Origin of the sequence: Kribbella sp. NPDC049174 (assembly GCF_043197365.1) — a bacterium.
Taxonomy (GTDB): Bacteria; Actinomycetota; Actinomycetes; order Propionibacteriales; family Kribbellaceae; genus Kribbella.
Genome location: NZ_JBICSZ010000001.1, coordinates 1 through 56,341, shown reverse-complemented (window position 1 = coordinate 56,341; position 56,341 = coordinate 1). Strand labels below are relative to the sequence as shown.

The 56,341-nt window shown below is 67.8% G+C and carries 54 protein-coding genes and 1 pseudogene; 33 read left to right on the top strand and 22 right to left on the bottom strand.

Annotated elements, in window-relative coordinates; translation table 11 throughout:
* Window positions 1–130: 130 nt before the first annotated feature.
* Window positions 131–1,126 carry an endonuclease/exonuclease/phosphatase family protein gene (locus ACGFIF_RS00275; RefSeq protein ID WP_393149733.1) on the bottom strand — a complete coding sequence of 332 codons (996 nt, stop codon included), beginning with the start codon at window positions 1,124–1,126 and terminating at the stop codon, window positions 131–133.
* A 152-nt stretch (window positions 1,127–1,278) separates the two neighbouring features.
* Here ACGFIF_RS00275 and ACGFIF_RS00270 point away from each other — a divergent pair, with 152 nt between their 5' ends.
* Window positions 1,279–1,893: a hypothetical protein gene (locus ACGFIF_RS00270; RefSeq protein WP_393149731.1), complete on the top strand. Its 615-nt coding sequence runs from the start codon at window positions 1,279–1,281 to the stop codon at window positions 1,891–1,893.
* A gap of 83 nt (window positions 1,894–1,976) precedes the next feature.
* Here the strand turns inward: ACGFIF_RS00270 and ACGFIF_RS00265 are convergent, their stop codons facing one another.
* The 6 genes from ACGFIF_RS00265 to ACGFIF_RS00240 all read right to left on the bottom strand — a co-directional run bounded on the left by ACGFIF_RS00265 (window position 1,977) and on the right by ACGFIF_RS00240 (window position 9,731).
* Entirely contained in the window at window positions 1,977–2,984 is a 1,008-nt protein-coding gene (locus ACGFIF_RS00265; RefSeq protein WP_393153597.1) for an ABC transporter substrate-binding protein, read from the bottom strand.
* A 31-nt stretch (window positions 2,985–3,015) separates the two neighbouring features.
* Window positions 3,016–5,298 (bottom strand): glycoside hydrolase N-terminal domain-containing protein, encoded by a 2,283-nt coding sequence (locus tag ACGFIF_RS00260; RefSeq protein WP_393149729.1) that lies wholly within the window; start codon window positions 5,296–5,298, stop codon window positions 3,016–3,018.
* Window positions 5,299–5,302: 4 nt separating this feature from the next.
* Entirely contained in the window at window positions 5,303–6,964 is a 1,662-nt protein-coding gene (locus ACGFIF_RS00255; RefSeq protein ID WP_393149727.1) for an ABC transporter substrate-binding protein, read from the bottom strand.
* A gap of 23 nt (window positions 6,965–6,987) precedes the next feature.
* The gene (locus ACGFIF_RS00250; RefSeq protein WP_393149725.1) at window positions 6,988–7,929 is read right to left on the bottom strand and encodes a carbohydrate ABC transporter permease; all 942 of its coding nucleotides are present in this window, start codon (window positions 7,927–7,929) and stop codon (window positions 6,988–6,990) included.
* The gene (locus ACGFIF_RS00245; RefSeq protein WP_393149723.1) at window positions 7,926–8,921 is read right to left on the bottom strand and encodes an ABC transporter permease; all 996 of its coding nucleotides are present in this window, start codon (window positions 8,919–8,921) and stop codon (window positions 7,926–7,928) included. Before ACGFIF_RS00245 ends, ACGFIF_RS00250 begins: the two co-directional genes overlap by 4 nt.
* Before the next feature lie 459 nt (window positions 8,922–9,380).
* Window positions 9,381–9,731: an SDR family oxidoreductase gene (locus tag ACGFIF_RS00240; protein WP_393149721.1), complete on the bottom strand. Its 351-nt coding sequence runs from the start codon at window positions 9,729–9,731 to the stop codon at window positions 9,381–9,383.
* 336 nt (window positions 9,732–10,067) lie between these two features.
* Here ACGFIF_RS00240 and ACGFIF_RS00235 point away from each other — a divergent pair, with 336 nt between their 5' ends.
* A complete protein-coding gene (locus ACGFIF_RS00235) occupies window positions 10,068–11,309 on the top strand; it encodes an MFS transporter (protein WP_393149719.1) in 1,242 nt (413 codons plus the stop codon).
* Here ACGFIF_RS00235 and ACGFIF_RS00230 read toward each other — a convergent pair.
* Both ACGFIF_RS00230 and ACGFIF_RS00225 read right to left on the bottom strand, forming a co-directional pair.
* On the bottom strand, window positions 11,293–12,285 hold the full coding sequence (locus tag ACGFIF_RS00230; RefSeq protein ID WP_393149717.1) for a TerC/Alx family metal homeostasis membrane protein: 993 nt from the start codon (window positions 12,283–12,285) through the stop codon (window positions 11,293–11,295). The two genes, ACGFIF_RS00235 and ACGFIF_RS00230, sit on opposite strands and share 17 nt — an antisense overlap.
* Window positions 12,286–12,851: 566 nt before the next feature.
* Window positions 12,852–13,547, bottom strand: a complete 696-nt coding sequence (locus tag ACGFIF_RS00225) for a hypothetical protein (protein WP_393149715.1) — start codon at window positions 13,545–13,547, stop codon at window positions 12,852–12,854.
* Window positions 13,548–13,899: 352 nt separating this feature from the next.
* On the opposite strand from ACGFIF_RS00225, the gene ACGFIF_RS00220 reads away from it, so the two are divergent.
* From ACGFIF_RS00220 to ACGFIF_RS00155, 14 genes and pseudogenes are all read left to right on the top strand, one after another.
* The gene (locus ACGFIF_RS00220) at window positions 13,900–14,904 is read left to right on the top strand and encodes a hypothetical protein (protein WP_393149713.1); all 1,005 of its coding nucleotides are present in this window, start codon (window positions 13,900–13,902) and stop codon (window positions 14,902–14,904) included.
* 214 nt (window positions 14,905–15,118) lie between these two features.
* Window positions 15,119–17,125: a prolyl oligopeptidase family serine peptidase gene (locus tag ACGFIF_RS00215; protein ID WP_393149711.1), complete on the top strand. Its 2,007-nt coding sequence runs from the start codon at window positions 15,119–15,121 to the stop codon at window positions 17,123–17,125.
* Between the two features lie 125 nt (window positions 17,126–17,250).
* On the top strand, window positions 17,251–18,237 hold the full coding sequence (locus ACGFIF_RS00210) for an NAD-dependent epimerase/dehydratase family protein (protein ID WP_393149709.1): 987 nt from the start codon (window positions 17,251–17,253) through the stop codon (window positions 18,235–18,237).
* Window positions 18,238–18,374: 137 nt separating this feature from the next.
* Window positions 18,375–18,980, top strand: coding sequence for an ArsR/SmtB family transcription factor (locus tag ACGFIF_RS00205; protein ID WP_393149707.1), 606 nt, complete (start codon window positions 18,375–18,377; stop codon window positions 18,978–18,980).
* Window positions 18,977–19,711 (top strand): SRPBCC domain-containing protein, encoded by a 735-nt coding sequence (locus ACGFIF_RS00200; RefSeq protein ID WP_393149705.1) that lies wholly within the window; start codon window positions 18,977–18,979, stop codon window positions 19,709–19,711. The genes ACGFIF_RS00205 and ACGFIF_RS00200 overlap by 4 nt, the downstream gene beginning before the upstream one ends.
* 132 nt (window positions 19,712–19,843) lie before the next feature.
* The gene (locus tag ACGFIF_RS00195; protein WP_393149703.1) at window positions 19,844–20,110 is read left to right on the top strand and encodes a hypothetical protein; all 267 of its coding nucleotides are present in this window, start codon (window positions 19,844–19,846) and stop codon (window positions 20,108–20,110) included.
* A 51-nt stretch (window positions 20,111–20,161) separates the two neighbouring features.
* The gene (locus ACGFIF_RS00190) at window positions 20,162–20,929 is read left to right on the top strand and encodes an SDR family NAD(P)-dependent oxidoreductase (protein WP_393149701.1); all 768 of its coding nucleotides are present in this window, start codon (window positions 20,162–20,164) and stop codon (window positions 20,927–20,929) included.
* 40 nt (window positions 20,930–20,969) lie between these two features.
* Window positions 20,970–22,004, top strand: a complete 1,035-nt coding sequence (locus ACGFIF_RS00185) for a Gfo/Idh/MocA family protein (RefSeq protein ID WP_393149699.1) — start codon at window positions 20,970–20,972, stop codon at window positions 22,002–22,004.
* 516 nt (window positions 22,005–22,520) lie between these two features.
* Window positions 22,521–22,754: a septal ring lytic transglycosylase RlpA family protein gene (locus ACGFIF_RS00180; RefSeq protein WP_242001521.1), complete on the top strand. Its 234-nt coding sequence runs from the start codon at window positions 22,521–22,523 to the stop codon at window positions 22,752–22,754.
* Window positions 22,755–22,768: 14 nt separating this feature from the next.
* Entirely contained in the window at window positions 22,769–23,371 is a 603-nt protein-coding gene (locus ACGFIF_RS00175; RefSeq protein ID WP_393149696.1) for a cell wall protein, read from the top strand.
* A 13-nt stretch (window positions 23,372–23,384) separates the two neighbouring features.
* Window positions 23,385–24,218 (top strand): MauE/DoxX family redox-associated membrane protein, encoded by an 834-nt coding sequence (locus tag ACGFIF_RS00170; protein WP_393149694.1) that lies wholly within the window; start codon window positions 23,385–23,387, stop codon window positions 24,216–24,218.
* Between the two features lie 176 nt (window positions 24,219–24,394).
* Window positions 24,395–24,790, top strand: a pseudogene (locus ACGFIF_RS00165) (glucose dehydrogenase); the annotation flags it as partial.
* Window positions 24,791–24,947: 157 nt separating this feature from the next.
* The gene (locus tag ACGFIF_RS00160; RefSeq protein WP_393149692.1) at window positions 24,948–25,913 is read left to right on the top strand and encodes a PQQ-dependent sugar dehydrogenase; all 966 of its coding nucleotides are present in this window, start codon (window positions 24,948–24,950) and stop codon (window positions 25,911–25,913) included.
* 180 nt (window positions 25,914–26,093) lie between these two features.
* Window positions 26,094–29,270, top strand: coding sequence for a M14 family zinc carboxypeptidase (locus ACGFIF_RS00155; protein ID WP_393149690.1), 3,177 nt, complete (start codon window positions 26,094–26,096; stop codon window positions 29,268–29,270).
* 52 nt (window positions 29,271–29,322) lie between these two features.
* Here ACGFIF_RS00155 and ACGFIF_RS00150 read toward each other — a convergent pair whose 3' ends face one another.
* Entirely contained in the window at window positions 29,323–29,856 is a 534-nt protein-coding gene (locus tag ACGFIF_RS00150; RefSeq protein ID WP_393149688.1) for an NUDIX domain-containing protein, read from the bottom strand.
* Between the two features lie 78 nt (window positions 29,857–29,934).
* On the opposite strand from ACGFIF_RS00150, the gene ACGFIF_RS00145 reads away from it, so the two are divergent.
* The 4 genes from ACGFIF_RS00145 to ACGFIF_RS00130 are packed head-to-tail and all read left to right on the top strand — an operon-like array spanning window position 29,935 to window position 33,119.
* Window positions 29,935–30,843, top strand: coding sequence for a metal ABC transporter substrate-binding protein (locus tag ACGFIF_RS00145; RefSeq protein ID WP_393149686.1), 909 nt, complete (start codon window positions 29,935–29,937; stop codon window positions 30,841–30,843).
* Window positions 30,840–31,577 (top strand): metal ABC transporter ATP-binding protein, encoded by a 738-nt coding sequence (locus ACGFIF_RS00140; RefSeq protein WP_393149684.1) that lies wholly within the window; start codon window positions 30,840–30,842, stop codon window positions 31,575–31,577. Before ACGFIF_RS00145 ends, ACGFIF_RS00140 begins: the two co-directional genes overlap by 4 nt.
* Window positions 31,574–32,443, top strand: coding sequence for a metal ABC transporter permease (locus ACGFIF_RS00135; protein ID WP_393149682.1), 870 nt, complete (start codon window positions 31,574–31,576; stop codon window positions 32,441–32,443). Before ACGFIF_RS00140 ends, ACGFIF_RS00135 begins: the two co-directional genes overlap by 4 nt.
* Before the next feature lie 13 nt (window positions 32,444–32,456).
* The gene (locus tag ACGFIF_RS00130; RefSeq protein WP_393149680.1) at window positions 32,457–33,119 is read left to right on the top strand and encodes a metal-dependent transcriptional regulator; all 663 of its coding nucleotides are present in this window, start codon (window positions 32,457–32,459) and stop codon (window positions 33,117–33,119) included.
* Between the two features lie 40 nt (window positions 33,120–33,159).
* Here the strand turns inward: ACGFIF_RS00130 and ACGFIF_RS00125 are convergent, their stop codons facing one another.
* Together ACGFIF_RS00125 and ACGFIF_RS00120 are read right to left on the bottom strand one after the other, a co-directional pair.
* Window positions 33,160–33,732 (bottom strand): GNAT family N-acetyltransferase, encoded by a 573-nt coding sequence (locus ACGFIF_RS00125; protein WP_393149678.1) that lies wholly within the window; start codon window positions 33,730–33,732, stop codon window positions 33,160–33,162.
* Window positions 33,733–33,741: 9 nt separating this feature from the next.
* Entirely contained in the window at window positions 33,742–34,635 is an 894-nt protein-coding gene (locus tag ACGFIF_RS00120; RefSeq protein WP_393149676.1) for a LysR family transcriptional regulator, read from the bottom strand.
* Between the two features lie 72 nt (window positions 34,636–34,707).
* Between ACGFIF_RS00120 and dapA the strand changes: the two genes are divergently transcribed.
* Both dapA and ACGFIF_RS00110 read left to right on the top strand, forming a co-directional pair.
* Window positions 34,708–35,622, top strand: a complete 915-nt coding sequence (gene dapA / locus ACGFIF_RS00115) for a 4-hydroxy-tetrahydrodipicolinate synthase (protein WP_393149674.1) — start codon at window positions 34,708–34,710, stop codon at window positions 35,620–35,622.
* A gap of 36 nt (window positions 35,623–35,658) precedes the next feature.
* Complete coding sequence (locus ACGFIF_RS00110) at window positions 35,659–36,117, top strand: iron chaperone (protein ID WP_393149672.1); 459 nt, start codon at window positions 35,659–35,661, stop codon at window positions 36,115–36,117.
* Window positions 36,118–36,154: 37 nt separating this feature from the next.
* Here the strand turns inward: ACGFIF_RS00110 and ACGFIF_RS00105 are convergent, their stop codons facing one another.
* Complete coding sequence (locus tag ACGFIF_RS00105; RefSeq protein WP_393149670.1) at window positions 36,155–36,511, bottom strand: DUF1269 domain-containing protein; 357 nt, start codon at window positions 36,509–36,511, stop codon at window positions 36,155–36,157.
* Between the two features lie 296 nt (window positions 36,512–36,807).
* On the opposite strand from ACGFIF_RS00105, the gene ACGFIF_RS00100 reads away from it, so the two are divergent.
* A complete protein-coding gene (locus ACGFIF_RS00100) occupies window positions 36,808–39,942 on the top strand; it encodes a BTAD domain-containing putative transcriptional regulator (protein ID WP_393149668.1) in 3,135 nt (1,044 codons plus the stop codon).
* A gap of 30 nt (window positions 39,943–39,972) precedes the next feature.
* On the opposite strand, the gene ACGFIF_RS00095 is transcribed toward ACGFIF_RS00100, so the two are convergent.
* From ACGFIF_RS00095 to ACGFIF_RS00085, 3 genes are read right to left on the bottom strand one after another with little or no spacing between them, the layout of a single operon-like run.
* Window positions 39,973–40,809, bottom strand: coding sequence for a DUF4097 family beta strand repeat-containing protein (locus ACGFIF_RS00095; RefSeq protein ID WP_393149666.1), 837 nt, complete (start codon window positions 40,807–40,809; stop codon window positions 39,973–39,975).
* Window positions 40,810–40,820: 11 nt separating this feature from the next.
* A complete protein-coding gene (locus ACGFIF_RS00090; RefSeq protein WP_393149664.1) occupies window positions 40,821–41,570 on the bottom strand; it encodes an ABC transporter permease in 750 nt (249 codons plus the stop codon).
* Complete coding sequence (locus ACGFIF_RS00085) at window positions 41,567–42,508, bottom strand: ATP-binding cassette domain-containing protein (protein ID WP_393149662.1); 942 nt, start codon at window positions 42,506–42,508, stop codon at window positions 41,567–41,569. The genes ACGFIF_RS00090 and ACGFIF_RS00085 overlap by 4 nt, the downstream gene beginning before the upstream one ends.
* A gap of 149 nt (window positions 42,509–42,657) precedes the next feature.
* Between ACGFIF_RS00085 and ACGFIF_RS00080 the strand changes: the two genes are divergently transcribed.
* Both ACGFIF_RS00080 and ACGFIF_RS00075 read left to right on the top strand, forming a co-directional pair.
* Window positions 42,658–43,323, top strand: coding sequence for a DUF4097 family beta strand repeat-containing protein (locus ACGFIF_RS00080; protein ID WP_393149660.1), 666 nt, complete (start codon window positions 42,658–42,660; stop codon window positions 43,321–43,323).
* Window positions 43,320–43,919, top strand: coding sequence for a DPP IV N-terminal domain-containing protein (locus ACGFIF_RS00075; protein ID WP_393153595.1), 600 nt, complete (start codon window positions 43,320–43,322; stop codon window positions 43,917–43,919). Before ACGFIF_RS00080 ends, ACGFIF_RS00075 begins: the two co-directional genes overlap by 4 nt.
* A 59-nt stretch (window positions 43,920–43,978) precedes the next feature.
* Here ACGFIF_RS00075 and ACGFIF_RS00070 read toward each other — a convergent pair whose 3' ends face one another.
* Complete coding sequence (locus ACGFIF_RS00070; RefSeq protein ID WP_393149658.1) at window positions 43,979–44,323, bottom strand: YciI family protein; 345 nt, start codon at window positions 44,321–44,323, stop codon at window positions 43,979–43,981.
* Window positions 44,324–44,582: 259 nt separating this feature from the next.
* Window positions 44,583–46,223 carry a LuxR C-terminal-related transcriptional regulator gene (locus ACGFIF_RS00065; protein ID WP_393149656.1) on the bottom strand — a complete coding sequence of 547 codons (1,641 nt, stop codon included), beginning with the start codon at window positions 46,221–46,223 and terminating at the stop codon, window positions 44,583–44,585.
* Between the two features lie 170 nt (window positions 46,224–46,393).
* Here ACGFIF_RS00065 and ACGFIF_RS00060 point away from each other — a divergent pair, with 170 nt between their 5' ends.
* From ACGFIF_RS00060 to ACGFIF_RS00030, 7 genes are all read left to right on the top strand, one after another.
* The gene (locus ACGFIF_RS00060) at window positions 46,394–47,227 is read left to right on the top strand and encodes an alpha/beta fold hydrolase (RefSeq protein WP_393149654.1); all 834 of its coding nucleotides are present in this window, start codon (window positions 46,394–46,396) and stop codon (window positions 47,225–47,227) included.
* 116 nt (window positions 47,228–47,343) lie between these two features.
* Window positions 47,344–48,375 (top strand): alpha/beta fold hydrolase, encoded by a 1,032-nt coding sequence (locus ACGFIF_RS00055; protein WP_393149652.1) that lies wholly within the window; start codon window positions 47,344–47,346, stop codon window positions 48,373–48,375.
* Between the two features lie 48 nt (window positions 48,376–48,423).
* Entirely contained in the window at window positions 48,424–49,188 is a 765-nt protein-coding gene (locus ACGFIF_RS00050) for a methyltransferase family protein (protein ID WP_393149650.1), read from the top strand.
* Window positions 49,189–49,248: 60 nt separating this feature from the next.
* Window positions 49,249–49,590, top strand: a complete 342-nt coding sequence (locus tag ACGFIF_RS00045; RefSeq protein WP_393149648.1) for an ArsR/SmtB family transcription factor — start codon at window positions 49,249–49,251, stop codon at window positions 49,588–49,590.
* 3 nt (window positions 49,591–49,593) lie between these two features.
* Window positions 49,594–50,100 (top strand): SRPBCC family protein, encoded by a 507-nt coding sequence (locus ACGFIF_RS00040; RefSeq protein ID WP_393149646.1) that lies wholly within the window; start codon window positions 49,594–49,596, stop codon window positions 50,098–50,100.
* Window positions 50,100–50,765 (top strand): dihydrofolate reductase family protein, encoded by a 666-nt coding sequence (locus ACGFIF_RS00035; RefSeq protein ID WP_393149644.1) that lies wholly within the window; start codon window positions 50,100–50,102, stop codon window positions 50,763–50,765. The genes ACGFIF_RS00040 and ACGFIF_RS00035 overlap by 1 nt, the downstream gene beginning before the upstream one ends.
* Window positions 50,766–50,863: 98 nt before the next feature.
* Window positions 50,864–51,097, top strand: a complete 234-nt coding sequence (locus ACGFIF_RS00030) for a hypothetical protein (RefSeq protein WP_393149642.1) — start codon at window positions 50,864–50,866, stop codon at window positions 51,095–51,097.
* On the opposite strand, the gene ACGFIF_RS00025 is transcribed toward ACGFIF_RS00030, so the two are convergent.
* From ACGFIF_RS00025 to ACGFIF_RS00010, 4 genes are all read right to left on the bottom strand, one after another.
* The gene (locus tag ACGFIF_RS00025) at window positions 51,084–52,457 is read right to left on the bottom strand and encodes an alpha/beta fold hydrolase (RefSeq protein WP_393149640.1); all 1,374 of its coding nucleotides are present in this window, start codon (window positions 52,455–52,457) and stop codon (window positions 51,084–51,086) included. The two genes, ACGFIF_RS00030 and ACGFIF_RS00025, sit on opposite strands and share 14 nt — an antisense overlap.
* Before the next feature lie 182 nt (window positions 52,458–52,639).
* On the bottom strand, window positions 52,640–53,185 hold the full coding sequence (locus ACGFIF_RS00020) for a DUF2231 domain-containing protein (protein WP_393149638.1): 546 nt from the start codon (window positions 53,183–53,185) through the stop codon (window positions 52,640–52,642).
* Window positions 53,186–53,291: 106 nt separating this feature from the next.
* A complete protein-coding gene (locus tag ACGFIF_RS00015; RefSeq protein ID WP_393149636.1) occupies window positions 53,292–54,032 on the bottom strand; it encodes a GNAT family N-acetyltransferase in 741 nt (246 codons plus the stop codon).
* Window positions 54,033–54,245: 213 nt separating this feature from the next.
* Window positions 54,246–55,034 (bottom strand): hypothetical protein, encoded by a 789-nt coding sequence (locus tag ACGFIF_RS00010; protein WP_393149634.1) that lies wholly within the window; start codon window positions 55,032–55,034, stop codon window positions 54,246–54,248.
* Window positions 55,035–55,548: 514 nt separating this feature from the next.
* Here ACGFIF_RS00010 and ACGFIF_RS00005 point away from each other — a divergent pair.
* Entirely contained in the window at window positions 55,549–56,112 is a 564-nt protein-coding gene (locus tag ACGFIF_RS00005) for an AAA family ATPase (protein ID WP_393149632.1), read from the top strand.
* The last annotated feature ends 229 nt before the right edge of the window (window positions 56,113–56,341 follow it).

Genomic DNA, 56,341 nt, shown 5'->3' with positions numbered 1-56,341 from the left:
CAGAGCGGGAACCGGCCGATCGTTGCTGCCGGCATCGGTGTGGCGGCGGGAGACCGAGGGCATCGCCGACTAACCCTTACGTCCGAAGATGTGTGGCCTAGAGGCCACACATCTTCGGACGTTACGGCGGTCAGATGCGGACCTCGGCCACCACCGGGCGGTGGTCGCTGCCGGTGGAGCTCATCACCCAGGCCTTCGTCGGCGTCACGCCGCGCACCATGATGTGGTCGATCCGGGCCATCGGGAACTCGGACGGCCAGGTGAACCCGAACCCTTGGCCGGCCGCACCCTGCGCCGAGCGCAGTCCGGCGGTCAGCGGGGCCAGGCTGCGGTCGTTCGCCGTCCCGTTGAAGTCGCCCATCACGATCACGCCGGCCAGTTTCTCGTCGGCGATCTGCCGGCCGAGTGCCTTGATCGTGTCGTTGCGCTGGTCCGAGGTGAAGCCGCTGGTGCCGATCCGGACGGACGCGAGGTGGGCGACGTACACCGCCACCTTGCCCTCCGGCGTACTCACTTCGGCACGCAGTGCCCGCGTCCACTTGAAGCCGACGTCGACCGACTTGCTCTGCGCCACCGGGTACTTCGACCACAGCGCCACCGTGTCCCGGGAGACCTCGTACGGGTACTCGTCGGCGAACGCGGCCTTGTAGATCTTCATGTCCGCCGCGGTGATCTCCTCGAGCGCCATCACGTCGGCGTCGGCCGCGAGCAGATCCTGCGCGGTCTTCTTCGGATCCGGGTTCGCCGCGTCGACGTTGTGCGACAGGACCCGCAGGTCGTACGCGCCGCCGCCCTTGCCCGGGATCAGCAGGTTCCCGAACATCAGGCCCCACACCACCGCGGGCACCAGCAGGGCGACCCCGGCGATCGCCGAACGCCGGACCAGCGCCGCCACTGCCAGCACCGGGACGGCGAGGCCGACCCAGGGCAGGAAGGTGTCGAGCAGGCTGCCCAGGTTGCCGAACGAGTTCGGCACCCAACGGTGGAACAGCAGCGGCAGCGCGGACAGCACCGCGAGGACGGCGATCACCCAGCCGCGGCGCCACTTACTGCCCTTGCGGCGCCGCCGGCGTGCGGTGGTCGTCGGCGGCTTCCGGGAAGCGACGGCGGTCTGGCGGTCCGGCATGGTGCGATTGTTGCGGACTCCCGGCCCGGACCAAAGTCCGCACCTGGTCGGAGAGAGCTATTTCATCCCTAGGAAGGACCGTTCCGGGCCGAAATGAGTAGGGTTCTGTGAGGATGCTGGTGCGAACAGCTGATGCCGCCGACAATGCCGGTATGCCGCCTGCGCAGACCAGCGAGCCCTTCGTCGTGAAGCGACGCGGCCTCGGCACGACCAGGACGATGCTGTACCTGGGCTCGCTCGTCTTCGGCCTGATGATCCTGCTCACCCTGTTCTGCGTCGTCTTCGCGGTGGTGCAGGACAAGCCCATCCGCGAGCCGCTCGAGGCCGTCTGGTTGTCCTGGGGCGGGATGCCGCTGATCCTGGCTGTCGGGCTGCCGGTGCTGCTCCTGGTCGGCCTGGTCACGACCGCCGAGGAACGGCACGAAGGCGACCAGGACGACGTCCTGCTGTCGATCGACGAGACCGGCGTCTACCTGGGTGGCGACCAGCCGCGCACGATCCCCTGGCGCGACGTCCGCGGCATCTGCCGGATCGAGCGACGCGACCTCAACGGCGAGGACGCGGAGGCGTGGTACCCGTATCTCGTCGTGCTCCGGTACGACGACGACGCCCTGCCCCGGAGCTCGAAGGCCTGGGGACCGTCGAAGCAGTGGCCCGGCACCTACGAGATCCTCGGCCGCCCCCTCCCGTACGACGACCTGGTCGCAGCCGTCGCCCGCTACGCACCCCACGTCCAGGTCACCGACCGAGGAAGAGTCCCGGACTGACCCTTGGCCCCGAGCAGTTTCTCCACGTCTTCTTTCCACCCCCACCCCGGAGCGAAGCGCAGGGGCGGGCGCACGTCCCGTCGTCAGCCCTTCGCGGCGAGGAGCTTCTCCAGGTCGGACAGGACGTCCATCGCGCCTAGAGGGCCGAGGCCGAGGAACCACACTTCGTCGTCGACCCGGGCGACCTGGGCGTTCTTGACCGCCGGGAGGGCCTTCCAGAGGTTGCCGTTGACAACTACGTTCTCGGCGGTGGTCTCCGGCTTGCCGTAGCTGGAGTAGAAGATCCAGTCACCGTCGGCCTGCGAGATGTTCTCCTGCGACACCTCGACGGCGAGGTCCTGGACGTCCTGGATCTTCGGCCGGGGCAGCCCGATGTCCTTCAGGATCACGCCGATGAAGGACAGGTTGCCGTACAGCCGGATCTCGGCCGGCCGGAACCGGACCAGTGAGATCGTCGGCGACCCCTGCACCTTCGCCTTCACCTCGTCGGCGCGCTTCTGGTAGTCGTTCAGGATCCCGTCGGCCTTGTCCTCCTCGCCGACCGAGTCCGCGACCAGCAGGAAGTTCTCCTTCCACGGGAACCCGGGCCGGATGCTCATCACCGTCGGCGCGATCGCGCTGAGCTTGTCGTACAGGTCGTTCGCCCGCAGCTTGCTGCCCAGGATCAGGTCCGGCGTCAGCGCGGCGATCGCCTCCAGGTTCAGCTCGCTGATCCCGCCGACGGTCTTGATCCCTTGCGCCTTGTCCGCCAGGTACGACGGCACGCCCGCCTGACCCGCCGTCGTCGCCATCCCGACCGGCGTGATGCCGAGCGCCAGGACGTCGTCGAGCTCACCGCTGTCCAGGACGACGATCCGCTCGGGCTTCTTCTCCAGCGTGGTCTCGCCCAGCGCGTGCTTCACCGTCCGCGGGAAGGCCCCCGGCTGCGCGGCCGACCCCAGCTTGGCGGTCTCCTCGTCAGCGGTCTTGAACAGCCGCCCGCCGGTCGCCACTTCCGTGTCACCGACGCCGGTGTCAGCACTCCCGGTTTCCTTGCCGCCACATCCGGCCAGCACCAGCAGGGCAGCCGTAACGGCTATTACGATGCGCATTTTCACGGACGTGAGAATACAACAGCTTTGGTTAGGCAGCCCTAACCAGGTCCACCTGCTGACCCGCCTCCAGCGAGACAGTCCGCTCTCCGGACGGCAAGGCGATCCGGTACGTACCGGACTGTGAAGCACGCACCGAGGCGGCGGTGAGAACCCCACTACGCCAACTCACGTCGAACACCAGCCCACCGCGAGCCCGAAGGCCCCGGAACGAGCCGTCCGGCCAGTCCGCGGGCAGCGCCGGGAGCAGGCGGATGGTGTCGGTGTGGCTCTGGATCAGGAGTTCCGGGATGCACCCGGTCATGCCGAAGTTGGCGTCGATCTGGAAGATGTCGCCGTCACGGTGCAGCAGGTTGTCCGAGACCAGCCGGCTCAGGTAGTCACGGATCACCGCGGACGCCTTCTCCGGCTCGAACAGCCGAGCCCAGAGCGCCACCAACCAGGCGGCCGTCCAACCGCCGTTCGTCGCGTCCTTGGTCCGTAGCTCCAGCGAGGCACGGGCTGCCGCTGCCCACTCCGGCGTACGCGTCGGGTCGATCTCAGCCCCCGGGTAGAGGCCGTACAGATGCGACTGGTGGCGGTGGTCAGGCTCGGACGGCTGCCAGTCCGTCGGCCATTCGAGCAGCCGGCCGTCGGTCGTCGTACCGATCTCTGGAAGGCGCTCGCGGGCAGCGCGAGCACGGGCGGCCAGGTCGGTGGTGAGGCCGAGCGCGGCCTCGGCTTCGGCGAGGTTGGCGAACAGTTCGCGGATCAGCCAGATGTCGTACGTCGAGGTGAGGTCGACCGAGGCCTTGTCGCCGGAGGGCAGGACGAAGTGGTGTTCCGGTGCGGTAGACGGGATGAACTGCAACCGGCTGTCGCGGTCCTCGACCAGCATCGACAGCACGAAATCGGCCGCGCCGGCGATCAGCGGATAGGCCCGGTCGCGGAGGAAGTCCAGGTCCTGCTGGAACCGGTAGTGCTCCATCAGATGCGCGGTCAGCCAGACGCCACACGTCGCGCACATCGACCACACCGGATCGTCGCCACCCTCGCCCACTGGCCAGGTCGCGCGCCAGATGTCCGCGTTGTGGTGTGACACCCAGCCGGGCGCGTCGTACAGGATCCGGGCGGTCTCGGCACCCGAGTCGGCCAGGCCCTCGAGCAGGTCGGTGAGTGGATCGAAGCACTCCCCCAGGCCAGTGAGGTCGGCGGGCCAGTAGTTCATCTGGGTGTTGATGTTGTTGGTCCAGTCACTGGCCCACATCGGCCGGCGGTCCTGGTTCCAGATGCCTTGCAGGTTTGCTGCCTGCGTCCCGGGGCGGGAGGACGCCATCAACAGGTAACGGCCGAAGTTGAACATCAGCGCGACCAGGTCCGGATCGTCGCCACCGGTCGCAACCGCCTTGATCCGCTCGTCGGTCGGGAGCTCAGCGGACTCGCCGAGCCGCAGCTCGGCGCGGTCGTACAGCTCCACATGATCGTCGACGTGCCGCTGCCGAAGCTTGTCCAGGGCAACTTGGTTGATCAGCTCTGTTGCCTCGCGCAATGCCACCAGCGGGTCCCGGCCGGGCGGCACCGACCATCCGGCGAAAGTACTTGCCGCCGACAACACCACGGTCAGACTGTCGGCTCCGCGGACCGCGATGCCCGCGGCGCTGACGTCGGCGGTGCCGCCGGTGTTGTGTGCCCGCAGCGCGGCACCGAACCCGATGCCGCGACCTTCCTCGTAACGGATCGGGTCCGGACTCTGCCGGTACTCGATCGTGAGATCCGAGGGAGCGTGGCCGACGACCCCATAGATGTCGTCGGCAACTTCCACCCGGACCGGATGCTGACTGGTCAGCTCGAGGTCGAGATCGATCGACCCCGGCTGGTCCGCCGTGATCGTCCACACCATCACCTGGTCCGGCGTGGACACGTACGTCTCCCGGCGGAACCGCACGCCGTCGACCGTGTAGTCGACGGCGGCGGTCCCCGTGCGGAGGTCCAGGCTCCGCCGGTAGTCCTGTGGCTCCCCGGACGCGACGATCAGCAGGTCGGCGAGCGGTTGGTACGACTCGACCAACGGACCCTGCAGTGCCCGGGTCCGCTCGGTCGCCGCCAGCTGATCACCCTCGTCCAGCAACAACCGCCGTACGTCGGCCAGCGTCTTCGGACCGTCCGTCACGGTCAACGTGCGCGGACCGTCACCCGACCAGACGTCGTCGAGGTTGAGCGCGATCCGCTCCTCGTCGACCCGGCCGAACACCTTGGCACCAAGGTGACCGTTGCCCAGCGGCAACGCCTCGAACCAGTCAGGGGCGGGGGTGCGGAACCACAGTTCGTGCGACATCTACCTACTTGCTCCCGGACTTGTACTTGTCGTACGCCTGCTGCTGGATCTCGAGGTACCGCTTCATGCCGGTGCTGTCCAGACCCTTCACGTAGGCGTCCCACTCGGTGTCGATGTTCTTCGAGCCGGTGATGAAGGCCAACTGGTTCTGGTTCACGTAGCTGTTCAGGTTCGTCTGCAGCGTGGCGAGCTCACCACTCAGGCTCGGGTCCGGCCAGACCGAGGTCTGCGGGAACCACTGCGCCTTGTCCTCGTGACCTTCGTACAGCTTGGTCGCCTGGAACAGCCGCCGCTCGAGGCCCGCGCCGGTGTAGATGTCGGCCGGCACGACCTGCGCGTTCCGGTACGCGAGGGTGTTGTTGTACTGCCCGAGCGCACCCCAGTTGATGTTCTTCGGCGCGTTCTGCTTCGGCTTGTACAACGGCGTGACCTTGTCGTCGAGCGCGATGTCACCCGGACCCGGCTTGGTCCAGCCGACCCCCTCCGGGCCCATGTTGGTGATCATCTGACCCTCGTCGGTGTAGATGTAGTCGAGCATCTTGATCGCCGCGACCTGGGCCTCCTTGCTGGCCTTGTTGGTCAGCATGAAGGTGTAGCCGGTGGAGGTCGGGTAGTTCAGGCCGGTGTAGCTCTTGCCCTCCGGACCGGTCAGCGGCGGCACCGCGTCGTACTGCTTGTCCCGGCCGTCCTTCGAGTCGAGCTGGACGAAGATGCCCGGCCACAGCACCGGCACCGAGCCGAGGACGACGGCCTTCGGGTTGTTGCCCTGGGCCTGCAGCGCGGCGGCGTTCTGGGTGAACGCGGCCTGGTCGATCAGGCCTTCCTTGTAGAGGGAGTTGATGTACTTCAGGCCCTCCTTCCACTGCGCCGACGTCACCGGGGTGACGACCTTGTCACCGTCGAGCGTGATCAGCGACCGGACGCCGTTGTTCGCGCCGACCGGGTCGTAGGCGAACGCGTTCATCAGGTACGCGATCAGGCTGCTGTCCTGCACATCGGTGGTCATCGGGATCTCGTCGGCCTTGCCGTTGCCGTTCGGATCCTGGGTCTTGAACGCCTGGAGCACCTTGCGCAGATCCTCGGTCGTCTTCGGCGTCTGCAGGCCGAGCTTCTTCAGCCAGGCGCTGTTGATCCACAGCTTGTCCGGGTACGTGCAGTGGTAGCAGTCGGCCCACTGCGGCAGCGCGTAGATGTGGCCGTCCGGCGCGGTCGACATCTCCTTGTACGTCTTGTTGGAGTCGAGCGCCTTCTGGATGTTCGGCGCGTTCTCCTTGATCAGGTCCTCCAGCGGCACCGCGATGCCCTGCTGACCCAGCTTGAGCACCTCGGCCTGGGTGAACGCGTCGATCCACGGGATCATGAAGAACAGGTCCGGGTAGTCGCCGCTGGCCAGCGCGATCTGCCGCTTCTCCTTGGCCGGACCGGCGTCGTACGTCGTGGTCTGCCAGCGGAACTGGATCTTGAACTTGTCGCTCATGATCTTGGTGACCTGGTTCGTGTCCAGGTTGGTGTTCGGGTCGGCCGGGGTGAAGGTGTCGATGACGACCTTGCCGTCGGCCGTCGTCTCGTTCGCCGCCCCCTGCGCCGACTTGTCCGAGCTGCACGCCGCGAGGGCGAGCGTGCCGGCCACCACGAGGGTGACGACCTTGCTCACTGTTGAGCGCATTTCTGTTAGTTCCCTTCTCGGAGTTAACCCTTGACCGCGCCGACCATCACGCCCTTGGTGAAGTGGCGGGCGACGAACGGGTAGATGATCAGTACGGGCAGGCTCGAGATGACGATGAGCGCGTACTTGAGGACATTGGCCAGCTGTTGCTGGTCGAGCTGCTGGGCCAGGTTCTGGGTGGTCGAGCCACCGGTGGCGGTGTTCAGGATCAGGACGTTCCGCAGCACGATCTGCAGCGGGTACAGACTCGGGTCCTTGAGGTAGACCAGCGCGTCGAAGTAGCTGTTCCACTGGGTGATGGCGTACATCAGCGCGATCACGGCGATGACCGGCTTGGACAGTGGCAGCACGATCGACCAGAGGAAGCGCAGATCACTCGCGCCGTCGATGGTGGCCGCCTCGTAGAGCTCGTCCGGGATGGTCGAGCGGAAGAACGTCCGCGCGATGATCACCTGCCAGACCCCGATCGCGCTCGGGATCACCATCGCCCATCGGGTGTTCAGCATGCCCAGGTCCTGCACCACCAGGTACGTCGGGATCAGGCCACCGGAGAACAGCATGGTGAAGATCAGGACGCTCATGATCAGGTTCCGGCCGAAGAAGGTCCGGCGCGACAACGGATAGGCGATCGCGATCGTCAGGGTGACACTGATCAGCGTGCCGCCGATCGCGTAGATGAACGAGTTCAGGTAGCCCTGCATGATCTGCGGATCGCCGAACGCCACCTTGTAGGCCTGCAGACTCGGCTCGACCGGCCACAGCAGCACCCGGCCTGCACTCACCGCGGACGCACTGCTGAACGAGTTCGCGACGATGTAGACGATCGGCACCGCGACCAGGATCAGCGCGACCCAGAGCATGATCTTCACGCCGAACAGGAAGATCTTGTCGGTCCGCGTCTCCGCGATCACGGTGGAGTCGGGGCGTTCCGTCGTACGCCGGAAGGCCTGTAGTGAAAGGCTCATGACCAGAGTCCGTTTCCGGTGATGCGCTTGGCGGCGAAGTTCACGCCGAGCAGCAGGACCAGGTTGATCACCGAGTTGAACAGCCCGATCGCCGTGGCCATGCTGAAGTCGGCGTTCAGCAGGCCGGTCTTGTAGACGTAGGTTGCGATGATCTCGGACTGCGCCAGGTTCAGCGGGTTCTGCAGCAGGAACGCCTTCTCGAACCCGATCGACATGATGTTGCCGACGCCGAGGATCAGGATGATGACGGCGGTCGGCATGATCCCGGGCAGGTCGACGTGCCAGATCCGCTTGAGCCGGGTGGCGCCGTCGATCTTGGCCGACTCGTGCAGCGCCGGGTCGATACCGGCCAGCGCGGCCAGGTAGATGACGGCCGAGTACCCGGTGGTCTGCCAGACGTCGGACCAGACGTAGATGTGGCGGAAGTAGTCCGGGTTGCCGAGGAAGTCGACCGCCGGTACGCCGAACAGCCCGATCGCGTCGTTGACGAACCCGAGCCGCGGCGACAGCACCAGGATCGTCATCGAGACGACCACCACGGTGGAGATGAAGTACGGCGCGTAGGTGACCAGCTGGACGGTCTTCTTGAACCGGCCGTTGCGGATCTCGTTCAGCGCGATGGCCAGGATGATCGGGATCGGGAAACTGGCCAGCACGGTGTAGGCGGCCAGGATGAAGGTGTTCTTCACCAGCGTCCAGAACACCGGGTTGGCGAAGAACAACTCGAAGTTGCGGAACCCGACCCACTCGCTGCCCCACGGCCCCTGGACCGGGCTGTAGTTCTTGAACGCGATCACCGCGTTTGCGATCGGGATGTACTTGAAGATGACGAAGTAGGCGAGCGGTACGACCACCAGCAGGTACAGCTGCCAATGCCTTCGCAGACTGCGGCGGGCCGCGGTCCGGCGGCTCGGGCGAGGTATCCGGGCGGGTGTCACCTTCTCCCCGCGGACCGGCGCGGGCGGCGCCGCCGGCTTCAACGTTGTGCTCACTCCCCATCCTTTCCAACCCAATATCCGATAGGATCCTGGGTTCTACTTCCGGGAGGATGACACAGAACCTCCGGCAGCGGAAGAGCCTCACCCCGGCCGAGACCAGACCTTGACCGAGCGACTCAGATCCCTTGTTTACAAGGACTTTCCTATGTTGCTTCGAGCAACCAAAGGGCACGAAGCACCGAATGATCCGATGGCCTCGCCACCGGATCCGGGCAGGAAGCAGTCCCGGACGGAGTCGCTCTGAGCCGCCGACCCCGGTCCGCACCGCCGCCGCCTCCCCCGCCCGTGATCGAGGCGCGGAGGCTTTTATTTCCTTTGTGAACTATGTCGCAGTCAACCCGTCCGGCCCTGCCCGTGTCAACCCCCGGGCGCGGGTGAGCTGACGCTCGTGGCGCTGTACGAAAGCCTCGGCTACCGCGTTACCGAGCGGCAGCCGAGGTATCGCATACCGTTCTAGTCCGCGATCGCTCCGCACGAGAGGTTGAGTACGGCGGCTGTCATCGGGCCGGCGTGGTCGGATGCGGCGAAGGCGGCCGTGTGGGCGACCTCGGCGACCTTGGGCAACCGGCGTAGCGCGGTGCCGTTGATCAGGTGGTCCAGACCACCTTCCTCGATGTCCCACTCCGGGTGCGTGTCGGGCGTGAAGTTGGGGCGGAGGGCGACCACGCGGACGCCGTACTGACCGACCTCGCCGGCGAGCGCCCGGGTCAGCGTCTCGATGGAGGCACACGCCAGGCTGAAGCCGCCCATCGCGAAGTCGGACCCGGATTCGTACACAATCGCGGTCTGGTTCTCGAGCAGCATGGTGGAGATCCTCTCGTCGGTCCTGCCTGTCACAGGGGCGACGGAGCTGCTCGCCGATTCACTACATCGGGGCGCGAAAAACCTGACCCGACCATCACGGGGGAACGGCCGGGCCAGGCACTATCGATGGTACCTCTGATCACCGCTCGTGGTTGGGTAAATCGGAGGCGGACTCGCCGGTTCCTCCCCTACCCTGTCGCCATGCAACGTCGCTCCTGAAAGCGCACCTCCGCACCCGCCCGCCGGGTGGGCCGCCGTCGTGCGTCACGTCAAGCGTTTGACCTGTAACCGGTCGCGCTTCGTCATGCCACGCACACGCTTCGGGAGCCACCCAAAATGCCTGCCTTCCGCTCGGCCGATCCGGTCCGTACCTATTACGCCTTCAACGGCGCCTGGGCCTTCTTCGGAGCCCTCGCCTTCACGCTCAGCATGGTGTACTACGTCCGCGACGTCGGACTGGATCCACTCGAGATGGTCCTGGTCGGCACCACCCTCGAGCTCGCCTGCTTCCTGTTCGAGGTGCCCACCGGCATCGTCGCCGACCTGTACAGCCGCCGGCTGTCCATCATCATCGGCTTCCTTCTGATCGGTGCCGGCCTCCTGCTGCAGGGGCTGGTGCCGACGTTCCTGGCGATCCTCGCCGCCCAGGTGCTCTGGGGTGTCGGCTACACCTTCACCTCCGGCGCCGACCAGGCCTGGATCACCGACGAGATCGGCGTCGACCGGGCAGCCAAGGTGTTCGTCCGCCGTCAGCAGTTCACCCTGGCCGCAACGATCGCCGGCACTGTCTGCGCCGGCGCTCTCGGTCTGGTCAGCCTGCCGCTGCCGATGGCGCTGTCGGGCGCCGGGATGATCCTGCTCGCGCTGATGCTGGCGATGTTCATGCGCGAGGACAACTTCCACCGGACGCCTCGCGCCGAGCGGGAGACGTTCCGGCAGATGGCCGAGACGTTCAAGCACGGTCTCGGGGTCGCTCGGCGGCGTCCCGTCGTACGCACGCTGGTGCTGATCAGCCTGATCTCCGGGCTGTCCAGTGAGGCCTTCGACCGGTTGTGGACGGTGAAGCTCCTGAGCTTCAGCTTCCCGACGGTCTTCGGTACGTCGGACCCCGCGTTCTGGTTCACAGTGCTCGCGCTGGTCGGCACGCTGCTGTCGCTAATCACCTCGGTGGTACTGAACAAGCTGTCGCCCGAGCGACTGAGCGCCGTACATCCGAACGGCATACTCGCGGTCCTCAGCCTGATCCAGGTCGTCGGCGTGATCGCGTTCGCGCTCCTGGATCACCTCTGGCTGGCGCTCATCGCGATGTGGCTGCGGACGATCACCGGCGCACTCGCCTGGCCGATCGAATCCGCCTGGCTGAACCGGCACGTCGACTCCCGGTCCCGCGCGACGGTGATCTCGATGGTGTCCCAGGCCAACGCGATCGGTCAGGTCGTCGGCGGCCCACCGCTCGGCGCCGTCGGCCGCTCGTCCCTGCGCACCGCCCTGCTCATCTCGGGCCTGATCCTCACCCCGATCCCCCTCCTCTACCTCCGCCTCCGCCCGGCGCGCGAGGACGTCAGTCTTCCGACCTGACCCGGATCTCGACGCGGCGGCGGTCGTACGACGACTTGATCAGGCTGGCGACCGTGGTGACGAACAGGGTGCCGGCGATGAAGCCGAGCGAGGTGAGGATGCCGATGTGCGGCAGGTGGATCGCGCCGATGTCGTCGATGTGCGAACCGTGCAGCGCCTCGATGATCAGCTTCACGCCGATGAAGGCGAGGATCACCGACAGGCCGACGTTCAGGTAGATGACCCGCTCCAGCAAGCCGCCGATCAGGAAGTACAGCTGGCGCAGACCCATCAGCGCGAACGCGTTGGCGGTCAGCACGATGTAGGCGTCCTGGGTGAGCCCGAAGATCGCCGGGATCGAGTCGAGCGCGAAGATCACGTTCGCCATCCCGATCGCGGCGATCACGATCACCAGCGGCGTCACCATCCGGCGGCCGTCGATCCGGGTGGTCAGTTTGGCGCCGTCGTAGTCGTGTGACAACGGCAGGATCCGGCGCATCCCCCGCAGTACGGCGTTCTCCTGGAAGTCCGTCTCGTCGTTGTCCCCCTCGAGCGCCAGCCGGACCGCGGTGTAGACCAGGAACGCGCCGAACAGGTAGAACACCCAACTCGCGGCCGCGATCGCCGCCGCGCCGGCCAGGATGAACACCGCCCGCAGCGCCATCGACACCACAATGCCGATGTAGAGCACCTTGTCCTGCGCCAGACCCGGTACGGCGAACCGCGCCATGATGATCACGAACACGAACAGGTTGTCGACACTCAGGCTGTACTCGGTGATGTAGCCGGCGACGAACTCACCACCCGTCGTCCCCGCCCCGGGGCTGACCAAGAACAACCCGACCGCGAACAGCCCGGCCAGGCCGACGTAGAGCAGCACCCACCGGGTGGCGTCCTTGATCGTCACGGTGTGATCGCGCCGGGCGATCACGATCAGATCGAACGCGACGATCGCCAGCAACCCGGCAATCGTGAGCACCCAGACGGCAGGGGGCATGACAGAGACCATGACGAACCTCCGGACGACGGCAACAGAGCTTGGTCCGGAGGTCTCTTCCGCCCGGTAGCCCGGGCCGGCAGCACCGGTTCGGCCGCCCAGGCCTCCCGTGATGACGACACTGCCGCATACGGGCCCGGCGTCACCGCGGCCCGAGAGGAATACTCCCCTCCACAAACACACCGAGTGTATCCGCCACCAATGGAAATCACCGTGCGACGGGTCACAGGTCACTGTGTTTCGGGAGATCGTATACCGCATACAGGCTTCTGCGCTAGAGGGTGCGTGGAGCCCTCGCAGCCTCCTCCGCGCGCTCCTTCGGCGCGTGCTACGCCGGCAGCCCCGCCCGCCCGATTGCGCTCGCGACGCTCGCTGAGTTGCGCCCGCGCTGCTCGCGGACCGACTGCAGGTGGGGTCGGGCGGCGTGGATGCCGGAGTGGACTGTGGCCAATCGGGCGGACCCTTCAGCAGGATCGCGCCGGCATGGTCGCGTTCTCCTCGAGGTAGGTACGTCTGAACACGCCAACCCATCCTCGGCAGTTGCGCACCCATGCCGGACGTTCCTGTCAGTGCTGGTGCAGTCCGCGGCGGCGCCGTACCACGAGCGAGCCTAGGCCGATCATGATGCCGACGGCAGCCAGCAGGCTGGCGCCGACGATCGTCCGGCTGTGGTTGGAGTCATCCGGCACGACAGGGCCGGCAAGACCCGCCTCCACCGCGGTTGGTACATCCACCGGCGACGACGGCACGGCGGTCGTCGCGGACGACGAGCCGATCGTCGGCAACGCGGTCGGCGTCCCCGATGGCGATGCGGTCGGCGTCCCCGTAGGCAATGCGGTCGGCGTCCCCGTAGGCGTTGCGGTTGGTGTGCCGGTCGGCGGCGTGACGTCGCACTGCACACGCACCCGCGCACGGGCGACGAAGTCCCCGACGGCGTTCTGGACCCGGAGCAAGTACGCCCCGTTGGGCAGACCGCCGAACTCGACGAGTTCAGCCCCGTGTGCGGCCACCGTCACGACGTAGTCGTAGTGGATATCGCCCGCAGTGATCCCGACCATGTACTCCTGGAGCGTCGCGTTCGGGTTGCTCAGTTCGGCCACGGCGTCGGCGCCCCCGTCGCGGCACGTGACCCGTGGCTTGCTGAGCACCGGCGGCCGGACCGTGGCGGTGTGGCTCTTGAGGTCTGTGCTTCCGGTAACAAGCTGGGCCGGGACGTGCTCGGTGTTCTGGGCAGACGCCGACGTACTCCCCAAGAGAAGCACGCCTGTCACAAGCGTTGCTGCGGTCAACAGACCGCGGACGAACGAATGACGTGTCATTGCCAGACCGGAAGTCGTGCGTAGAGGTCTGGGACGCGACAGGAACAGGCCAGTCGGCGCACAGCTGGCGCCGACGATCGGCGAGACAGCGAGCGCTCCCACCGATACGGCGGCGAGTTCGAGCAGGTGGCGGGAATTGGTAGGCGAGTAATGACAGAACGAATGATGTGAAAAACCTTCACGGTGCCCCCCTTAGGACACTTACTTGATGCGCCGAGGGGGATCAAAGTTATTGATTCGGCCGGACCGCGGATGGCGGGCTAGTGCCATTTGTCGGCCTGGGCGCAACCTTGGAGTGCCGGGCTCCATCGACCAAGGTATGAAGCCAAAGGGAACGACAGAGACTCCATTTGTGATCAAGCATGCGGCGACGGCGATGGGCGGGCTGGCGCTGCTGGTGACCGCTCTTGCCACCGGCCCACCCGCACAGGCATCGACGACCGGCCGGGCCGCAGCGCCGACGACGGCGCAGGCGGTTGTCTGTGGCATCAACGTGGGAGCGGTAACGGCCGCCGGCGATCACGTGACAGAGACCTACGCCGCGACCAAGCCGCCGACCCAGACGGCTTACCAACTGGGACCGCGCGCCTTCTACCCGCCGGGCCAGGCGCGCCTCAGCAGCACCTTCCTGACTTTCCGAGATGCCATGGAAACGCAGGTGTCCGGCTACCTGACGCTCGGGGATGTCATGTACTCGAGCAGCTACTTCAAGACGATGGCGGGCGAGATCGACACCAGTCTCCCCGTGACATTGAAGAGAATCGGCAGCGGCTGGAGCACCTACACCGCCTTCGAGGTCTCCCACTACGCAAACTGGTCCTCGCATCGCGTGACCGCCTACGGCCTGCGCAACGACGGGGTGCTGTCCCGGTGGTCCGTGGACGACAGCGGCGTCTGGCGCAATCGGGTGACGTACCCCGGCCTCAAGGGTGTGAAGTCGATCGCCCTGATCAGCAAGACGGCGACCTACGACACGTTCCTGGCGAACACTGCCGCCGGCGTGCTCCAGACCATCCGCATCCCGACCACCGCGCCACTCAAGCCGCTGATCAAGACCGTGCGGGGAAGGACTTGGCAAGGCTTCGAGACCCTCGTCGCCACCAAGTGCGGCACCAGCGGCACGCTCCTGCTCGGCATCGACAAGGACCTCCAGACCGGATACCTGTACGCCGTCGGCCACACCACCGGCACGTCCACGGTGATTCAGGGCATTGGACCCGTGCAGTCGTCCAGGTTCCACTCCCCGGTCTATTTCCGGTGGGGCGTGCCGCCGCTCGACGACCCCCTGAACGGCGAGTGACACCACTTAGGTCGAACGAGGGGCCACCATCGCAGCAATCGTCCCCAAATATGGCGGTCCGCACCGTGCGCTCGATTTTGCGTTCGATGTCATGCCAGAATCGGGAATTGTGAGCTCGAACGAGCAGCCGACATTTCCGCGACTATCTGCCCGAACACTTCGCTTCAGGCTCGGTGCACCCCGCAGTTTCACGCCCGCGCCAGACGGCAGCCGGGTGGCGTTTCTCCGCGCGCCCTCCGGTACCCACCGGGGCACCGAGCTCTGGACGTACGACCCGGCCACCGGCGCCGAGCGCCGAGTTGCCGATCCGGCCACCCTGCTGACAGAAGGCCCCGAGGACCTTTCCCCCGCCGAACGGGCCCGCCGGGAACGCAGCCGGGAGAGCGCGGCGGGGATTGTCGGATATGCCACGGACCGGGAGGTCCGGGTCGCGGCGTTCGCCCTGTCGTCCCGGCTGTGGCTGGCCGACCTCGCGACGAGCGAGGTCGTCGAGCTGCCGGCAACGTCCCCGGTCATCGACCCGCGCCCGGACCCCACCGGACGGTGGGTGGCGTACGCCTCGGGCGGTTCCCTCCATGTCGTCGGCGTGGACGGCGAGCCCGACCGCGTGCTGTCCGAACCGGATGACCAGACCGGCAGCATCGCCTGGGGTGTCGCGGAGTTCATCGCGGCCGAGGAGTTGGACCGCCGGCGCGGCTTCTGGTGGGCGCCGGACGGCTCCGTCCTGCTGGTCGAGCGGTATGACGAGGCGCCAGTCGGGGTGTGGCACATCGCCGACCCCGCGCAGCCGGACCGGGAGCCGGCGGTCCTGCGCTATCCGGCGGCCGGTACGCCGAACGCCGAGGTGTCTCTCTGGCTCGTCGGGCTCGACGGCTCGCGCCGTGAGGTCGCCTGGGACCACGAGCGATTCCCGTACCTTGTCGAGGTCGCCTGGACGTCGTACGGTCCGCCGCTGGTGGAGGTGGCGACCCGCGACCAGAAGACGGTGCGGGTGCTGTCCGTCGACGTCGAATCAGGAGAGACCGAGATCGTCCGCGAGGACGGTGACGCAGCCTGGGTCGAGAACGTCCCGGGAGTTCCACGCTGGCTTCCCGATGGTCGGCTCGTCACGACTGTGGACGACGGGGCAAGTGACACCCGGCGCCTGGCGTTCGACGGTCGGCCGGTGACGCCTGACGGCCTGCAGGTGGGTGCGGTTCTGGACGTCGACGAGGCGGGGGTCCTGATCGCCGCTTCGACCGAACCCACCGAGTCGCACGTTGCAAGGGTCGCTCCGGACGGCACCCTGACCGCTCTCAGTGAGACACCCGGCGTCCACTCGGGCCGGTCGGCCGGCGATCTGGTGGTCCTGGCCTCGGAGTCGCTGGAGTACGACGGGGTCCGGGTGCGGGTCCTGCGGTCCGGTACCGAGGTCGGACGGATCGCCTCGCGCCAGGAGACCCCGCCGTTCGAGCCGAGCGTCGACCTGCTGCGACTCGGCGCGCGCGAACTCCGGACCGCAGTGCTGTTCCCCCGGGCGCATGTGCCCGCATCGACTCGGCTCCCGCTGCTGCTGTCGCCGTACGGCGGACCGCACGGGCAACTGGTGCGGTCCGCGCGGGCGGGGTTCCTCTCGAGCCAGTGGCTCGCGGACCAGGGCTTCTGCGTCGTGGTCGCGGACGGTCGGGGCACACCAGGACGCGGGCCGGCCTGGGAGCGGGAAGTGCTCCACGACTTCGTGAGCACGCTCGACGACCAGGTGGAGGTCGTCCGCGAGGTGATCCAGCGCTACCCCGACGATGTCGACGCCGACCGGGTGGCTATCCGCGGCTGGTCCTACGGCGGATATCTTTCCGCGCTCGCGGTGTTCCGGCGGCCAGACGTCTTCCACGCCGCGGTGGCGGGCGCGCCGGTGACGGACTGGCGGCTGTACGACACCTGCTACACCGAGCGCTATCTCGGACACCCGGACGAGCAACCCGACGTCTACGAGCGCAACGGGCTGCTCGCCGATGCCGGACGGCTCGACCGCCCACTGCTCCTCATCCACGGGCTCGCCGACGACAACGTGGTCGCGGCACACACGCTCCGACTGTCCGCGGCCCTGCTGGCGGCCGGCCGGCCCCACACGATCCTGCCGCTGACCGGAGTGACCCACATGGCGTCTCAGGAGGTTGTCGCGGAGAACCTGCTGCACCTCGAACTCAGCTTCCTCCACGCCGCCTTGCCCCCGTCCGCGTAGCCCCGGTCATAGCCCCGGTCATAGCTCAGTGCCGGTAGTTTGGAAGGCCGGTTTATGGTGAAACTCCCGCCTCGGCACTACCTGGCACTTCGTCCACGGCGTTGCGATCCGGAGGAGTTGTTCGAGTGACTGCCCTGCGTGTTCTCTTTCTCGGCGGGACCGGCATCATCAGCTCGGCGTGCTCCTGGCGAGCCATCGAGTCGGGACTCGACCTCACGGTCGTCAACCGGGGCAAGACGTCGACCCGCCCCCTCCCGCCGGAGGTGCAGCAACTCACCGCCGACGTCGACGACCCAGCGGCCTTCGCCGCAGTCGCCGGCCAGGACTTCGACGTCGTGGTCGACTGGGTGGCATTCACGCCGGATCAGGTGCGCGCTCGCACCGATGCGCTGCGCGGACATGTCGGCCAATACGTCTTCATCAGCTCCGCCTCGGCGTACCAGACGCCACCGGCCCGGCTGCCGATCACCGAGTCGACGCCGTTGCGGAACCCGTTCTGGCAGTACTCGCGCAACAAGATCGCCTGCGAAGACCTCCTGACGACGCTGTACCGCGACGAGGGCTACCCGGTCACGATCGTGCGGCCGTCCCACACGTACGACCGCACCCTCGTCCCGTTCGACGGCGGCTGGACCATCGTCGAACGAATGCGCCGCGGACAACCCGTCGTGGTGCACGGTGACGGAACCTCACTGTGGACGCTGACGCACCACAGCGACTTCGCCCGCGGCCTGGTCCCGCTGCTCGGCCACCCTCGCACCCTCGGGGAGGCCTTCCAGATCACGTCCGACGACGTCCTGACCTGGGACCAGATCGCGAACGCGCTCGCCGCCGCGGCCGGCACGTCGGCACAGATCGTCCATGTCCCGTCGGACGCCATCGCCGCCGTGCATCCTGCGTGGGGCGCCGGACTTCTCGGCGACAAGACCCATTCGGCGGTCTTCGACAACACCAAACTCCGCCGAGTGGTCCCGGACTTCGTTGCCACCATCCCCTTCGAAGCAGGTGCCCGCGAGATCATCGCCTGGCATGACGAAGACCCGACCCGGCAACGTATCGACCACTCCATCGACGAAGCGATGAACACCCTCATCGCCCGCTACAAGCACTAAGGCGGTCCCCCGGCAAGGCCGATAGCCGGGGTCGTACGGCGCTGCAGCGCGTGACCACGATGCGCACCGAAAAGAAAATTGTTCCAGACGGTTCTCATAGCCTTGACAAAAAGAATTGTCGGCGACAATGTGATGGCATGCACGATGTCGCAGTGATCGAGGACGCCGCAGCCGCAGAGGTCTCGCTCGATCCGATCCGGGCCCGGATGCTCGCGGAGCTGGCCGAGCCGCACACCGCGACCACCCTCGCGGCGCGGCTCGGGCTTGCTCGGCAGAAGGTCAACTACCACGTCAAGACCCTCGAGCAGCACGGTCTGGTGGAGTTGGTCGAGGAGCGTCGCCGGGGCAACATGACCGAGCGGGTCGTGCGGGCTTCCGCCGCGGCCTACGTGATCTCGCCGGCCGCGCTCGCCGCGGTCGCGCCCGATCCGGGCCGGTCGCCCGATCGGCTGTCCGCGCGCTGGTTGCTCGCGCTCGCGGCGCGGCTCGTTCGGGAGACGGGCGCGCTGATCAACGGGGCGGCGCGGGCCGACAAGCCGCTCGCCACGTTCGGGCTCGACGCCGAAGTGCGGTTCGCGAAGCCGGCTGATCGCGCCGCGTTCGTGGATGAGCTCACGGACGCGGTCGCCGGAATCGTCAGCAAGTACCACACCGAGGCTGGTCGGCCGCACCGCCTCATCGTCGCAGTCCATCCGAGCATCACCGAAGACGCCGACCCGCCGGCAGAGGAGCAGCAGTCATGACGCATCCATTCGAGACACGCCGCGAGATCACCGTCGATGCCACGCCGGACGAGGTGTGGGAAGCCATCGCGTCGGGCCCGGGAGTCGACTCCTGGCTCATGGGGCACACCGAGATCGACAGCGCCGACAGCACCGTCACGTTCACCATGTTCGGCGAAGTGTCCACCGGCACCATCAAGGAGTGGGATCCCGGTCACCGCTACGCATGGCAGGAGGACACGAACCCGGACGGCACGTTCACGGCCTACGAGTGGCTCATCGAGGCGCGCGACGGCGGCGGCGCGGTGGTGCGCGTCGTGCACAGCGGTCTCCTCGGCGACGACTGGGAGGCCGAGTACGACGCCCTGTCCGTCGGCGACCACGCCTACACGGCGAAGCTCGCCGTCTACCTGAAGCACTTCGCCCCTCGCACCGCGAACAACTCGCTGTTCCTGCCGGGGCCGATCACCAAGGACTCGTGGTCGGCGATGACGGCGGCGGTCGGCGTCGGCGCGGACGCGGCGGATGGTCAGCCGGCGCGGCTCAGCGTGCCCGGGATCGAGCCGGTCGACGGCACCGTCGAGTTCGTCGGCTCGCCGAGCTTCGTGGGCATGCGTACCGACGACGCGATGTACATGCTGATCCACGGCTACAACAACATGGTCTTCGCGACCGCCCACTACTTCGACGACCGCGACCCGTCGATCGAGACCGAGGCGTGGCAGAACTGGCTGGGCAGCCTCGCGGCCTGATCAGCGCACACCGGCCGGTCGGAACTGGATCCGGATCCGGGGATCACTCGTAGGCTGAAGCCACCCGAGCCGACCAGGACCCAGGGAGCGAGTCGCCCGCAGCCTTCTGGTCCCGCAGGAGAGGAGCCGAGTGTGGGCGGATCGACTCGTTCACCGATGGGCAAGACCTATCTGTCCACCGCCGTGACCGAGGACGGCCGTCCCAAGCAGTTGGTCTCGAACACTCGCATCCGGCTGGAGTTCGCCGAAGTGCCCAACCTGAACGACGAGGGTCCGCGCGTGTATGACGTCCTCCGGGCGCACGCCGGGTGCAACAGGATCGGTGCCGCGTCGCGGCCGGTGAGTTGCTGGCCGATGGGCGGATTCACGACGTCGAACCGTGATCCGCGCTCGGCATGATCTGACCATTCGCTGGTGGATCCAGCGAGCGACATCCCCTGAAAGGACGCCATGAACGCCCTGCAGAAGTTCTCCCTCGAGGGCAAGGTTGCTCTCGTCACCGGCGGCAGCCGGGGTCTTGGACGCGCGATGGCCGAGGCGCTCGGCGATGCGGGTGCGGCGGTCGCGGTCACGGCGCGGACGCTCGCCTCGGCCGAAGCCGCCGCCGCGGAGTTGAGCGGGCTCGGCATTCGCGCGTACGGCGTACAGCTCGAGGTGTCCGATGTCGAGGACGTCGAACGGGCGGTCGAGCAGGTGAGCACCGAGTTCGGTGACATCGACGTGCTGCTCAACAACGCCGGCATCGGCGTGGCCGGGCGGGCCTTCGAGACGCCCGATGAAGCATGGCACGACGTGTTCTCCGTCAACGTCGACGGTGTCTGGTACTGCAGTCGTGCGGTCGGCCGCCGGATGGCGGAGCGGGGTGGAGGCACGATCGTCAACGTCGGTTCCATGTCGGCCGAGATCGTCAACCAGCCCCGCTGGCAGGCGTCGTACCTCTCGTCCAAGGCCGCTGTCCATCAATTGACCAAGGCGTTGGCAGCCGAGTGGGCGCCCCACGGGATTCGCGTGAACGCGATGGCGCCGGGATACTTCCTCACCGAGATGTCGCCCGTCGACCAGCCGGAGTTCAAGGAGTGGTGCGTCGATCCCGCTGCCATGAAGCGCTACGGGTTGCCGCCAGAGCTGGGCCCGGTGGCGATCTTCCTGGCGAGCGAGGCGTCCAGCTTCATGACCGGCTCGATCGTCAAGGTCGACGGCGGCTTCACCTTGTTCTGAGCCGGCTTCCCATCAGTACTACGTGCCCGAAAGGTCGTTCATGGTCACCATTGGCATCGTCGGCGCCGGACTGCGTGGGAGGCTCTTCGCCGAGGCTCTCCAGGCCCAGCCGGACGTCACCGTCGTCGGCCTCGCCGAGCCCTCGGCCAAGGTGGCCGAGGAGGCGAGGGACGCCACGGGCCTACCCGTCACCGCGTCACATCCCGAGTTGCTCAAGGCATTCGATCCAGACGCTGTGATCGTGGCGACCCCTGACTTCGCCCACCGCCAGATCGCCGTCGACGTGGCCGAGGCCGGGAAGCACCTGCTGATCGAGAAGCCGGTCGCCACCACCCTGGACGATGCCCATGCCATCGCCGCGGCGGTTCACCGCTCGGGCGTTCGATGCCTCGTCGGCTTCGAGAACCGTTGGAACCCGCACGTGGTGCAAGCCAAAGCGGCGATGGCGTCCGGCAGCCTTGGCGAGCCGATCACGGCATCAGCCACCCTGAGCAACTCCTTCTGCGTGCCGACCACCATGCTGTCGTGGGCGGCGCAGTCGTCGCCGGCCTGGTTTCTCATGCCGCACACCGTCGACCTTGTCTTGTGGCTCACCGGCAGGAAGCCAGCGTCCGTGAGCGCAGTGGGATCTCGTGGTGTCCTCGCCAAGCGTGGCATCGACACCTGGGACGTGGTGCATGCCTTGGTCACCTTCGACGACGGATCGACTGCGACGCTCTCATCGGCGTGGACCCTCCCGGATGCCGGTGACGGCATCGTCGACTTCCGGTTCCAGGTGATCGGCACCGAGGGGTCGGTGACCGCGGACCTGTCGCATCAGGGCCTCACCGTGGTGAGCGACAAGTACCGGTCGGCATGGCCGGTCTCCGGCCGGATCGGACGATCACAGGTCGGCCCCGCCGTCTGGATGGTTCAGGACTTCGCGGCGGGACTCGTAGACGGCGGCGACCTCGGCCCCGGCATCGACCATGGGGTCCTGGTCACGGAGATCATCTGCGCAATCGAGGAGTCGATCACCACCGGACAGACCGTGGGCTTGAGCAATCCGAGCACCCGGCCCACGGGTCGCGCCTGATAAGCATCCACCGCGACCCACCCCGCCGGCCCGCCCCACACGTCCACCACAGTCAGCCTCAGATCCACGTCAGGCTGTGACCACCCGCTGTCAATGAGCGAGCAGCGCGAGCGCACCCAGCGAGCACCGCGAGCCAAAAAGGGCGGGTAGGGCTGCCGGCGAAGCACGCGACGCAGGAGCGGCGCGGAGCAGGCTGCGAGGGGTCGACGTACGGCCAGCCCCTTCCACCGTCGTCAAAAAGTTTCCGTTTCGGGTCTGAACTCTGTGAGATTCCGCACGATCGGAGTACAAAGATTTCAGAAGGTCTGTCCGCCCCTAGACCTGGAGGAAATCGTCATGGCCGGAATCAACGGCGAAGTCTCGTGGTTCTGTTGCGGTAACGCATGGGGACCCTGTGCGAGCACCGGACGAGGTGCTTGCGGAACCTGTCACTCGGGCAACTTCCAGCACGCGTGGCCGAACACTTCGGACGCGTGCTACGCGATCACCCGGCCGGACAGGTGTGGGATCACCGGGATGTCCCGGCGTACCTGCGGGTTCCGGCATTCCACGACCAACCTGTGCAATGGCGCGCGGGTGGTCACGTCGATCGCGGACTGCGGTCCGCAGACCGACCTGTTCTGTGGTGAGCGTGCCTGCTGCGGCGGCACGTGCGCCTCCAACCGGATCATCGACCTCACTCCGGCCGCGTTCTCCGCGATCGCGAGCCTGAGCGCCGGTCTGATCCCCTGCACCGTCGACGTCGGCTGAAGGGGTGAGCTGAGATGACCTCAACGATGGACCGCCGGTCCTTGCTCACCCGCGCCGCTCTCGGCGCTACCGGCCTGGTTGCCGCCAGCGCCATGGGCTCACTCGCCCCTGAGACCGCGTTCGCCGCGGCGACGCAGTACCCGGACTCCGGTCAACCGGATCCGAACTTCGCCGAAGGCCTGATCATGGGCCGGAACCGGGATCTCCTGCAAGTGCAGGGTTCCGACGGCCGGATGCACCGGATCCAGCTGACCGGTGTGACCAGTGTCTGGAAACTCCGGCCGACCACCCTGGACCAGGTCCGGATCGGCGACGGCCTGTACGCGCGTGGCGTGCTGATGCCGGACGGGATCCTCGCCGCCGAGTCGGTGTGGGTGAACATCGTCAACCTCACGGTCAGCATCAACTCCATCGGACGCTCGGCGCTGCAGCTCGACCACCACGGCCAGAACGTCGTCGGGCATCTGCAGCCCGGGCTCACCGCGGCCGTCTACAACGGCACTCCCGCGGTGTCGGACCTGTCGATGCTCAAGGTCGGCCGGCACGCCCAGGTGATCGGCGCCTGGCGGCCGGGGACCAACGAGATCGACATCGTGACCATCTACGCCTCGAACTGATCGGGAGGACGTGATGTTCGCACAGCAGGTGGCGGCTGCCCAGCCGCTGCTCATCGGGTTGCTCTTGCTCTGGTCGTCGTACGGCAAAGTGGTCGGGCGGGACAGTGCGGAGCAAGCGAAGCGTACGGCGTTGCCCCGGCTGGTCGGCGAGAAGCGTGCCGCACCGGCGTACCGCGCCGTCGGACTGATAGAAGCAGTGATCGCGCTGGCGTTGTTGTTGCCACCGGCACTGACTGTGGAGGTGATCGCAACGGCCGCCCTCGCGACCGGCTTCACCGGGTACCTGATCTACGCCAAGATCGTCGTCCCCGAGGCGTCTTGTGGATGCGTTGGGGCGTCCGCCAAGCCGGTCGGCCGGCGGGCGATCAGCCGGTCATTGTTGCTGCTGGCAACAGCGACGGTGGCGACGACAGCGACCACCGGGTGGTGGTCGGCCGGAGCCGGAGCGGTCGTCCTGGTGCTGAAGGCCGCGGTGTTCGTCATGTTGTCCGCCGAATTGGATCGGTACTGGCTGCTGCCGTTGCGCCGGCTCCGGTTGCGGATCACCCATCCGCTCAGCGGCACCGCGACTGACGCCGTACCGCTGGCCGCGACGCAGCGGCGGCTGCTGCTCAGCCCCGCGTACCGCGCGGTCAACGGGTTGCTGCGGTCCGACATCCACGACTACTGGGACGATGAGGGCTGGCGGTTCGTCAGCTACACCGCCAGGTACGACGGCCGGTCGGCGACCGCCGTCTTCGCCGTACCGCATCACGACTCCACGCCGGAGTCCGTCCGGGTCGCCGTCGTCGACGAGACGTCGGGCCAGACCCTCTACCGCCCGACCATGCTGGCGACGGCCGGCTGACACCACCCCCGAAGCCCCCGCGGAGCCCCGGCTCTGCGGGGGCTTCCTGTTGACACCGGTTGAGCGGTGGTGGTGTGATGCCGAACATCGTTAGGAAGGTTTCCTAATGATTGAGTGACTCCCCTGCAGCTCCTCCGCCCCCGGAACAACAGGAGACCACGACGGCCGCCAGGCCGATGGACTTCACCGTCAACGGCGTCGCCGGCGCGGTCGGGATCACCTTCCCGGGCACCGGCGCCTGGACGACCTGGCAGACCAAGACCGTCCGGCTTCAACTCGCAGCCGGCACCAACAAGATCCGCGCCCGGGCCACCTCCGCGGACGGCGGACCGAACGCGGACAAGCTGACCGTCACCCCGACCACCGACGACACCCAGCCGCCGTCGGCACCGAGCAACCTTGCCGTCAGCAAAATCAAGTCGAACGCGGCGACCTTCACCTGGTCGGCCGCGACCGACAACGTCGGTGTGGTGCGGTACGAGGTCAACCGCGGCGGCAACATCCTGAAGGTTGTCGACGGCAACACACTCACCGCGACCGTGGACACGTTGACGGCCAACACGTCGTACGACATCTCCGTCGGCGCCTTCGATGCCTCAGGCAACGCTTCGCAGCAGAGCAACGTCGTCACTTTCATCACTCCCCCAAGCGGCGACACTCAGCCGCCGACCGCGCCCGGCAACCTGCGCTCGACCCGGGTCACCGGCGTACGACCGGGACATCGCCAAGGTGGATCTGGGCTGGAGTGTCGGGTTCCTGCCGGACGGGTCCGCGCTGGTGACCGAGCGGGACCGGTTCGAGGTACTGCGGGTGACGTCGACCGGCCAGAAGACCACGCTCGGGAAGGTGCCGGGGACGGTCACCACGACCGGCGAGGGCGGGCTGCTGGGCCTCGCGCTCTCACCGGACTTCGCCACCGAGCACTGGGTGTACTTCTTCCACACGGCCGCGAACGACAACCGGATCGTGCGGATGAAGTACGAGAACGGCGTCCTCGGCTCGACCTCGGAACCGGTGCTGACCGGGCTGGCGAAGAACCGCTATCACAACGGCGGCCGGATCCGGTTCGGTCCGGACGGCAAGCTCTACGCGACCGTCGGCGACGCGAAGAACTCCGGCAACGCGCAGAACCGCAACTCACTCAACGGCAAGATCTTCCGGCTGAACCCGGACGGTACGCCGCCGAGCGACAACCCGTTCTTCAGCACCGGCGGCAACGCCCGGTACGTCTGGAGCCTGGGTCACCGCAACCCGCAGGGCCTCGCGTGGGACTCGCGCGGCCAGTTGTGGGCGGCCGAGTTCGGTAAGAACAGCCAGGATGAACTCAACCTGATCCAGAAGGGCGGCAACTACGGCTGGCCCGCCTGCGAGGGAACCATCGGCGACTGCGGCGGCTACATCGCGCCGAAGCGGACCTGGTCCACCGCCCAGGCCGGACCGAGTGGCGTCGAGATCGTCAACGACTGGATCTACATCGCCGGCGTCACCGGCCAGCAGTTGTGGGTCACCCAGATCAACTCGTCCGGGACCGGCGTCGGCACCCCACAGGCCGTCTTCTCCGGCCGCTGGGGCCGCCTCCGCGGCATCACCCGAGCCCCCGACGGCGCGCTCTGGCTGACCTCCACCAACAACGACAAGAACGGCGGCACCCCGACCGTCCTCGACAACGTCATCGTCCGCCTCACCTTCCCCTGATCGGGGGAAAACGCTTCACCGGCAGGTTGCCGGCCAGGACGTGCGCGACTCATTGCTCCCGGGGTACCCCGGGAGTACGGTGACGGCACATTTGGCGCGCGTCCTTGGTCGGCAGCCGGTCGGGGGTTGCTGTCGTACGCCCGCCGAGGACGCCTGCCCACCACTGGGAGGGGTGTTCTCGTGTCATCGAAACGCGGCGTCGCAGCGTTCTTGGCCACGGCAGCACTGGGCTCCGTCTCCATCGGCCTGGTGTCGTCCCCCGCAACCGCCCGCCCGCCGGATTCACCGCTCGAGATGTACGTGCTCGAGGGGCCGGCCGACAAGATCGCCGAAGCCGTCCCCGGACTCGAACTGGCGGCGGTGGACCAGACCGCGGCCGGTGTCAAGGCCGACGCGGTCCTCACGCAAGCCCAACGGGACAAGGTGAACGCCGCCGGCGTTCGGGTCACCGTCAAGCGCAACAACAAGGGCCAGTCGGTCTCGGAACAGGCCGCGGCCCAGGCAGCCGCCGGGTTCACGGTCTACCGGTCGTGGGACGAGCCGGGCGGCATCCGCGCCGAACTGTTCGATGTCGCGCGCAACAATCCCAGCCTGGTCAAGCTGGTGGTGCTCGGCCGGACACATCAGGGCCGTGAGCTGATCGCGCTGAAGGTCACCCAAGGTGCGCCCGGGATCCGCGACGGCGCCCGGCCGGCCGTGCTGTATTCGTCGCTGCAACACGCGCGCGAGTGGATCAGCCTCGAGGTGAACCGCCGGCTGCTGCACCACTTCGTCGATCGTTTCCGGGCGAACGACACGGCCATCAAGAACCTGCTGAAGAGCACCGAACTGTGGTTCGTCGTCGCGGCCAACCCGGACGGGTACCAGTACACGTTCACGAACGAGAGGCTGTGGCGCAAGAACCTGCGTGACAACAACGTCGACGGCCAGATCACCGCTGTCGACGGAGTCGACCCGAACCGGAACTTCGACGAGCACTGGGGCTACGACAACGAAGGGTCGTCACCGGACCCGTTCAGCGAGACCTACCGCGGACCGGCGCCGGCGTCCGAACCGGAGACGCGGGCGATGGCCGGTCTGATCGATCGGATCAAACCGAAGTTCCAGTCGAACCTGCACTCGTTCGGGCAGTGGCTCCTGTACCCGCAAGGCTGGCAGGTCGGCACACCCGACGCCGACAACCCGCTCTACGTCGCAATGGGCGGCACGGACGCGAACCCGGCCATCCCGGGCTTCAACCCCGGTCAGTCGGCCGACACCCTCTACGTCACCAACGGCGAGACCACGGACTACGCCGACACCAACGCCGGTACGGTCTCCTACACCCCCGAACTCGGTGAAGGGGTTCCAGGAGCCGGCTTCGTGTTCCCGGACGACGAGGCCCTGATCCAGGCGGAGTTCCTGAAGACCCTGCCGTTCCACCTCGGTCTGGCGCGCTCGGCCGTCAACCCCACCGCCCCGGTTTCGCCGACCGGCATCACGCCGGCGCCGTTCTACCTCGACCAGGACGACATCGATCCGCAGAACGGCCAGCAGTCGCTGTTCGACTTCCGGTTCGCCGTCTCGTACGGCGACCCACAGGAGGTCCGGATCCTTGCCCGGCGCAACCTCGGCGCCGTCACGCTGAAGTACCAGATCGGATCCGGGCCGGTGCAGACGAAGCCCACCTCCGAGTGGACCGGTGGGGAGCGCTACGGGCCTGGCAACGGCACCTATTACCACGTTGTCAGCGGCCAAGTCACCGGTACGTCGGTCGGCAACAACGTCACCGTCTGGTTCGAAGGCGGCGGTCAGCGCAGCGAGTCCTTCACCTATCAGGTCGCGTCCGACACCGGCCGGAGGGTGCTGATCCTCGCGGCCGAGGACTACACCGGAGCGTCTCCGGTCAAGGCGGGAGTGACCGCACCGCAGTACCTGTCCTTCTACACCGATGCCCTGGCCGCCCAGGGGATCGCGTTCGACGTGTACGACGTGGACGCGCGTGGCCGGACCGCGCCGGACAACCTCGGCGTACTCAGCCACTACGACGCCGTCGTCTGGTACACCGGAGATGACATCGTGACCCGCGAACCCGGCTGGGCCGCGGGCAACGCGTCGCGGCTGGCGATGCAGGAGTTGCTCGAGGTGCGCGACTTCGTCAACGAAGGCGGTCGCGTGGCCTACACCGGCCAACGCGCCGGCCAGCAGTACACCCCGGCACTCGGAACTCAGCTGTACGACCCGTTCGAGAACAAGCAGTGCTCGGCCGATCCCGCCGTACGCGCGCGCTGCCTCGCACTGTCCGGCTCGGGCGACTCGCAGGGCGACCCGATCGAGTACACCTTCGGTGCGGCGATCACGACACCGGCTGGCGGACTGGACCCGGACACGGGTGATCCGTTCCCGATCAGCGGGATCGACGATCCACTCGCTGGTTTGACCCTGGAGCGCAACGGTGCCGACAGTGCTCAGAACCAAGGGTCGGACTCGTCGTTCATCGCCACCGGAGATTTCTTGCAGGTGACCGACCCGACGGGCAGCTTCCCGCACCTGGACAGCTGGCCGGCGGCTGAGTACGTGTCCGGTGTCTCGGGGCCGTTCGACCCGCACACCGGGCTGAAGTTCATGTACTCCGACCGGGCCGACGAGGCCTACAAGCGGCTCGCTCGCACCATCACGGTGCCGGCGGGTGGCGCGACCCTCTCGTTCTGGACCAGCTACAACCTCGAGCTGGACTTCGACTACATGATCGTGGAGGCGCATACCGTGGGCCAGGACGACTGGACCACGCTGCCCGATGCCAACGGGCACACCTCCAGCGACCTGACCAACGACCAGGCCTGCACCGGCGGCTGGAGCAACCCCGCGGATGCGGCGAACGTGCTGCACCCGTTCCTGACCCACTACCAAACCTTCAACCCGGCGACCGGCACGTGCAGCAACACCGGGACCACCGGAGCGTGGCACGCGGGCAACGGCGGCTCGGCCGGATGGCAGCAATGGGAGATCGATCTGACGCCGTTTGCCGGCTCGCAGGTCGAGGTAGCGATCACCGTGCTCAGCGACTGGGGTCTGCAGCAGTTCCCCGGCGTCTTCATCGACGACGTCGAGGTCTCCACCGGTGAGGGAACGACCTCGTTCGAGGACGACGCCGACCCGACGGACGGCTGGACCGTGCTCGGTGCACCACAAGACGCCGAAGGTATCGAAGGCGCCAACCTCAACGACTGGGTCCGCCGCGCCGGCTTGGGTATCCAGGAAGGCGCCGCCGTCGCTACCGCGGACACCGTCTACCTGGGCTTCGGCTTCGAAGGCATCACCGGAGCAGCCGCCCGCGCCGTCGTGATGGACCGCCTGACCGACTACCTACTCCGCTGACAACCTTCACCGGGCGCCGGGCGGGATCCCCACCCGGCGCCCGGTGGAGTAGCTACCAGCTCGCTGCGCGGCCGAAGTCGGCGTACCTCGGCGCGCCGGTGGTGAGGCCCTGCTGGGCCAGGGTCAGGCGGCGAATCATGGAGGGGCGGAGACGGGAGGCCGCTTCGTCGAGGGTGAGGAACTCGTGGGCGCGGGCCTCCACCGGGTCGATGTGCAGTCGGGCGATCGTTGACTGATCGAGTACGCCGCCGTCGAAGACGAACGCGAGGGCGTCGGACCAGACACCCAACGCGGGAACCCAGTCGACCACGAGGAGGTCGCCGATCGGCAGGTCGAGGCCGATCTCCTCCTGGACCTCGCGACGGCAGGCCTCGTACGGCGATTCGTCGTACTCGGCGATCCCGCCGGGGATGTCCAGGGTCGGCTTGTAGGTCGGCTCGAGAAACAGGATGCGGCCGGCCTGGTCGCGGATCAGCGCCCCGCCCGCCGCGGTCTTGCGCGGCAGCCGGCCCGCGATCCCGGGGTTGAACTCCTGCTCCGGCTCGCCCTCGGCGAGCAGATCGCCGCGGCGGATGTCGTCGTCCACGGCTCGCACCCTCCCAGTCGCACTGCCGATCCGCAATCCGGCCTTGTTTTCGGTGCACCGAACTCTTATGTTTTCGGTGTGCCGAAAACTGTCGTGATGCTGCCGTTGCTGCTGGCCCTCGGGGTGTTGCCCGCATGCTCGACGAGCCAGGCCTCCGGCACCGACGAGCCGGTCGTACTGACGACGTTCACCGTGCTCGCCGATATCGCGCGGAACGTCGCGGGCGACCATCTCACAGTGGAGTCGATCACCAAGGTGGGCGCCGAGATCCACGGGTACGAGCCGACCCCGGGAGACATCCGGAAGGCCTCGGACGCCGACCTGATCCTGGACAACGGCCTCAACCTGGAGGTGTGGTTCCACCAGTTCGTCGAGTCTGTCGACGTACCGCACAAGGTCGTCTCGGACCGGGTCGCGCCGATGGACATCACCGAGGACTCGTACGCCGGCAAACCGAACCCGCACGCGTGGATGAGCCCCAAGAACGTGCAGATCTACGTGGACAACATGGTCGACGCGTTCGCCGAGCTCGATCCCGAGAACGCGGCCGCCTTCGCGGCGAACGGCAAGACCTACAAGGCGGAGCTGCAGAAGGTCCAGGACGAGCTCGTGGCGGAGTTGGCGGAGGTGCCGAAGAAGCAGCGCGCGCTGGTCAGCTGCGAGGGCGCGTTCTCCTACCTGGCGCGCGACGCCGGGCTCACCGAGAAGTACATCTGGCCGGTCAACGCCGAACAGCAGGCCACGCCACAGCAGATCGCCTCGACGACCGAGTTCGTGAAGACCAACGCCGTACCCGCGGTGTTCTGCGAGTCGACCGTGTCGGACAAGGCGATGCGGCAGGTCGCGTCCGGCACCGGCGCCGAGTTCGGCGGCACCCTGTACGTCGACTCGCTGTCCGAGGCAGACGGCCCGGTTCCGACGTACCTGGACCTGATCCGGTACGACGCCGACACGATCATCCGCGGCCTCACGGGAAGCACCTCATGACGGCGATCGAGGTCGAGAACGTCGTCGCCCGGTACGGCGATGTGGTCGCCCTCGACCGGGTGTCGCTGAGCGTCGGGCCGGGCAGGGTGACCGGCCTGATCGGCATGAACGGATCCGGTAAGACCACGTTGTTCAAGGCGATCATGGGCATGATCCGTCCCGACCAGGGGCAGGTCCGGCTCGACGGCATCGACCCGGCGGTCGCCCGCAAACGCGGCCGGATCGGCTACGTCCCGCAGACCGAGGACGTCGACTGGACCTTCCCGGTGTCGGTGCACGACGTGGTGATGATGGGCCGGTACGGGCACCAGGGCTTCACTCGGCGTACCCGTCCGGCCGACCACGCCGCGGTGGCCGAGGCGTTGGAACGGGTGGAACTGACCGAGTACGCGGACCGGCAGATCGGACGGTTGTCCGGTGGGCAGAAGAAGCGGGCGTTCGTTGCCCGCGGCATCGCGCAGGGCGCCCAGATCCTGTTGCTGGACGAGCCGTTCGCCGGTGTGGACAAGCGGTCCGAGGCCACCATCGTCGGACTGCTCAGGGAGTTGGCTGCCGACGGCCGGACCGTTCTGGTGTCGACCCACGACCTGCACGCCCTGCCCCAGTTGGCGGATGAGGCGATCCTGCTGCTGCAGCGGGTGCTGTTCCACGGCTCGGTGTCGGACGCGCTGCAGCCGACCAACCTCGCCCGCGCTTTCGGTCTCGACGTACTCGAGCAGGATGGTGCGGCGTGACGCCGCTCGACTTTCTGCTGGAGCCGTTGCAGTACGACTTCATGGTCCGCGCGCTCATCACCACGGTGTTCGCCGCCGTCGTGTGTGCGGTGCTGTCGTGCTGGCTGGTGCTGCTCGGCTGGTCGCTGATGGGTGACGCGGTGTCTCACGCCGTACTGCCCGGCGTCGTGATCGCCTACATCATCGGAGCCCCGTTCGCCCTTGGTGCGGTGGTGTTCGGGTTCCTCGCGGTGGCGCTGATCGGGATCGTCCGCGACACCAGCAGGATCAAGGAGGACGCCGCGATCGGGATCGTGTTCACCACCCTGTTCGCGTTCGGGCTGGTGCTCGTCTCCGTCACCCCGAGCCAGACCGACCTGAACCACATCATCTTCGGCAACATCCTCGGCGTCTCGACCACCGACCTGATCCAGATCGGCGTCCTGGCCGCGGTGGCACTCGTCGTCCTGGTGCTGAAGCGCCGCGACCTGACGCTCTACGCGTTCGACCCCATCCACGCCCACGCGATCGGTCTCTCGCCGCGCCGGCTCGGGGCGCTGCTGCTCGGCATGCTGGCGCTCACCGCGGTGGTCGCGCTCCAGGTCGTCGGTGTGATCCTGGTGGTGGCGATGCTGATCATTCCGGGCGCGACGGCGTACCTGCTCACCGATCGATCCGGCCGCATGCTGCTGATCGCGCCGGTCATCTCCGCCGTATGCTCGGTCCTTGGCATCTACCTCAGCTACTGGCTCGACGCCGCCTCGGGTGGACTCGTCGTCGTGGTCCAGGGTGTCGTGTTCGCCCTGGTCTATCTGTTCAGCCCACGCCACGGGGTGCTCGGCCGACACCTGACCACCAGTCGCCGCCGGGCGGCCGCGATGAGATGAAGGTAAGGACGCGATGGAATCCAGAGTCGTCGAGAACTACCTCAAGGCGGTCTTCAACGCCAGGGAGTGGTCCGAGGAACCGGTGACCGTCGGCGCTCTCGCCGGCCGGCTGGGCCTGTCGCCGTCGTCGGTGTCCGAACTGGTCCGCAAACTCACCGAGCGCGGGCTGCTCTCCCATGCCCGGTACGGCGCGATCGAGCTGACCCCGGAAGGACAGCTGATCGCGCTCGCCATGGTCCGCAAGCATCGCCTGATCGAGACGTTCCTGGTCGACTACCTGGGCTACACCTGGGACGAGGTGCACGAAGAGGCGGAGATCCTCGAGCACGCGGTCTCCGACACCTTCATCGACCGGCTGGCCAGTCGCCTCGGCGAACCGGACCACGATCCGCACGGCGATCCCATCCCCCGGTCGGACGGGAGCCTCCCCGACGACAACCAGCTCCGGCTGGACACTGTCGGGGAAGGCGTCCGGGCGCGGGTGGCGCGGGTCTCCGACAGTGACCCCGAGCTGCTCCGGCAGCTCGACCAGCTCGGCATCACGATCGGCTCCACCCTCACGGTCAACCGCCGCCATGAAGCCGCCGGCACGATCGACGTCGAACACGACGGCACGCCGGTAACCCTCGGCCTCGCGGTCGCCTACGGGATCCGCGTCGTACCCAAGGAGCGTTAGATGCTCCGGGGACGATCAGCGAAGCTGAGGCCTCGGGTGGCTAGTTCTTCCTCGAGGATGCGGATGGCCTTGGGGCACTCCGCCCTTCCAGCTCGCGCGTCATCCAGATGGTGGTGCCACGCTGCGGGTCCTCAGTGACGCGACCGCTGTCGTAGAACCCGAGCTTTTCGAGCACGCGGAGCGAGGCCGCGTTCCAGTCCCATACCGTGGCCCACAGCCGCTGTCGACCGGTTGCCGCCGCAGCCTCGACGACTGCCTTGGCTGCTTCGGTCGCGTAACCGAACCCGTGAGCCCGTTGCGCAAGCTCATAGGCGATCTCGGGTTCCTCGAAGCTTGCCCGCCCGACGGTGAGTCCGCAGTACCCGATGAGGTCGCCCTCGTTCCGCCGTACGATCGGCAACAGTCCCAGGCCCGGCTCCGCGGCGAGCGGATTCTTCACCAGCCACCCGCGAATGTCCTCGACCGTGGGCCGGCCGTCCTCGTCGATCCGGCGAGCAGCCCGAGGGTCGCGCTCTGCCCACAACCCCCGGTAATCCTCTGCGTCCGAAGGCTCCCAGACCCGCAGGCGCAACCGCTCGGTCTCCAGCTGATGCGGGAATGCTTCGAAGGTCACACCGCAACCCTATGCCGCGGTTTCCTGCCCCCGCCCACCGTTGGAGGCGGCTGCGTGCAGGGCGGTGCGGGCGGCGGCGATTGCTGGGTGGTCGGCTGTGCCTCGGCGGTAGGCCAGGTGGGTTCTGCGGCGGATGGGGAGTGGTGTCAGCACGACAGAAGCTGGCCGCGCGACGGCGCCCAGGTCGGGGACGAAGGCAACGCCTTGGCCGGCGGCCACCAACGCGAGTACGGCGCCGAAGTCGTCGGCGTGGTGGCGGATGCGCGGCGTGAAGCCCGCTGCCTCGCAGGCTCTGACGGTCAGGGCATGGCAGAGCGTCCCCGGCGTACCGGCGATCCAGGAGGTGTCACGCTGCGCGGTCAAGGGCTCGGCAGTCAGTGCGGCCAGGTGAACGGTCTCTTCCAGCAGCGGTTCGGTCTGCAGACCCTGGTCGGATGCGATCGGCACGTAGTCGTACTCCTGGATCAGCGCGACATCAAGGCTTTCGTCGCGGAGGGCATCGGGCACCGCGGCCGGATCCAGTTCGGTCACCGTCAGATCCAGGCCCGGGTGGTCGGTGCTCAGCGCGACGAGAGCGGGCGTCAGGATCGTCTGGACCGCTGTCGGGAAGACCCCGATGCGCAGTGTCCCGGTGAGCGCGCTTGCGGTGGCCGCCAGCTCGGCGGCCGCCTCCTGCAGCGTCGCGAGTATCTCCTCGGTGCGCTCGACCAACCCCAGTGCGGCCGGAGTCAGCCTCACCCGTCGACCGGTTCGTTCCAGCAGCGGTACGCCGGTCTCGCGTTCGAGGGCGGTGAGCTGTTGCGACACCGCCGACGGCGTGTAGGCGAGCGCCTCGGCGACGGCAGCGATCGTCCCGCGGTGAGCGAGTTCGCGGAGGAGCCGGAGTTTGCGTACGTCGAGCATAAGGAGACCTTACGCTCGACCACAGAAATGCGAACTGGACCTGAACAGCAGATTTGGGTGATCGTCGTACGCATGTCACTCACCGGTCTCTTCGTTCCGCTGGTCACGCCATTCACACCGACAGACGAACTCGCGTCCGACGCGTTGGAGGCTTTGGCGTACGCCGTACTCGACGACGGCGCGGCCGGCATCGTTGCCTTGGGCACGACCGGCGAGCCGGCGACCCTGACGCCCGCGGAGCGCCGCAGGGTTGTCGACATCTGTGCCGGTGCGTGCGCCCAGCGCGGCGCGCAGTTGATCGTCGGCGCCGGGTCGAACTCGACCGCCGCCTCCGCCGACCTGCTCGCCGACCTCGATCCCCGCGCCACCGCCGTACTCACCGGCGTTCCCTACTACACCCGCCCGTCGGAAGACGGTGTCGTCGAGCATTTCCGCCGGCTCGCGGCCGCCAGCCCGGTGCCGTTGATTGTCTACAACGTCCCCTACCGCACCGGCAGATCCTTGGGCGCCGACGCTCTCGACCGGCTCGCCCGCATCCCGAACGTTGCCGGGTTCAAGCACTCGGTCGGCGGCATCGACGACGCCACGATCGCGTTCATGAGCACGATGCCGACTGATTGCGCGGTCCTTGCCGGTGACGACCTCTACGTCGCGCCGCTGCTGGCACTCGGCGCGACCGGGGCGATTCTGGCCAGCGCCAACGTGGCCACGTGCGCCTACGCGGACCTCGTCAGCACCTGGCGAGACGGCCCGACCGACGATGCCCGCCGCCTCCACAACCGTCTTGTCCCGCTGTCCCGAGCCCTCTTCGCCGAGCCCAACCCCGCCGTCATCAAGGCCGTCCTGTCAGCTCACGGCCGGATCCCCAGCCCCCAGGTCCGGCTCCCCCTGCTCCCTGCCGGCACCACTGCGACGACGGCTGCCCTCGACGCAGCCGAATCGATCAGGATTCGAGAAGCCTCGACGGCCGGCCGGTCCATAGTCTGAAGTCACACAGACAGACCACACAGACAGGACGAGCTCATGGCACCCACGGCGAAGAAGGCCACCACCTCCAAGGACAAGTCGTACGAGGGTTTCACCGAGGACGAGCGCGGTGCGATGAAGGAGCGCGCGCGGGAGCTGAAGTCCTCCGCACGCGGCGGCAAGGTGGACGACGAGGCCGCCGTACTGGAGAAGATCGCCGAACTGCCGGACGCGGAGCGCGCCATGGCCGAGCGGATCCACGAGCTCGTCAAGGCCAGCGCCCCCGAGCTGAAGCCGAAGCTCTGGTACGGGATGCCCGCGTACTACAAGGCCGGCAAGAACGTCTGCTTCTTCCAGAGCGCCGGCAAGTTCAAGGCCCGGTACTCCACCTTCGGCTTCAACGACCCGGCCAACCTCGACGACGGCGCCATGTGGCCGACCTCCTACGCCCTCACCAAGCTCACCCCGGCCGTCGAGAAGCAACTCACCACCCTGATCAAGAAGGCCGTCAGCTAAGGGAGCAGTCAGTCCCGTGGCCGGCGCCGTGGTCGGGTCACTTACCGCCGAAGGTCTCCAGCAGCACCTCACGCTCGGCGTCGGTGAGGTTCGTGGCGATGAGCTTGCTGTGCCTGCCATGGAAGCGTTCGCCGACCCGGTCGAGATCGCCCTGCTCGGTCACCACGAACAGGGCCGAGGTTCCCGGTGTCACCTCGGTGCGGATCTTGTGCAGTTGCTCCTTGGTGATCCCGGAATCCTGCGTCATCTTGCTGATCGCACCGATCGCGGCCCCGGCCACGCCCCCGATCACGGGAATGAAGAAGAGGGCCCCGAGGAGGATCCCCCAGAACGCTCCCCACCCGGTCCCGCGCCAGTTCTCCTCGTGCCCCCTGCTTGGTGGTCGGCTGCGCATCACCTTCCGGCCACGAGACCACCGCGTGGTCGAGAATCTTCACCAGGCCATCCCGCTCGCAGTCCTTGAGGACCGAGGCGGCACCCTGAGCCCCCTCCGGACCATCGAACTTCCACACCGTAAAGGCGGTCATGTCGGACTCCTTGCCCATCGATCAGGACCCCATCCTCGGCGCCAGAACCCGCCCCAACGTCACCCCGCTGGGATGAATCCGCTGCCGGTGAGGCCCGATGACAGGCGGGTCAGGCGGGGTCAGCGGTCGGGGGCAGGTAACTGCCCATGGCAAGATCGGGCAGGTGCAGATCGGGATGCTTGGGGCCTTCGAGGTTCACACGGACGACGGTGTCTTGGTCGACGTACCGGGTGCCCGGTTGCGCGGGCTGCTGGTCGCCCTCGCGCTCGAACCAGGGCGGGTCGTTCCGAAGGCGACGCTCGTCGACTGGATCTGGGGCGAGCACCCGCCCGCCGATGCGGCGAATGCCCTGCAACGCTTGGCCTCCCGACTGCGGAAGGCGCTGCCCGGAGGTGTGATCGAGGGGCAGACCGGCGGCTACCGGTTGACGGTGGAGCCGGACGCCGTCGATGCCCTGCGGTTCGAGCGTCTCGTCGGTCAGGCCCGCACTGAGGACGATTCACAGCGGGTACGGCGACTGCGCGAGGCTCTCGCCTTGTGGCGTGGTGCGGCCATGCAGGATGTCGGGTTGGAGGACAGCGAAGCGTTCGACGCGGCGGCGACTCGGCTCGAGGGGCTGCGCCTGGCGGCGATGGAGGATCGGTACGACGCGGAGGTCAGCCTCGGCCACGGCGCCGAGGTAGTCGCGGACCTCACCGACGCGGTGACCGCGCACCCACTGCGGGAACGGCTTGTTGCCGCGCTGATGCGGTCCCTGGTGGCGGCCGGCCGCGACTCCGAGGCCCTGCTCGCCTACGAGCGTACGAGGGAAGCCCTGGCCGATGCGCTGGGCGTCGACCCCTCGCCGGAGTTGTCGGCTCTGCACGTCGCCCTGCTGCGGGGCGAGCTGGGCCGGCCAGCCGAGACCCGGAAGACCAACGTACGGGCCGAGCTCACCAGTTTCGTCGGCCGGGAAACGGATATCTCCGCGGTCCGCGACCTCATCGCCGAGCATCGACTCACCACCCTGATCGGGTCGGGTGGCTCGGGCAAGACCAGACTGGCCACGGAAACCGCACAGACGATGATCGGCGACCTGCCGGACGGGATCTGGTTGGTCGAGTTCGCGCCCATCGGCGCCGACGGTGACGTGGCGCAGACGGCGCTGGCCGGGCTCGGGCTCCGAGACGCCCTGCTCGGCGCGTCGCCGAGCACGGACCCCGTGGACGGGCTGATCGCGGCGATCCGCGATCGGGAGATGCTGCTGATCCTGGACAACTGTGAGCACGTGATCGAGTCGGTCGCGGCGTTGGCCGAACGGGTGCTCGGAGAATGCCGACGACTGCGGATCCTGGCGACCAGCAGAGAGCCGCTCGGCATCACCGGTGAGGCGTTGTGGCAGGTCGAGCCGCTGGCGCTGCCGGCCGGCGCCGGCCTGGCCGAGGTCGCCTCCTCGCCGGCTCTCCGGTTGCTGCGGGATCGGGCCGGCGCGGTGCGCAGGGACCTCGGGACCGACGAGCACACCACGGCGTTGATGGTGCGGATCTGCCGGGCGCTGGACGGCGTACCGCTGGCGATCGAACTCGCTGCCGCCCGGTTGCGCACCATGACCATCGAGCAGCTCGCCAACCGGCTCGACGACCGGTTCCGGCTGCTGACCAGCGGGAGCCGTACGGCATTGCCGCGCCACAAGACGTTGCGCGCGGTGGTCGACTGGAGCTGGGAGTTGCTCACCGATGCCGAGCGAACGGTGCTGCGCAGGCTATCGGTGTTCTCGGGCGGGGCCGGCCTGGAGGCAGCCGAGAGCGTCTGCCTCGGTGATGCGGTCGAGCGAGACCAAGTACTCGAGTTGCTCACCTCGCTGGCCGAGAAGTCGCTGCTGGTCACCGCGGGCGATGGTTCCCCCCGCTATCGGATGCTCACCACGATCAAGGAGTACGCCGCGGATCGGCTCGCCGAAGCCGGAGAGTCGGACCAGGCCCGGCAGGCGCACCTTGCCTACTTCACCGAACTCGCCGAGACCGCGGAGCCACACCTGCGCCGCGCCGAGCAACTGGAATGGCTCGCTACCCTCGCGGCCGACCACGACAACCTCAGCGCCGCGGTGCGGGGCGCGATCGCGGCCGGTGACGCACAGGCGGCGATGCGACTCGCGTCCGCCGCCGGTTGGTACTGGTGGCTCGGCGGGCGCCGGACCGAAGGCCTGGAGCTGCTGATCGCGGCCGCCAACCTCCCGGGCGAGGTGACCGACGACATCCGGGCCATGACGTACGGGCTCGTGGTGCTGTACGTGACCTCTGGGCGGGGCGACGAACACTTTGGCGCGGAGTGGATCCACAAGGCGTATCGGTTCAGTCAGCACAGCCGGCACGACAACCCGATGCTGGGCTTCGTGGTACCGCTGGAACGCCTTGTGCAGGCCCCGGAGGAAGCAGTGGCCGCCTTCGAGTCGTTGCTGGACAGCGTCGACCCGTGGGTACGCGCCATGGCTCGGTGGCAGGTCGGCAAGATGCGAACCATCCTCGGCCAGGGCGGCCCGGAGGTGGAGGGCCAGTTGGAGCTGGCGCTCGCGGAGTTCCGGACGCTCGGCGAACGGTTCGGGATGTCGTTGGCCCTGTCCGAGCTGGCGGGCCAACTTGCCATGCGGGGTGAGTTCGGCGGTGCCTGCGCGTACTACGACGAGGCGATCGCGGTCCTGGTCGAGGTCGGCGCCGTCGAGGACGTCATCGAGATGCGGACCCAGCAGGCCGTGCTCTACTGGCTCGGCGGCGATCGCGACGCCAGCGCTGCCACCATCGCCGACGCCGAGCGGAGCGCCGAAGGTGTCACCTGGCCGTACGCTCTGGTCAACCTGGCCCTCGCCAAGGCGCAGCTTGCCCGCCTGGGCGGTGACGCCAAGGAGGCCCGCCGTCAACTCGGCCTCGCGACCAGCCTCCTGGGCGATGCCGCGGACCAGCCGTACATCCGCGCGGACATCCACGACCTGCTCGGCTACCTGGCCGAGGATGTCAGGGAGTCCCGGACCCATCGCGTGGCTGCCTGGCAGGCGGCATCCGAGGCGGGGGCCGCGAGCGTGATCGCCAAGATGCTCGTCGGAGTCGCGGACCTGGCCGCTCGCCTCGACCAGTACGACCAGGCGGCGCGGCTGCTCGCGGCCGGCGTCGGCCTCCGCGGGATGCCGGATCGCTCCCAGCCCGATGCGGCCCGGATCGAGCTGGACGCTCGACGTCACCTCGGCGAAGCACGGTTCGCCGAGGTGACACAGGAGGGTACGCAGACGAGCTACTCGGACCTGGTCGAGGTCACCCTCGCATCGTGAGCCTGGCCGGAGCCGCGATCGTGGTGAGGGTCAGCTTGCTGCGCGTTGAACGATGATGTCGCCGTGCCGCGTACGGGCGTAGACCATGACCTTGGAGTCCCACCGGTCAGGGTTTCCCTGTGGCGAGACGAAGTCGTGCACCGCTCCTCGCTCGCTGTTGACGTCGATGGAGGCAGCGGCGCCCTCGCTGATGCCGACCTCGATGTCTCCCGAGCCGTTCGTCAGCTTCGCCTGACCGTTGGTCATCCGGCCGATCCTCAGGGCACCGCTGGCGGTCGCGGCGGTGATGTCGCCGTCGGCGCGGTCGATGTCGAAGTCGCAGCTGGCGCTGCCGAGATCGAGGTCGGCCGAGGCGTGACCGATCCAGGTCTGCCCACCCGAGTTCGTGAGCCCGACCCTCCCCTCGACCTCGCCGATCCGCAGCGCGAACGCCCCGCCGTCGATGGTGGCGGGCCCGGCGATGTGGCCGATCGCGACCTCACCGGACGCGATGCTCGCCTGCAGCGCGCCGGCGCGATCCAGCTGGACCCGACCCGATGCCAGGTGCAGCGCGCACTCGCCGTACGAGCCGTCGGCCTGCACGGCCGAGTGCGCCAGGTACGCGGCCAGGCTGGAGCCGGTGGGCAGGTCGATCGCGATGGCGACCGACCCGCCCTTGCTCCCGGAGACGGTCGTCTTGACCGACAGCTGACCGTCGGCGAACTCGACCTTGGTCCGGTCGGCCACCTTGATGTCCGACCGGTTCGTCGCGTCGATGGGTTCGACCAGCACCACGGTGTCGGTCCGGTCGCTCGCGGTGACCCGCACCTGAGCTCCGGCGACCTCCACGGTCGCGGCGATCGGTCCCGGCGTGACGAATGTGGGCATGACAGCTCTCCTCACGCGCGCTTCGTGAACGTGGACGACGCCCAGAAGTACCCGACGAGAGCGATCGCGACGCACCAGGCGACCGCCTGGATCGCGTCGCTGGAGGACGGTGCGCCGTTGAGCAGCCCGCGCAACGTCTCGATGATCGGCGTGAAGGGCTGGTACTCCGCGAAGTGCCGGACGCCCGGGCCCATCTTGTCCGCCGGCACGATCGCGCTGCTGAAGAACGGCAGCATGATCAGCGGTACGGCGGCCAGACCGGCCGTCTCCACCGACTTCGCCGCCATTCCCAAGGCGACCGTGAGCCAGCCCAAGGCGACACCGAGCAGTACGACGAGGCCGATGACGCCGAGCCAGTCGGCGAGACTCGCCGACGGGCTGAAGCCCAGCGCGAACGCCACCCCGATGACCGCCGCGATGGCGACCAGGTTGGTCAGCACACTGGCGACGACCTTGCCGTTCAGCACCGCGCCGCGGGGGACGTCCATGACCTTGAACCGGTTGATGATGCCCTTCGTCATGTCGTTGTTCACCGCCGTGGCGGTGGCCCCCAGCCCGTAGCACACGGCCAGCAGCAGCATTCCCGGCGTCGCGTAGTCGACGTAGTCGACGCCCACGCTGAACGCGTCGCCGAGCAGGTACACGAACATGAACAGCATCACGACCGGCATCAGGACCGCGTTGAACACCGAGGTCGGGTTCCGGGCGATGTGCTTGAAGTCGCGACTCAACATGACCATCGATGGGGACTTGGTGCTCATTTCGCGACTACCTCCGTGGTGTGGCCCGTCAGGGCGAGGAAAACGTCATCGAGATCGGGCGTGTGCACCGAGAACTCCTCGGCGCTGAGTGCGTGCTCGTCGAGCCGGTCGAGCAGGGCCCGCAGGGACTTCGTCCCGCCGTCGCTGGGAACCCGCAGGGTCAGTGCGTCGTCGTCCCGCGTCGAGTCGGCGAAGATCCGCGCGGCCCCGTCGAGTTCCTCGACGCTGCTGAACCGCAGGCGGACGTGCGTGCCGGGGAGCTGGCGCTTGAGCTCGTCGGGGGTGCCCTCGGCAACCAAGCGGCCCTGGTCGAGGACCGCGATCCGGTCGGCGAGCTGGTCGGCCTCGTCGAGGTACTGGGTGGTGAGGAAGATGGTCACGCCGTCCGCCACCAGCTCGCGGATGATCGTCCACATCGTCCGGCGGCTGCGCGGGTCCAGTCCCGTCGTGGGCTCGTCCAGGAAGATGATCTGCGGGTTGCCGACCAGCGTCATCGCCAGGTCCAGCTTCCGGCGCATACCGCCGGAGTACGTCGAGGCCGGCTTCTGCGCCGACTCCACCAGATCGAACCGCTCGAGCAGGTTGCTGACGATCCCCGCGCCGTCGCCGGAGGTCGCCCGGTTCAGGTCCACCATCAGCTGCAGGTTCTCCTGCCCTGTCAGCAGCTCGTCCACCGCCGCGAACTGACCGGTGACCCCGATCGCGGCGCGCACCGCCTTGGCCTGGGTCGCGACGTCGTGCCCGGCAACCCGGACCGCCCCGCCGTCGGCCTTGATCAACGTGGTCAGCACGTTCACCGTGGTCGTCTTGCCGGCCCCGTTCGGGCCGAGCAGGGAGAAGACAGTGCCCGCGGGGACATCCAGGTCGATGCCGTCGAGCACCACTTTGTCTTTGTAGGCCTTCCGGAGACCGGAAGCCGTGATCGCTGAACTCGTCATGCGACAACAGTCCCGGGTCGCCCAGTCACCGCCCTGACACCGTCCTGACACGCCTGACAGCCGAGTCAGTGCGGTGGCTGTCCGGTGTCAGGGCGCCCGGTCAGTGTTGCTCCTGTCATCACGTTCGTCACTGAGTTCAGGAGCAGACAATGCAGACCTTCGACACCACCACCCCGATCTCCGTCGTCCTCGACATCCCGGCCGGCCGCATCCAGTTCGTCGCCACCGACCGGACCGACACCACGGTCGAGGTACTGCCCGCGAACGCCGCGAAGAGCCGCGACGTGAAGGCCGCGGAGCAGACCACGGTCGAGTACGACGGCAGCGTGCTGCGGATCGAGGGCCTGGTGAAGAACCAGATCCTCGGCAGCTCCGGCTACGTCGACGTGACCGTCAACCTGCCCGCCGGTTCCCAGGTCGAGGCGAAGGCGGCCAGCGCCGAGTTCCGGGCCGCCGGACGATACGGCGACTTCAGCTACGAGGGCTCGCACGGCGGCATCGAGCTCGACCAGGTCGGGAACGTCCGGGTCAGCACCGACGCCGGTGACGTCTCGATCACCCGCCTCGACGGCTCCGCGGAGATCCGCACCACAAAGGGCGACATCCGGATCACCGAGGCCGTCCGCGGCACCGTCGTACTGCGCACCCAGGTCGGCGACGTCTCCGTCGGCGCCGCCCCCGGAGTCTCGGCGACCCTGGACGCCGGCACCACCCTCGGCCGCATCGACAACACCCTCAAGAACGCCGCCGACAACCCCGACCTCACCATCCACGCCACCACCACCACGGGCGACATCGCCGCCCACGCCCTCTGAACAACACCGGTCTCCGACCCGAGAAGGACGCAACGAATGAGCACCACCGAGAACTACCAGGCCGGGCGGAGGACGGCTCGGCGGTCTACTACCTCAGCCAGCCGCGCGACCGTCGTACCCTCACTTTGCATCGGATGGACCCGGCCACCGGTGAGGTCACCACCGTGCTCAGCGAGGCCGGGGCCACCCGCGTGGAGCCCAACCAGTGGGGGTACCAGCCGCCGATCGTGCGGGTGCTCGCCGGTGAGGTCCTGTGGTACTCGCAGCGCGACGGTTGGGGTCACCTGTACCGGTACGACCTGAACACCGGCGAACTGCTCGGGCAGCTCACCTCCGGGCAGTGGGCGGTGCGGCAGATCCGGCACGTCGACGAGACCGAGCGGGCCGGCTGGCCGACCGGCTCGTTGCCGCCAACAAGGACTTCGAGCTGCTCATCGTGCCCGGGGCCGAGCACGTCTTCATCGACTGCCTGGCCTACGTCCGCACCCGCGCCTGGGACTTCCTGGTCCGCGAACTGCTGGGCAACCCGGCCGCCCGCCTACCGCCCCGCCCCCATCCCCATCCACCCCGAGCTCCTCGGCGAACTCTTCGCCTGACGTCAGGTCATCCGAGAGGCCGGTCTCCCAGCTGGGAACCGGCCTCCGTGGACCTGGGATCAGATCTCTGGGTCGTCCAGGAACTGGCGGACATCTTGCGCGCAGCGGCAGGCGGCCGCGATCTTCGCGGCCCACTCCAGGGCGGCCTCCAGGGTGGGTACGTCGACGACGAAGACGCCGCCGAGGAGCTCCTTGCTCTCCGGGTACGGGCCGTCCATGACGAGCCCGTCGGTGGTCACCCTGGCGCCCGCCACGTCAGGTTCCAGCCCGCCGGCGAAGACGAACACGCCGGCATCCTTGGCCTCCTGAACCACCGCGTGAGCGGCCTTGCCCACCTCGGGCAAGTCCTCCTTGGTGATGTGGTCCATCGCACCGTTCTCGAACGAGATCAGGTACCGCGTCATCTCATCGCTCCTTGTCCCGGGCGGCCTTCCTCCAGCCGCCTCTCACCCCTGCAACGAACGCCTCACCCCAGATCCGACACCCAGCTGCCAGAATTTCACGATCCGTCGGCCACGTCGCCGTACTCCGCACCCCACAGGCCGAACCATTGCTCGGCACCGTACTTCTCGAACCGGTCGAGTGCCGCCGCGCACGCCACGGCGTACCCGCCCTGTCGAACGGAAGAGCGCCCGCACCCGCGCCGAGCCAGGAGGCCGAGCGTCAGAGGATGCCTACCTCGACGATGCGCTGCTTGATCGCGCACGCGACTGCGGCGGTCCGCGAGTCGACGTCGAGTTTGGTGAAGATGTTGGCCACGTGGCGATGGACGGTGCGCTCACTGAGGTGTAGTTCATTGGCGATCGCACGGTTCGGCTTGCCCTGGGCGATGGCGCGGAGAACCTCGATCTCCCGTTGGGTGAGCCCGTGGGTCTCGGCATCGGCGTCCGCGGCCGCGACGATCCGGTCCAACTGCACCAAGTCCGGACGCGCACCCAGCCGCTCGAACGTCTCCCGGGCCGCCGAGAATTCGAGCTGGGCGCCGTCGTGGTCACCGAGTGCGCGACAAGCCCGTCCGATCAGGACATTCAGTTTCGCCACCTCGTGCGGGGCATCCTGCTCCTGCCAACCACCAGCGGCCCGTCGAAGGAGCGGCAACGCGCTTGCGGCATCGCCCTCGGAAAGCGCCAGCGCGCCCCTCACGGCGGACGCCTCGGCCTCGATGACGGGCGTGGGCATCTCCCCGGCGGTCTCCTCGAACTCGGCCACGGCATCCCCGGCCGCGTCGGTTTTCCCATCCTCGAGGTAGATGGTGACCGCGGCCTTCAACAGGTCCAGACGATCGGGCGTCGCGGTCACCTCGGCCAACGCCCGACGTACGCCGGCTGACGCGGCGTCGACGTCACCTTGGGCGAGCCTGAGGAGCGAGAGCCCCGGCTGGGTCGGGCAGCCGCTCTCGGCCGCGCGGCGGTACGCCTCCTCAGCGGCATCCCACTCGCCACGGAGCCGCTGGATTTCACCGAGCTGGTAGAAGGCGTGGCCGCAGACCCAGCTGGCGTAGCCGTCGAGATCGATACAGACCGCGGCGATCTCCTCGAGGGCGTCGGGCCAAGCGCCCGTCAGGCACATCAACCGTGAGCGGTAGATGCGGCAGTTCCCGAGGTACGCGCCGCCCAGCCTGCCCAGCGAATCGAGCCAGCCGGCCATCGACCGGTTCCACGCCCGGGCGCGAGCGAAGTCGCGCGCCAGACAGCAACCGCGGACCGCGGCGCAGTAGATCCAGGGGGTCACCCGCGGGGACAGGCCATCGTGGAGGAGAGCCGCCATCGCCTCGTCCAGGCGATCAAGACCGTCCTGGAGCCGCCCTGCGTCGATCAGGGACTGACCCCACACGCACAATGCCCAGGGGACAACCTCGCCATGACTGCCGTCGACGACCGCACTCAGCAGCTCGTCGGCGTGTGAGTGGTTTCCGGTCATCCCATGCGCCATCGCCTCGGGGATCCTCAGCCATGGGCTAGCGGCAACATCAGGGCCCAGAGCGCGGCCAACCTGCTTGAGCCACCCGTTTGCCTGGACGATCTCGTTGTTGGTGAAGAAGGCCCACCACAGCCAGAACGCGGCGTACGCCGCATCGCCGGGCTCGTCGGCGCTGACCCGGAGGTCGAAGACACGGCGAAGCAGGGCGACCGCCTCGTCCCCCCGCGCCGAGACTTGGGCTGCCTCGGCGTACGCCTCCAGATCGTCGACGGCGAGCGGCTGTTCGGCGTCGGCCGCGGCGTACTCCGCGCAGGCCTCCTCCCAGCGGGACGCCGTGTGGAGCTCCCGCGCACGGGCCAGGTGAGCCGTGTCGACGGCTTCCATGCGTCCAGCATGGACCTCCTGTCCGGAGGTGGGTAGTAGTACCCACTTCATCTCCCGCAGGTTGGCGGCCAATGCCGATCCGGCCCGGCGTCGCTGTGAGCCACTCTCGAATCCGTCGGCTCGCAACGGCGGGCACCACGGTTGACAAACACGGACAGAGGAGATCCCCGATGGAGCAAACAACTGTGAACGGCGTCGAGTTGGCGTACGACGTCGAGGGAGAGGGCGCGCCCATGCTGTTCATCCACGGCGCCATCTGGGCCGACTTCCTGCGACCCCTGGCCACCCAGCCTGCCCTGTCCGGGTTCCGCCGCATCCGGTACCACCGCCGGGGCATCGGCAACAGCAGCGGACCGGCAGGTGGCTTCGACGACCAGGTGGCCGACGCGGTCGCACTGCTCGATCGCCTCGGGGTGGACGGCGCCCACCTCGTCGGCCACTCCGAGGGCGCCATGATCGTCATGGAGGTCGCGGCCGCCCACCCGGAGCGAGTGCGGTCCATGGCCCTGCTGGAGCCGCTGCCCCCGTTCACTTGGGTGGCTGCCAGCGACTTCGCGGACGTCCTGCGAAGCATCGAGCCGCTGATGGAGGCGATGGCCGGTCGCTACCAGGCCGGAGATGTCATCGGCGCGTACGACGCATTGTTCACATCGCAGGGCCTGGACTGGCGTTCAGCGGCCGGGGCCGCAGGTCCCGGCGCCGTCCACCAGGGGATCCGGGACGCGACTACCTGGTTCGAATACGAGGCGCCGGCGCTGGCCGAGTGGAGCTTCCGGCCCGAACAGGCAGCGGCCATCGACTGCCCCGTGCTGTCGTGGGCCGCGCACCCCGGGGAACCGCTGCCGCGTGCGACTCGAGCCTTTCTCCACGAACTGTTCCCGCGGTGCGAGGACGTCGACCTCGAGGCCGGCGACCACTTCTCGGTCGCCACGGATCCCGCGGCGGTGGCCGAGCCGATCGCCGCTTTCGTCTTGCGGCACTCGTCCCAAACTGTGCTCACCTGAGCGGAGGGGGAGGCACTCGGTTGCCGCGAGCCGCGCACATGCCGATGAGCTGCGGTGGGCGCGGTGCCGGTCAAGACCCTTGAGCAAACGCGACCTCGCTGCTGTTCACTGGTGTTGTGGTTGCGCATGACCAGCGCCTGGGGATGGCGCACTTGGCCGATGGCGGGCGGGTGGCCTATGCCCTGACAGGCAGCGGGCCGTTCCTGCTGGTTGCGCCGGGATGGCTCAGTCACCTCGAGCTCGGATGGGCCATCCCCGCCGAGCGCATGTTCCACGAGTCGCTGTCGTCGGGCCGCACGTTGGTGCGCTACGACCGCCCTGGCTGTGGCCTCTCGGACGCCTACGACGGCCCTCGCACGATGGCGCTCGAGCTTGCCACGATCGACGCGGTGACCGAAGCGCTCGGCATTACCCGCTGTGACGTCCTCGGCTGGTCGCTTGGGGCGGCGGTGGCCGCACAGTGGGCGGCCGATCAGCCGGAGAAGGTTTCGCGTCTGGTGCTGTACGGCGGCTGGGCGACCGGTGACGCCATCGGCGACGAGGACAGCAAGCGGCACATGCTCGGGCTGCTTGCCTCTCACTGGGGTCTGGGATCAGACCTGCTCACCGATCTCTTCGCACCCGAGGCTGATGCCGGCACCCGCCTCGCGCTCGCCCGCTACCAGCGCGCCGCCTCCTCGCCCGAGACAGCGGTCGCGTTGTTGCGTCTCGCTTACGCCCTGGATGTGCTTCCGAGCCTCGCGCGGGTGCAGGCGCCGACGCTGGTGCTGCACCGGAGCGGAGATCGAGCCGCTCCGTTCGATCAGAGCAGGGTGCTCGCCGACGCGATCCCTGGCGCCCAGCTCGTTGAGCTCGTGGGTCGCTCGCACCTTCCTGCCATCGGGGATGTGGAGTCGCTGGTCGAGCAGGTGCGACGCTTCCTCGGAATGCCACAGCTACGAAGGACCGTTCCCACGGGGCTCACCGCCCGCCAGACAGAAGTCGCGGCCCTCGTGGCGGAGGGCCTGACGAACCGCCAGTTGGCCGACCGCCTGGGCATCAGCGAACGATCCGCCGAGTCGCACCTCGAACGGATCCGGCTGCGGCTTGGGTTCAGGTCTCGTTCCCAAGTAGCAGCCTGGTACGTCGCGCAAGACCCGTACAAGTGAGGTAATTCCACGGCTGCGCCGGGGACGGCGACTCCGCAGCATGGAGACATGTCCCGACACCCTGCACATCTCCTCATCTCGGCCGCCGCCTGGTTGGGGTTCGTCGCCGTCACCGTGTGGACGATGGCCTTCCTCGCCGACGTGGTCGTCCCCAGGACCGTCGACGGACCCGACCGCACGACCACCGCTCGTGCGGTCGCCATCGACCTGGCGCTGCTACTGTTCTTCGCCGTCCAGCACTCGGTGATGGCGCGTCGTACGGTGAAGTCATGGCTGAGCCGGCGGATCCCGGCGGCGCTCGAACGCACGTCGTACGTGCTCGCCACAGACATCTGCCTCGCGCTGCTACTGGTGTTCTGGCAACCCTGGGGTGGGCAGATCTGGCATGCCGAGGGCGTGGTCGCGGTCATCGCCTGGTCGCTGTTCGCTGCCGGTTGGGCGCTGGCCATCACCGCGACGTTCGGATTCGATCACCTCGAACTCCTTGGGCTGCGGCAGGCCGGATGGGCCGCAGCTCGCGACCCCGGTCTCACCTCTGACCTGTATGTCGGCGGTCTGTACGCCGTCGTACGGCACCCGTTGATGACCGGGCTGGTGCTGGCCTTCTGGGCGACGCCACGGATGGGCGCATCGCATCTTCTCTTCGCCCTCGCCGCGACGGGCTATATCGCCGTTGGAATGAGGTTCGAGGAGCGCGACCTCCGCGCCACGTTCGGAGCGTCGTACGACGACTACGCCGCCCGGGTCCCCGCCCTGGTGCCCAGACTTCCCATCCGGCGAGCCTCTCCGCGACCTGAGCGCGGACGAGGTTGATGACACTCCGCCTGATTCCTCCGGCTTGACGCATGCCGATATGGGCATATGATTGCATCCATGGCACGAGCAGCGACGACGTCGGACGTCTTCAACGCGATCGCCGAGCCGCAGCGCCGGGAGATTCTGGTGCTGCTGCGGGCGGGTGAGCGGCCGGTGACCGACCTGGCCCAGGAGCTGGGGATGACCCAGCCGGGGGCGTCCAAACACCTGCGGGTGCTCCGGGAGGTGGGGCTGGTGCGGGACCGCAAGGCAGGCAAGCAGCGCCTGTACGGCCTGGACGCCCGCGGGCTGCGACCGGTCCACGAGTGGACCGGCGGGTTCGAGCGGTTCTGGAACGAGAGTTTCGACCGGCTGGACGCCTACGTGCAGGACCTCAAACAGGCACAGCAGGAGGAATGACCGATGGCAGGAGCAAGGCAAGAAACGCGGGCGGAGCCGGCGACGGCCGACCGCGAGATCGTGATCTCCCGGGTCATCAGTGCCCCACGGGAGCTGGTGTTCGAGGCGTTCACCGAAGTCCGGCACCTGTCGCGATGGTGGGGACCGGAGGGGTTCACCACCACCACGCGGTCCTTCGAGTTCCGCGTCGGCGCGGAGTGGGACTTCGTGATGCACGGACCGGACGGGACGGACTACCAGGAGTGGATCTCCTGGACCGAGATCGCCCCGCCGGAGCGGATCGCGCTGCTGCACGGTGAGTCCCGCGACGACCCGAACGCCTTCAAGTCGGTCCTCACGTTCGCGCCCGACGGCGCGGCGACCCGGATCGAGATGCGCACGGTGTTCCCCACCAAGGAGCTGCGCGACGAGGCGGTCGAGAAGTACCACGCGATCGAGGGCGGCCAGCAGACCCTGACCAATCTGGCTGCCTACGTCACCGAGATCGTTCGGAAGGGAGCTGAGGACTGATGGCCGGAAAGGTGTTCTTCAGCGTGACGATGTCGCTGGACGGCTACATCGCGCCCGAGCCCGTGCCCGTTGAGGACCTCTTCACGACCGACAAGCAGGACGACCCGGACGTGCGGCACTGGATGGCGCAGTGGGGGGAACTGCAGCAGTGGGTCTTCCCGCTGCGGTTCTTCCGGGAGAACCTGAAGCTCGGCGAGGGCGGCGAGGAGGGCCGCGACAACGACATCGTGCGGGAGACGTTCGAGCGAACCGGCGTGAGCGTCATGGGCAAGCGCATGTTCGACGCCGGCGAGCAGGCATGGCCGGAGGAGGCGCCGTTCCACACGCCGGTCTTCGTCGTGACGCACGAGAAACGTGACCCCTGGGAGCGGCCGGGTGGGACGACGTTCCACTTCGTCAACGACGGCATCGAGACCGCGCTCGACCAGGCCCGCGAGGCCGCCGGCGACCGCGACGTCCGCATCGCGGGCGGCGGCGCGACGATCCTGGAGTACGTGAACGCCGGTCTGATCGACGAGTTCACGATCGCGCTCTCGCCGGTGCTGTTCGGCTCCGGCACCCGCCTGTTCGACGGCGTGGACGCGTCCAGGGTCGCGCTGGAGCCGGTCCGTTCGGAGCCGACGCAACGGGTGACCCACCTGACCTACGCAGTACGGGAGCGGTAACTCAGTTTGGCGGTCATCGGCTGTGCTGCGAATGGGCCGGCCAGAACGGCGTTGACGTGTAGGAGGCCCCGGCCGGTCTCGCTGTTAGCTTGAGCGGCATGTCTGCGCGAATCACGGCCGAGCAGTTCCATGCGGCGGACGGTGTCGACGACTGGCGCGTGCTGTACCACGTGGTCTCGGCCCACTTCCGGACCGGTTCGCTCGCGAGAGGTATCGCGCTCGTCGACGAGATCGGCCGGATCGCCGGCGCTGCCGAGCAGGATCTGAAGATCGATCTGCGCCCTGCGGGCGTCACCGTGAGTCTGTTGGTCCGCGATGTCAGGGGTGAGTAAGCGGTGCGCCGGTACGTACTGAGACGACGACGTCGTGGATTGCGCGGGTGACCGCTGCGGCGTGATCCGGGTTCTCCACGAAGGAAGCGTGGGTTGCCCCTGGCACGACGCGATGGAGGCTGTTGCTGGACAGAGTGACTGTCTTGTTCTGGTCAGCCATCCAACCCTTGGAGTTTCCGCGTTCGGCGGTCAGGACGACCAGTGGCTTCGCATCGACGCTACGGAGCGTTCCCGCCTCGGCCGTGGACCGATTCGCGACGCCGTACTCATCGAGCGTTCCGCTCATTTCCTTCCCGGTGGCGGCGGTGGCGCGGGCATCGTCCCGGTACTCCGGCGGTAGCTCCGAGAACGAGGTGTTGGCCAGAAGCCGGCCCACGCCCAGCCGAGAAGTCGTCCCGAACAACGAAGACACATGCTTCAAGACGCTGTAAGAGCCCGCCTCCGGCGGGGACACGGGCTCGTTCTTGGCGGCGGTGGAGTCAACCAGGACGAGACCGGCGACCTCCCCGGGATACCTCGAGGCATACGTCCTCACGTACAGCCCGCCAAATGAATGTCCGGCCAGGACATACGGACCCGGAACCTGTGCGCGGTCAAGGAGCGTGTGGAGATCTGTGGCGATCTGCGCAGCATCGGGTGGACTCGCAGCCGGATCACTCCAGCCGCGCCCCGCCCGGTCGTAGACGCATACTCGGCTGTCACGGGCCACGGCGGGAGCGATCAACCCCATCGACGCCGCCGATCCGCCCGCGCCGGGCTCAAGGATCACAGTCGGCCCGCGTGAGCCCTGGCATTCCAGGTGGAGTCGGTACGATCCCACGTCGACGAGTTGCCCGCGCATGGCAACCGCCGGTGCGGTGGACCGACTGATCCTTTCGTACCCCCCGCCGACGGCGAGAAGCGCCAGGATGATCAGCACCGGGCACAGCAGCCACGCTCTGGCGCGGCTATGCATCTCATGCTTAGCGCGGACCCACGCCCAGACGACCAAGACCAACACAGCCGGCGGCCAAACCCACCCCAGCGCGTCCACCACAGAGTCCGGGACCATGAGCACCAACGCACCAGACACGGCCATGAAGATCGCGGGCGCTATAGCCCAGCGTTGAGGCTGGTCGGTGAACCGCATGGACAGCACCGCCAAGAGCGCCCACCCGAGCGCGAAGCCGAACAGCACCATCGCGGTGGAAAAGTTCATATCCACGGTGTCGACTGGCAGGAACGCGAGGATGACCGCCGCTGCGAACCCAGCGGCCAGCGATCCGGCCACGACGATGCCGATCCGCGTACGCGCTGACTCTGGTGCAAGGGCAGCGACCTGGTCGGCGCGCGTGGGCTCAGTCGGACGTCGCTCGGTCATGAAACCGCCTCCCCCTTGGTGAGGGCCACCCCACCCTCGTCTTCCAGCATGCGCTCACCGGCCCGGGCGACGGAATGGCCCGACCGGGCCAACGCAATGCCATCCGGCACGCGACCGGCGTCCCCGGCCCAACTTACGAAGGCGCCCGTGCCGATGATGGGCACTGCATTGGGTTGAGAGCTCTAGGTGCGCTCAGCCATGGAAGTTCGGCGGGCAGTTCCGCGGTGCAGGGCTAGATGCCCGCCGAGGAAGCCCGCACCCGCGATGACCAGGTTCCCGGCTACGGCGAGCTTTGTGCCGAGCCGGTGCCGGCCGCGCAGACGCGCGACGAGCGAGCCGGCGAAGAGGAGTATTGCAACGTCCATGCCGAGCCCGTGGACCGCACCGATCCTGCGTTCAGCGCCTGACAATTCCGCCCAGTCGCCGGCGCCTGCGAGAGCCGTCGGCACGGACGCCAGCAGTCCGAACCCGGCGAGGAGCGACGCCCCGCGACGCGACTCGGACCCACCGGCGAGGTCGAGAAGGGACGTGCCGAGCCAGCACCCGGTAGTCACGTCGGTCAGCGACGGATGCAACGAATGACCCAGTACGTCGGTGTGCAGCGGGCTGCGTCGTACCCGTTCGATCAGCGGCCCGTAGGCCAGCTCCTGAGCGCGGGCAAGCCGCTCGGCGACCGGGCTTTCGCCGACCGCGTGGACTGCGCGTTGCGGCAAGGATTTCGATGCCACGCCCTCAAGATACGCTCCCGGCCGTCGCCCGAGGAAGCGCTGGCTGACGCAGGCTCTGGTGCGCTGCACAGGAGTTCGTGATCGAGAATCAGTATGGTCGGGTCGATCAATTGGCAGCGGTGGACTGGCTGATCACCGCGCTGCGCTCACGTCCGACCTCGGCGAATCCGAACCAGCTGTACCAGGAGACGAGTTCGTCCGAGGTGCCGAGGCCCGCCCGGGTACATCCCGCAGCGACCGCATGATCCAGCGCCGCGGCAACGACTGCCGACGCCGCGCCCCGGCCACGCTCCTCCTGGGCTGTGGCGACCGACCAGAGGTTCGCCGTGTCTCCGGCTGTGACGACGGTCGCCGACGAGACCAGGCTGTTGCCATCGAAGGCTCCGACGATGTCGGCGGCACCGGTGCCATGGAAGAATCCGGTCAGGCCGTCCGGGTCGTCGTACACGCCGCCGACCATGCGCAGTAGTCGGGCCCGCTCCTCGGAGTCGCTGATGATCGCGGTGGTGAACTTCGAGGGCGGTGACGCCGGGCGATTGGCGAGCTCACAGAGCATCAGCGGCGCGGTGTTGGAGGAGGTCGGGCGGAGCTCGTCGAGTGCCGCCGCGAGATCCGGGCGATCGAGGATGCGGACGGACACGTCGCAGCCGCCCTGACGGGTCGGCGATTCCAGCGCCAAGCGAACCGCACGGGCCAATGCCTCCGCTGATGGCGCGCTCAGAAACAGCTGGTGCGCGATCTTGCCGGGCCGACCGGTCCACCAAAAGCAGTCGGCCTCGCCATGCCGTTCCCAGCTGAACACCCCATCGGCCGACGGCTGCTCCGCCAACCGCCGCCAGCCAACCACGGCAGCATCCCAGACAGCCTGTCCACTGACACTCCGGTGAGTGCCGTTGGTGCCCATCCCGAACCCTTCCCGATAGTCACTTCGCAAAGTCGACCAGTACCATCCTGCCGTCCTCGCCACCGAGCAGATCGGGGCATCCCATGTAGACAGTCATGCCGGCGTCGTCTGCGAGAATAGGTACCTGCGGCGTGGTGAGCGTTCGCGCTCACCGGGCTAGCCGCCGCCTGCCGCCGGCGGCAAGTCCATCGACGCCCGCAGCTCCACCAGTGGCGTGTACGGGACCGTGATGAGGCCACGGGTCGGCCGGTCGAGGTCGAACGTGACCAGCAGCAGGAGCGAGACGAACACGGCGGCGAGCAGGATTGGTAGCAGGCCACGGCCAAGCACAGTGAGGTAGAGGCCAAGCAGTCCCAACGCCACCGACGCGCCGACCACCTCGAGGACCAAGACCGATGTGGGCACGCGATTGCCGAGTGCTGCGACACGCGAGGTCTGGCTGTCGATCATCGAGTTCAGACTGTCGATGTACAGACGCGGAGCGCTGGCGTCGGGGGCCTCCCGCAGTGAGTCAGCGGCGAGCGCCCACAGCTGCCGCTGGATGACCCCGCCGTTCGCCACGACGCGCCGCGCCTCGGCGGAGCCCGGCCGCGTCGTCGACAGACGGATCTCCACATCGGTGTAGCGCTTCAGCAACTCCAGCGACTGGCTACGGACGGGCTCCGACAACGTCTGCGCCCGGAGATAGGTCGTACCGATCGCGTTCGTCTCCTTCACCAGCTCGACCCGCCGGGTCTCGTACCGACCCACCGCCATCGTCAATCCGAAGGCGAGGATGAGCGCCACGAACCCCAGCAGCGCCGCCTGCACGACTCCGATCGGCTCTCGCCATGTCTCGTGGTGTTCGTGCAACCGACGCCCGACCAGCACACCGATAGCGCACGATCCCAGCACGATCGCCAACAGAACGACACCGAGCACCAGGCTGGACAGGGTGAAGAACATCTAAACCCCCAAACAAGGCAGCCTCATCGGACGCGGGGCTTGATTGTGCCCCGGCGAGTGCGCCGCCACATCCTCCAAGCCGGATGACCTCTGCTCCCTGCGCGACCAGCGATTGATCAGCCGAGGGGCTCGAACTCGTTGAGCGTCCAGGTCTGATCGGGGCCGCGACGATGGATCAGATCTGCACGCAGATCGACGCCAAGGTCGGAGCTGGAGCCTTGGCCTCCCGTTCTGCCTCCCGGGTCAAACAGCAGCGGGCAGGAGTCGCGTTGATGGTCTCTCGGGACGACGTTCGTTCTCCTACCTACAAGGCGTTTCGCCTTCCTGGTTGTTCCGATTTGGGCCCGCTACAAGACCGTTGTTGCTCCTGGTTCGCTCCCAAATCCTCCCACGGCGGTCCGGTGTCCGACGGGCCAATCAGTGTCCGATGCAACCGTGGGTCGCTGGTATCGCGTTGTAGGGTGGCTCGCCACACGGCACGCAGTCGTGGTCGAGGCGCCGCAACGGCGACGAGATGGAGGATCGGCACGCGATGTTCCTGCTGCAGATGTCGGGCGTTCCAGGTTCTGGGAAGTCCACCGTGGCCGCCCACGTCGTCGACGCGTTCGGTGCGGTTGCCGTTGACTACGACATCATCAAGTCCGCCGTACTCGACGCGGGCTTCGACCTCACCAGTAGTACCAAGGCTGCGTACGAGGTGATGTACGCGCAGGCGCGTCACGTGCTCACTCAAGGGCATCCTGTGGTCATGGACAGTCCGTGTTTCTGGCCGAGGATCCTGACCGAGGGCATGGAAATCGCCAGGCAGCACGATGCGAGCTACAGATACATCGAGTGCCAGGTTCGTGATCTGAAGGTCCTCGACGAGAGACTTCGTCGGCGGCCGCGGCTGAGGACCCACCGTCGTGGCGTGGACCATCCGCCAGTGGACCTCGGTGACGAGCTGGTGGACGGCGAGGCGCTGTTCCGCGACTCGATGGACCGCGTTCAACGTCCCTCGGACAACTACCTCCAGCTGGACATGCACCGACCGCTGTCCGAAGTGCTGCCCGAGGTCGACGTCTACCTGAAGCCATAGGCTGAAATGCGTCGAACTTGACGGTTACGTGTCAAGCGCGCGGTCAGTGCCGGAGGCACCTTTGACGCGTGCCGGGCCGGACCGCGCTTCCCATGATTGCTAGCGGGGCGATGCGGAACCCACGGCCACACGTGTGAACCACCCCAGGTTCTCTGCCGCTCTTATACGGGTTGCTGCTCTCGGTTGAGAGCAGCGTAGTGGGCTTGCTCGAACTCCACCGGCGGCATCA

Bases quoted from the DNA above. Each gene is read 5' to 3' on its own strand.
- ACGFIF_RS00275 (WP_393149733.1), bottom strand. From the start codon at position 1,126: ATGCCGGACCGCCAGACCGCCGTCGCTTCCCGGAAGCCGCCGACGACC.
- ACGFIF_RS00270 (WP_393149731.1), top strand. From the start codon at position 1,279: ATGCCGCCTGCGCAGACCAGCGAGCCCTTCGTCGTGAAGCGACGCGGC.
- ACGFIF_RS00265 (WP_393153597.1), bottom strand. From the start codon at position 2,984: ATGCGCATCGTAATAGCCGTTACGGCTGCCCTGCTGGTGCTGGCCGGA.
- ACGFIF_RS00260 (WP_393149729.1), bottom strand. From the start codon at position 5,298: ATGTCGCACGAACTGTGGTTCCGCACCCCCGCCCCTGACTGGTTCGAG.
- ACGFIF_RS00255 (WP_393149727.1), bottom strand. From the start codon at position 6,964: ATGCGCTCAACAGTGAGCAAGGTCGTCACCCTCGTGGTGGCCGGCACG.
- ACGFIF_RS00250 (WP_393149725.1), bottom strand. From the start codon at position 7,929: ATGAGCCTTTCACTACAGGCCTTCCGGCGTACGACGGAACGCCCCGAC.
- ACGFIF_RS00240 (WP_393149721.1), bottom strand. From the start codon at position 9,731: ATGCTGCTCGAGAACCAGACCGCGATTGTGTACGAATCCGGGTCCGAC.
- ACGFIF_RS00235 (WP_393149719.1), top strand. From the start codon at position 10,068: ATGCCTGCCTTCCGCTCGGCCGATCCGGTCCGTACCTATTACGCCTTC.
- ACGFIF_RS00230 (WP_393149717.1), bottom strand. From the start codon at position 12,285: ATGCCCCCTGCCGTCTGGGTGCTCACGATTGCCGGGTTGCTGGCGATC.
- ACGFIF_RS00205 (WP_393149707.1), top strand. From the start codon at position 18,375: ATGCACGATGTCGCAGTGATCGAGGACGCCGCAGCCGCAGAGGTCTCG.
- ACGFIF_RS00200 (WP_393149705.1), top strand. From the start codon at position 18,977: ATGACGCATCCATTCGAGACACGCCGCGAGATCACCGTCGATGCCACG.
- ACGFIF_RS00190 (WP_393149701.1), top strand. From the start codon at position 20,162: ATGAACGCCCTGCAGAAGTTCTCCCTCGAGGGCAAGGTTGCTCTCGTC.
- ACGFIF_RS00185 (WP_393149699.1), top strand. From the start codon at position 20,970: ATGGTCACCATTGGCATCGTCGGCGCCGGACTGCGTGGGAGGCTCTTC.
- ACGFIF_RS00180 (WP_242001521.1), top strand. From the start codon at position 22,521: ATGTCCCGGCGTACCTGCGGGTTCCGGCATTCCACGACCAACCTGTGC.
- ACGFIF_RS00175 (WP_393149696.1), top strand. From the start codon at position 22,769: ATGACCTCAACGATGGACCGCCGGTCCTTGCTCACCCGCGCCGCTCTC.
- ACGFIF_RS00170 (WP_393149694.1), top strand. From the start codon at position 23,385: ATGTTCGCACAGCAGGTGGCGGCTGCCCAGCCGCTGCTCATCGGGTTG.
- ACGFIF_RS00140 (WP_393149684.1), top strand. From the start codon at position 30,840: ATGACGGCGATCGAGGTCGAGAACGTCGTCGCCCGGTACGGCGATGTG.
- ACGFIF_RS00130 (WP_393149680.1), top strand. From the start codon at position 32,457: ATGGAATCCAGAGTCGTCGAGAACTACCTCAAGGCGGTCTTCAACGCC.
- ACGFIF_RS00120 (WP_393149676.1), bottom strand. From the start codon at position 34,635: ATGCTCGACGTACGCAAACTCCGGCTCCTCCGCGAACTCGCTCACCGC.
- dapA (WP_393149674.1), top strand. From the start codon at position 34,708: ATGTCACTCACCGGTCTCTTCGTTCCGCTGGTCACGCCATTCACACCG.
- ACGFIF_RS00110 (WP_393149672.1), top strand. From the start codon at position 35,659: ATGGCACCCACGGCGAAGAAGGCCACCACCTCCAAGGACAAGTCGTAC.
- ACGFIF_RS00105 (WP_393149670.1), bottom strand. From the start codon at position 36,511: ATGCGCAGCCGACCACCAAGCAGGGGGCACGAGGAGAACTGGCGCGGG.
- ACGFIF_RS00095 (WP_393149666.1), bottom strand. From the start codon at position 40,809: ATGCCCACATTCGTCACGCCGGGACCGATCGCCGCGACCGTGGAGGTC.
- ACGFIF_RS00090 (WP_393149664.1), bottom strand. From the start codon at position 41,570: ATGAGCACCAAGTCCCCATCGATGGTCATGTTGAGTCGCGACTTCAAG.
- ACGFIF_RS00085 (WP_393149662.1), bottom strand. From the start codon at position 42,508: ATGACGAGTTCAGCGATCACGGCTTCCGGTCTCCGGAAGGCCTACAAA.
- ACGFIF_RS00080 (WP_393149660.1), top strand. From the start codon at position 42,658: ATGCAGACCTTCGACACCACCACCCCGATCTCCGTCGTCCTCGACATC.
- ACGFIF_RS00070 (WP_393149658.1), bottom strand. From the start codon at position 44,323: ATGACGCGGTACCTGATCTCGTTCGAGAACGGTGCGATGGACCACATC.
- ACGFIF_RS00065 (WP_393149656.1), bottom strand. From the start codon at position 46,223: ATGGAAGCCGTCGACACGGCTCACCTGGCCCGTGCGCGGGAGCTCCAC.
- ACGFIF_RS00060 (WP_393149654.1), top strand. From the start codon at position 46,394: ATGGAGCAAACAACTGTGAACGGCGTCGAGTTGGCGTACGACGTCGAG.
- ACGFIF_RS00050 (WP_393149650.1), top strand. From the start codon at position 48,424: ATGTCCCGACACCCTGCACATCTCCTCATCTCGGCCGCCGCCTGGTTG.
- ACGFIF_RS00045 (WP_393149648.1), top strand. From the start codon at position 49,249: ATGGCACGAGCAGCGACGACGTCGGACGTCTTCAACGCGATCGCCGAG.
- ACGFIF_RS00040 (WP_393149646.1), top strand. From the start codon at position 49,594: ATGGCAGGAGCAAGGCAAGAAACGCGGGCGGAGCCGGCGACGGCCGAC.
- ACGFIF_RS00035 (WP_393149644.1), top strand. From the start codon at position 50,100: ATGGCCGGAAAGGTGTTCTTCAGCGTGACGATGTCGCTGGACGGCTAC.
- ACGFIF_RS00030 (WP_393149642.1), top strand. From the start codon at position 50,864: ATGTCTGCGCGAATCACGGCCGAGCAGTTCCATGCGGCGGACGGTGTC.
- ACGFIF_RS00025 (WP_393149640.1), bottom strand. From the start codon at position 52,457: ATGACCGAGCGACGTCCGACTGAGCCCACGCGCGCCGACCAGGTCGCT.
- ACGFIF_RS00010 (WP_393149634.1), bottom strand. From the start codon at position 55,034: ATGTTCTTCACCCTGTCCAGCCTGGTGCTCGGTGTCGTTCTGTTGGCG.
- ACGFIF_RS00005 (WP_393149632.1), top strand. From the start codon at position 55,549: ATGGAGGATCGGCACGCGATGTTCCTGCTGCAGATGTCGGGCGTTCCA.